Origin of the sequence: Enterobacter roggenkampii (genome assembly GCF_001729805.1) — a bacterium.
Taxonomy (GTDB): domain Bacteria; phylum Pseudomonadota; class Gammaproteobacteria; order Enterobacterales; family Enterobacteriaceae; genus Enterobacter; species Enterobacter roggenkampii.
In genome coordinates this window covers 2,576,470-2,629,769 of record NZ_CP017184.1, presented here as the reverse complement: position 1 = coordinate 2,629,769, position 53,300 = coordinate 2,576,470, and the positions used below count along the sequence as shown (strand labels likewise).

Sequence of the window (53,300 nt, the reverse complement as noted above, 5' to 3'; positions counted from 1 at the left end):
AGCTGCCCGAGACCGAGAGCGCGGCCAGAACCGAAACGGTGAATCTATGGGACTGAGTATGGAAAAAATCACCACGTTTATTGCCTACTGGCTGGCCGTGGGGCTGGCGTATGTCGGGGCAATGTCGCCCGAAAAGATGGCGCTTTACGTGGGCGGCGGATGCGCCATTTTTACCGCGCTGACGAACTACTGGTTTAAGCGCAAGACGTACCTCTATCTGACATCGCTCGGACTCGATAAAGGGGCTATTCGTGAAATCAATCGTTAAACGTTGCAGTGTGGCCGCCGTGCTGGCGCTGGCAGCGCTGATGCCTGACTTTCGTCTGCTTAACACCTCGCCTGAGGGGCTTGCGCTGATTGCCGACCTCGAAGGTTGTCGCCTGACGCCTTACCAGTGCAGCGCGGGAGTGTGGACGTCGGGCATCGGCCACACTGCAGGCGTCGTGCCGAAAGGGGAAATCACCGAACGTCAGGCGGCGGAGAACCTCGTCGCGGATGTACTGAACGTTGAGAAACGTCTGGCGGTCTGCGCGCCGGTGAAAATGCCGCCGCAGGTTTACGACGCGCTGGTCAGTTTCTCATTCAACGTGGGAACCGGCGCGGCCTGCCGGTCGACGCTGGTCTCGTTTATCAAACGCCAGCAATGGCCGCAGGCGTGCGACCAGCTCACCCGCTGGGTGTATGTGAATGGCGAAATTAACAAAGGGCTGGAAAATCGCCGCGCGCGCGAGCGTGCCTACTGCCTCAGGGGGATTGAATGAAAGTGATGTTGTTTTTACTGGCCGCGCTGATGGCGGTTGTGCTCTGGCAGCGTCATGAAAACGGCAACCTGACGCGCTCTTTTGAACGGGCGAACAGGGTCGCGACCGAACAAAAAACCGCGATCGGAATGCTGAAAAATCAGCTTTCCGTTTCGCAGGGAATAGCCAGGCGAAATGAAACCGCGCAGGTCAGTTTACGCGGCGAAGTGCTGGCCGCCGGTGCGATGGCCGTGCGGCGTGAAGAAACCATTACGAGGCTGATAAATGAGAATGAAACCCTACGCCGCTGGTACAGCGCTGAGCTGCCTGATGTTGTGCGTCGGCTGCACACCCGCACCGCCTGCGCCTCCGCCGGTCATTGTTTACAGCGCCTGCCCGAAGGTGAGCTATTGCCCGATGCCGGGAAGCGACCCGGCCACTAATGGCGACCTGAGCGCCGATATTCGCAGGCTTGAGCACGCGCTCGCCGCGTGCGCGCTGCAGGTTGAAACCGTCAAAGACTGTCAGGATAAACTCGATGAAGAAAGCACGCAGCCTGCGCGAAGCGCTGATTAAAGCCGTCCCGCAGCTTGAAACAAACCCCGAAATGATGCGCATCTTTGCCGATGAGGGGAATATCGATGCGCGGCTCGCGGCCTCGCTCTCACATGAGAAAATTTACACCCTGAATGTGATCGTGTGTGACTTTGTGGGCGACCCTGATTTGATTTTCGTGCCGGTGGCCGCATGGCTCAGGGAAAACCAGCCGGATATCTGCACGCTCGATAATGGCCGTAAAAAGGGCTACCGTTTCCAGATGGATTTAAACGACGGGGACAGTGTCGACATCAGCATCAGCCTGCAGCTCACCGAGCGCACAATCATCAGAGAGGAAAACGGCGCGCTGCACGTAAGCTATGCCCCAGAGCCGCCGTTGCCGGAACCCGTAACACCACCAAAAGAGCTCTATCTTGACGGGGAGCTGGCGAGTAAATGGGATGAGTGAATTTAAGCCTTTTGACGACCGGCTCAATGGTCTGATTGCTGCCCTGTCACCGGCTGCACGCCGTAAGCTGGCCGGAGAGATAGCAAAGGAGCTGCGCAAATCGCAACAGCAACGCATCAAACAGCAAAAAGCCCCGGACGGCTCGCCCTATCAGGCGCGAAAGCGTCAGCCGCTCAGGGCTAAGACCGGGCGGATTAAACGGGCGATGTTCCAGAAGCTGCGCACAAGCCGGTACATGAAAGCCACTGGCCGCGAAAACAGCGCGGTGGTGGAGTTTACCGGCAAGGTGCAGCGCATCGCGCGTGTCCATCAGCTCGGGCTAAAAGACCGCCCTAACCCGCACAGCCGTGACGTGCAGTATGCAGAGCGCCAGTTACTCGGATTCAGCCGGGAAGATAAACAGCTCGTCGAGACGCTGATAATTAAACACCTAACTCTCTGAGCGTTGTCACAACAACCACAAAACACCGTTCCATTGCCGCTGGCCTCCCCCGGCGGCATCCTTTCCCCATGAATAATCTAAATTCTCTGCAGGAAATCGCACGCGCGATCCGCAACCTTATCCGCACCGGCATCGTAACCGACGTCGACCACGACGAGGGGCTTTGTAGTGTCCAGACCGGCGGCATGCAAACCACCTGGCTGAACTGGCTGACCTGTCGCGCCGGTCGCTCGCGCGTATGGTGGGCTCCGTCCGTTGGCGAGCAGGTGCTTTTACTGGCGATCGGCGGCGAGCTCGATACGGCGTTTGTGCTGCCCGGCATATTCTCTGATGACCATCCCGCGCCGTCTGCCTCACCTGATGCGCTTCACGTTTCCTTTCCTGACGGGGCGGTTATCGAGTACGAGCCCGAAAACGGCGCGCTCACCGTGTCAGGCATCAAAACCGCTGATATCACCGCGTCTGAGTCAATTACGGCAACCGTGCCGGTGGTGCTGGTGAAAGCCTCGACCAGTATCACGCTCGATACGCCGGAGGTGGTGTGCACCAACAAACTGACGACCGGCACGCTCGAAGTGAAGAACGGCGGGACTATGTCCGGAAACATCGAGCACACCGGCGGGACACTGAAATCAAACGGCGTGCAGGTGGATAACCACGACCACGGCGGCGTCGAACGGGGCGGAAGCTGGACGGAGGGCATCAAATGACGGTGCGTTATCTGGGAATGAACAGCCAGACCGGCCTCAGTATCTCTGAGGTTGAGCATATCCGGCAAAGCGTGCGCGACATTCTGGTCACGCCGGTTGGCTCGCGCGTTATGCGACGTGAATACGGCTCGCTCCTGTCGCAGATGATTGACCAGCCGCAGACACCGGCGCTGCGCCTGCAGATTATGGCCGCGTGCTGTTCCGCGATCCAAAAGTGGGAACCACGCGTAGACCTCTCGACCATTACCTTTGAACGGTCGGAGACCGACGGCGGGCTGTATGTCGACATCACCGGCACTCGCTCGACCGGCGGCCAGCCATTTTCCATCACCATTCCACTGAGCTAATCACTATGGCAACCGTTGACCTGAATCAGTTACCCGTTCCCGATGTGGTGGAAGAACTGGACTTTGAAACCATTCTTGCCGAACGCATTGCGACGCTAATTTCGCTTTATCCCGAAAATCAGCAGGAGGCTATCGCCCGGACGCTGACGCTTGAGTCAGAGCCGATTGTGAAGCTGCTGCAGGAAAACGCCTACCGTGAAGTTATCTGGCGTCAGCGTGTGAACGAAGCCGCGCAGGCGGTAACGCTGGCCTATTCCGCCGGTAACGACCTTGACGTCCTGGCCGGGAACAACAATACCGCGCGACTGACCATCACCCCGGCGGATGACACCACCATCCCGCCGACGCCTGCCGTTATGGAGTCCGACACCGACCTGCGTCTGCGTACGCAACAAGCTTTTGAAGGATTAAGCGTGGCGGGTCCGGTCGGTGCATACGAGTATCACGGCCGCAGCGCCGACGGGCGGGTCGCTGACGTCTCGGTCGAAAGCCCGTCCCCCGCCTGCGTGACGATATCCGTGTTATCCCGTGAGGGTGACGGCACCGCGAGCCATGAGTTACTGGCAATTGTTGAAAAAGCACTGAACGCCGAAGATGTGCGCCCGGTGGCAGACCGGGTGACCGTCCAGTCAGCCGAGATTGTGCCGTACCAGATTGACGCGACGCTCTACGTTTACCCCGGTCCCGAGTCTGAGCCCATCAGGCAGGCATCAGAGCAGAGGCTTAAGAGCTATATCAGCGCGCAGCACCGCCTCGGGCGTGATATCCGCCTGTCAGCCATTTATGCGGTGCTGCATGTTGAGGGGGTGCAGCGTGTCGAGCTGGCATCACCGCAGGCCGACATTGTGCTGAGTAAGTCGCAGGCGTCGAACTGTACCGAGTACCAGATAACTATCGGGGGCTCGGATGAGTGACCGGCTGTTACCCGTTGGCTCGTCACCGCTGGAGGTCGCCGCCGCTGCCGCGCTCGCTGACATTCAGCGCGTGCCGCTACCGCTGCGCACTCTGTGGAACTGGCGCACCTGCCCGGTAAACCTGCTGCCGTATCTGGCGTGGGCGTTGTCGGTCGACCGGTGGGATGAGAAGTGGCCAGAGAGCACAAAACGCAGCGTCTGCGCGTCCTCGTTTTTCGTCCATCAGCACAAAGGCACCATCAGCGCATTGCGTCGGGTGGTTGAGCCGCTCGGCTTTCTGATTGAGGTGCGCGAATGGTGGCAGCTCGACGAGGAGCCAGGCACTTTCCGGCTCGTTGTCGGCGTGCTCGACAGTGGCATCACTGACGAAATGTATCAGGAGCTCGAGCGCCTGATTGAAGACGCCAAACCGGCAAGCCGCCACCTCACCGGGCTGGCTATCAGCCTGAGTGCGACCGGTGAGCTTTACGTCGGCGCGGGATGCTACGACGGCGACGCGCTCACCGTTTACCCCTACACCCCCGAGGAAATTGTCGTCGGCGGTGAATATTACCCGGCTTCGGCCATCCATCTAATCGATTACCTGAGAGTGAACGCATGACCGCAAAATATTTTGCCATTCTGACCAATCAGGGCGCGGCGCGGCTGGCGAACGCGGCAGCACTTGGTACAAAACTCAACCTGACTCAAATTGCGGTCGGGGATGCGAACGGCACACTGCCGACCCCTGACCCGGCGCAGACAAAGCTCGTTAATCAGAAACGCATCGCGCCGCTGAATATGCTGACCGTTGATCCAAACAACACAAGCCAGATTATCGCGGAGCAGATTATTCCCGAGAATGAGGGCGGATTCTGGATCCGCGAGATTGGTCTCTACGACGATGAGGGGATTCTGATTGCCGTGGCGAACTGCCCGGAAACCTATAAACCGCAACTGCAGGAGGGGAGCGGCCGCACGCAGACCATTCGCATGATTCTGATTGTGTCGAGCACGTCGGCCATCACCCTGAAAATTGACCCGTCGGTGGTGCTGGCAACGCGGCAGTATGTCGACGACAAAGTTATCGAGGTGAAAGCCTATGCCGATAGTCTGCTGGCAGTACACCTCGCCGCCGCTGACCCGCACCCGCAGTACCTGCTAATTGCAGATATTGCGAAATATACGCCAGTAGGTGTGCCACTTCCTTTCCCGTCAGTAACGCCGCCGACAGGCTGGCTGAAATGCAACGGTGCGGCATTTGATAAGGCGAAATATCCGGGGCTGGCTGCAGTGTTTCCTTCGGGTTATTTGCCTGATTTACGTGGTGAGTTTATTCGTGGATGGGATGACGGACGCGGGGTTGATTCGGGGCGTGCGCTACTGAGTGCGCAGGCGGGAATGCTGGAAAAACACCGACACACCATTGTTTCGAATGAAAGTTATGACGATACGGTTGAATGGGATATTGGGGTGATTACTAAATCGACCTATGTGCAGGGGCGAGGGATTGACGCGGCAACGCCCGGAACTTTGATTGCTTCACCGACGTTGCATACAAAAGGCCGAGTTGGTAATACCGGCGGCGCTGAAACACGACCGCGCAGTATCGCATTTAACTACATCGTGAGGGCGGCATAATGGCGAAAGCAACACTGAACAAAAACGGCATTGCCACAAAAGCCGGTGACATGACCGTTTATAACTATGACGGTGAAACCCGCGAATATCTGACGTCCTCTGTCGAGATTCTGGCGCTGGGCGTGGGGATTCCTGCTAATTCCTGCATCGATGCACCGGTCGAAGAAAAAGAAGGTTTCGCGGTGTGCCGCGCGGCCAGTCTTGACGGGTGGGAGTATGTCGCAGACCATCGCGGTGAGACGGTTTATGACACGGAAACCGGTCAGCCGGTCAACATTACCGCGCCCGGTGACTATGCCGTCGGCGTAACTGCGATTGCACCGTCGACCCCCTATGACCGCTGGAACGGTAGCGAATGGGTCACGGATAAGGACGCCCAGAAAAACGGTCAGGTTAAGAGGGCAGAACAGAAAAAATCCGCGCTGCTGAATAAGGCACAAAGCACTATCAGCCTGTGGCAAACCGAGCTGCAGCTCGGCATTATCAGCGACGATGACAAGGCCAGCCTGATTGCGTGGATGAAATACATTCAGGCGCTGAACGCTGTCGACACCTCTGCGGCACCGGATATTGAGTGGCCGGAAAGACCAGAATAAACGAAGCCCTCCACCCGGAGGGCTTTTTTGTCTGTTGTGTTATCCCTCCACCAACGGCATTGCATCGCGCCTGCGCGACGCACAACAGAAAATAGTCGCACCCCTTAACCACGGAGTTAAACAGATGGGCGACTATCATCACGGCGTCGAGGTCATCGAGATTAATGATGGCACGCGCACCATTTCCACCGTCTCGACGGCCATCATCGGCATGGTCTGCACGGCCAGCGATGCTGACGCAAAGACATTCCCCTTAAACGAGCCGGTACTGATTACCAGCGTGCAAACGGCTATCGGTAAAGCCGGGAAAAAAGGCACGCTGTCAAAATCCCTGCAGGCCATCGCAGACCAGTGCAAGCCGGTCATTGTGGTGGTGCGCGTTCCCGAAGGTACCGACGACCCGTCAGACCCGGAAGCGGCGCAGAAAGAAACCATTTCCAACATCATCGGCACGACCGACGAAAACGGCAAATACACCGGTCTGAAAGCGCTGTTAACGGCGAAAACCGTCACTGGCGTTAAGCCGCGCATTCTCGGCGTGCCGGGGCTGGATTCTCAGGAAGTGGCGACCGCGCTCGCGTCGACCTGCCAGAGCCTGCGCGCGTTCGGGTATGTGAGCGCGTGGGGCTGCAAGACCATTTCCGACGCCATCAAATACCGTGAGAACTTCAGCCAGCGTGAGCTCATGGTGATTCACCCGGACTTTCTTGCGTGGGACACCACGGCGAACGAAACCGATATTGCATGGGCGACCGCCCGCGCGCTCGGCCTGCGCGCCAGAATCGACCAGGAGACCGGCTGGCACAAAACGCTGTCCAACGTCGGCGTGAATGGCGTCACCGGCGTCAGCGCCTCGGTATCATGGGATTTGCAGGAGCAGGCCACCGACGCCAACCTGCTTAATCAGGCCGGGGTGACAACGCTCATCCGCAACGACGGCTTTAAGTTCTGGGGCAACCGCACCTGCTCGGACGATCCGTTATTCGTGTTTGAAAACTACACCCGCACGGCGCAGGTGCTGGCCGACACGATGGCGGAGGCGCACGCGTGGGCGATGGACAAGCCCGTTTCCGCAACGCTCATCCGCGACATCGTCGCCGGTATCAACGCCAAATTCCGCGAGCTGAAAAACAACGGCTATATCGTTGACGGGTCATGCTGGTACGACCCGGAGTCAAACACCGTGGAAACCCTGAAAGCCGGGAAGCTGTATATCGATTACGACTACACCCCCGTCCCGCCGCTGGAAAACCTGACCCTGCGCCAGCGCATCACCGATACCTATCTGGCAGACCTGTCAGAGTCGGTCAACAGCTAAGGAGCTCAGAACATGGCGTTACCACGCAAACTTAAATACCTGAATATGTTTAACGACGGCCTCAGCTACATGGGCGTCGTTGAATCCGTCACCCTGCCAAAGCTGACCCGCAAGCTTGAGAAATACCGCGGCGGCGGGATGCCGGGCTCGGTGTCGATTGACCTCGGTCTCGATGACGACGCGCTGTCGCTTGAGTGGACACTGGGCGGCCTGCCTGACGTCCAGCTGTGGGCGCAGTACGCGTCACCGGGTGCCGACAGCGTGCCGCTGCGCTTCACCGGCTCTTTCCAGCGCGACGACACCGGCGCAATTTCCGCCGTTGAGGTGGTCATGCGTGGCCGTCACAAGGAGTACGACGGCGGCGAGAACAAGCAGGGCGAAAGCGGCACGACCAAAATCTCGACCGAGTGCTCTTACTATCAGCTCACGATTGACGGCAAGGAGGTCATCGAGATTGACGTCGTCAACATGGTGATGAAAGTCGACGGCGTCGACCGTCTCGCTGAGCACCGCCGGGCGATTGGCCTGTAACCCGTTTACCGGTCAGCCAGGCTGGCCGGTCACTTACTCACATTCAAAGAGAGCAACATCATGGAAAATATCAACGAAACCGCCACCACCGAAACCGAAAACCCGAACATTGTGATCCTCGATAACCCGGTCATGCGCGGTGAGCAGAAAATCGAACAGGTGACCGTGACCAAACCCAACGCGGGAACCCTGCGCGGTGTGAGTCTGGCCTCGCTGGCTAACTCTGACGTCGATGCGCTGATTAAGGTGCTTCCGCGTATGACGTACCCGGCGCTGACCGAGCATGAGGTCATGCGTCTGGAAGCGTCAGACCTGATTTTGTTCGCCGGTAAGGTGGTCGGTTTTTTGTCGCCATCTTCGGCTCGCTGACCTTCCCGGATAACCTTTCGGTCGATGACCTGATGGCGGATATCGCGGTGATATTTCACTGGCCGCCATCAGAGCTGAATTCCCTGAGCGTGACCGAGCTCATCACATGGCGCGAAAAGGCGCTGCAGCGAAGCGGAAACAACCATGAGCAATAACGTCAGTATTGAGGTACTGCTGAACGCAGTCGACCGGGCAAGCCGACCGCTTAAAGCTATCCAGACTGCCAGCAAGACCCTTGCCGGCGATATCCGTACTTCTCAGAACAGCATGCGCGCTCTGAATGCGCAGGCGTCCCGGATTGATGGATTCAGGAAAGCGAGCGCACAGCTTGCCGTGACCGGGCAGTCGCTTAATAAGGCGAAACAGGAAGCCGCTGCGCTGGCCGTCCAGTTTAAAAACACGCAAAACCCCACAACCGCGCAGGCGCGCGCGATGGAGGCGGCGAAGAAATCCGCCGCTGAACTGCAGCTCAAATACAACAGCCTCAGGCAGTCGGTGCAGCGACAGCGCACCGAGCTCGCGCAGGCCGGTATTAATACCCGCACCCTGTCAGCGGATGAGCGCCGTCTGAAATCCAGCATCAGCGAGACCACCGCGCAGCTTAACCGGCAGCGTGATGCGCTGGCGCGCGTCAGCCAGCAAAAGGCCAGACTCAGCGCGGTAAAAAGCCGCTATGAATCCGGGCAACAGCTCGCCGCCGGTGCGCGTAATGCCGGGATGGTGGGTGTCGGGGTGGCTACCGCCGGGCTTTATGGTGCGTCACGCTTTATTGCGCCGGGCATCGGTTTTGACAAACAAATGTCAGGCACGCAGGCAATCCTCGGGCTCGATAAGGGCGACGACAAGCTCGCGGCCATTCGTCAACAGGCGCGCGATATCGGTGCGACTACGGCCTTTTCACCGGGTGATGTTGCGCGCACGCAGACCACGCTAGCCCGCTCGGGATATAACGCCGATGACGTGCTGGCCGCGACCGGCTCGACCGTAAACCTGAGCCTCGCGGCCGACGTGGATATCGCAGAAGCCGCTGACATTATCACTAACATGCAGTCGGCATTTAACCTGCCGACCACCGAGATTGAGCGCGTCGCGGATGTGATGACGAAAGGTTTCACGTCATCAAATACCGGACTTGTCGAGCTGGGCGAGGCTATGAAGTATGTCGCGCCCATCGCGGAGGCCGCAGGGGCGAGCATTGAAGACACGACAGCCATGCTCGGCATTCTGGCGGATAACGGGATTAAAGGCTCGATGGCCGGTACGGGTGCGAGTGCCATCTTCAACCGCCTGCAAGCACCTATGGGAAAAGCCGTAGAGGCAATTTCTGAGCTGGGCGTGAAAACCCGCGACGGCAAAGGGAACATGCTGCCGGTCGAGAAAATCCTCAAAGATATTCATAAGTCCTTTGCGAAAAACAAGCTCGGCACGGCGGAGCAGGGCGAATATCTGAAAGTGATTTTCGGTGAAGAAGCCATGAAGGGCGCGATTAAACTCGTCGCCGCTGCCGGTGATGGCTCGCTCGATAACAAGCGCCAGCAAATCCGCGACTCAAAAGGCACGACCGAGCGCATTGCGAAAATACAAACGGATAACCTAGACGGCGATCTGAAAAACCTGCAGTCAGCATGGGAAGACCTGCAGATTGAGGTTTTCGAAAAAGAAGACTCAGCACTGCGTCGCCTGACGGTTTCCGCGACAGACTGGCTTGGCAAGGTGGCCGCGTGGGCGAAAGCTAACCCTGAACTGACGCAAACCCTGTTTAACCTTGTCGCCGGTGGGCTTGCGCTGGTCGGCGTGCTGGGTGGGATTGGGCTGATTGCATGGCCGGTCATTGCCGGGATAAACGGGATTATTGCTGCAGCCGGTCTGCTGAGTGTCATTTTCACCACTGCAGGAAGTGCCATTGTTGCTGCAGTCAGCGCAATCAGTCTGCCGGTGTTGGCCGTGGTCGCAGCTGTTGTGGCCGGTGCGCTCCTTATTCGTAAATACTGGGAGCCAATCAGCGCATTCTTTTCCGGCGTGGTGGAAGGGCTTAAAGCGGCGTTTGCGCCAGTGGCGGAAGTCTTTGCACCGCTCGCGCCGGTGTTTGATTTAATCATTGAGAAATTGCGCGGTGTCTGGCAGTGGTTTACAGACCTCATAGCGCCGGTTAAGGCGACGCAGGAGACGCTCGACAGTTGCAAAAATGCGGGTGTGATGTTCGGTAAGATGCTGGCCGACGCGCTGATGTTACCGCTCAAAAGCTTTAATACATTGCGTACCGGCGTTAACTGGTTACTGGAAAAGCTCGGGGTTATCAATAAAGAATCAAGCGACCTTGACCAGAAGGCCGCAAAAGCGAATGCCGCCACCGGCTCGCAAAATGGGTCTTATATTCCGGCAACTTCAACATATGGAGGCTATCAGTATCAGCCAGTAACAGCTCCCACCGGAAAGACTTACGTCGACCAGAGCAAGCCTGAATACAACATTAACCTGAATGGTGGCATCTCGCCGGGCAGCGACCTTGACCGCCAGCTCCGCGAGGCTGTCGATAAACTCGACCGGGAAAACCGTGCGCGTCGGCGCTCAAGTATGCGTCATGACTGAGGGGGATAAAGCATGTTAATGGTTTTAGGTTTATTTGTGTTTGAGCGCCGCACGCTGCCCTATCAGTCCATGCAGTATTCGAAGGATTACCGCTGGGCGTCAAATGACCGTATCGGCAAGCCACCGGCTTACCAGTATCTCGGGGAAGGGGAGACCACGCGCACGCTGTCGGGTGTGTTATACCCCGAAATTACCGGTGGACGCCTGTCACTGACCGCCATAGAGCTGATGGCAGACGAGGGGCGAGCGTGGCCGCTGATAGACGGAACGGGCATAATCCACGGCATGTATGTCATCGACAAAGTGACGCATACCCACACCGAGTTATTCAGCGACGGTGCGGCCAGAAAAATCGAGTTTAGCCTGTCCCTTAAGCGGGTCGATAAATCGCTGGCGTCCATTTATGGCGATCTGCAGACGCAGGCCGACAATCTGGTCACGTTTGCCGGTAACTGGCTGGGAGGGCTGGCGGGATGATTACGGGAATGGATATTCATGCCGGGGCGAAGATTGCCCCGGCGTTTATGCTCAAGCTGGATAACGACGATATCACCCAGGATTTTAGCGACCGCCTTATCAGCCTGACCATGACCGACAATCGCGGATTCGAGGCCGACCAGCTCGATATCGAGCTCGATGACACTGACGGCCAGATAGCTTTGCCACCGCGCGGAGCAACGTTGACGCTGTGGTTAGGCTGGCAGGGATCCGCGCTGATAAAAAAAGGGACGTTCACGGTCGACGAAATCGAACACAGGGGCGCGCCTGATACGCTCACCATCCGGGGGCGCAGCGCCGATTTTCGCGGTACGCTGAACTCGCGCCGGGAGCAGTCATGGCATGACACCACGCTCGTGCAAATTGTCGAGACGATTGCGGCACGCAATAAATTGACGGCCAGCGTGGCCGACACGCTGAAAGCCGTCGCCGTGCCTCACATTGACCAGTCGCAGGAATCCGACGCGGTATTCCTGTCCCGCCTGGCTGAACGGAACGGGGCGTCAGTTTCGGTAAAAACGGGAAAACTGTTATTCCTGAAAGCGGGGAGCGGTAAGACGGCCAGCGGAAAGCCCATTCCGCAGATGACGCTTGAGCGGGGCGACGGCGATCGTCATCAGTTTGCCATTGCTGACCGGGAAGCCTATACCGGCGTTACGGCGAAATGGCTGCACACCAAAGACCCGAAACCGCAAAAGCAAAAGGTTATGCTCAAGCGTAAGCCCAAAGAGAAGCATCTCCGAGCGCTGCAGCACCCGAAAGCGACCAAAGCCCCGGCAAAGACTAAAGCCAAAAAAGAGCAGGAAGCGCGCGAGGGTGAGTATATGGCCGGTGAGGCTGACAACGTGCTTGAGCTGACGACCATCTACGCGACTAAGGCGCAGGCCATGCGCGCCGCGCAGGCGAAGTGGGACCAACTGCAGCGCGGCGTTGCGGAGTTTTCAATCTCGCTGGCAATTGGCCGGGCAGATTTATTTCCTGAAACACCAATCGCGGTGAGAGGGTTTAAGCGCGTCATAGACGAGCAGGCGTGGATAATCAGCCGGGTGGTGCATAACCTCAACGGGAGCGGCTACACGACAGGCTTAGAGCTTGAGGTTAAGGTTTCGGATGTGGAGTACGAAAGCGAAGAGTTAACGCAGTGATTTGTTTTTAAGTGATTGTTATTTAAGGATTATTTGAGTAAAATTAACGCTTCGGAAATTAAATGAGGTGCTCGCCATGTTTCACTGTCCAAAATGCCATTTCGCCGCTCACGCCCGCACAAGTCGCTATTTTACTGACACGACCAAAGAGCGGTATCACCAGTGCACGAACATCAACTGTAGCGCGACGTTTGTGACCACCGAAACGGTAGAGCGCTTTATCGTATCGCCGGGGATAGTAGTACCAGCGGCACCGCACCCGACATCATCCGGCCAGCAGCAAATTCATTGGCAGTAGGCAAGATTGAACGTAGTAATTACGGGATTTTAGGCGTCTGATAATTCATGAGGTAGTCGACAGACTTCCTAAAATGTACGTTACTTGCAGGTGCGCATTCGGCCTGATGATTTTCTTTGGCGTTATCCGTAGGCTTATATAACAAATGCAAAAAATAATGGAGTTGAGTTATGGTGAAGGTACTAGAATCTATCAAAACTCATAGAATGTGATTCAATATGCATTGAATTATCCCCGATTATTTGTTGCTAAGGTGCTGTCATTGCATAAGTCGCGAAGTTTTATGACAGGCAACTCATCATTTCTAAACCTTTACGAAAAAAAACAGCATAATAATAGCTCATTATAGTTGTCCACCTCGAAGTTGTTGAGGCATAATCGTAAAGGTAGGATTATTGATAAATTCAAACAGGTAGATTGATAATGAATATTGAAAATCAGCATTTACAGGACTTATCCCTAGAGGCATTTCTGAAAAGAAATAATCTTTCCGAAGAGGAATTCACAACATCTAAAATGGATTGGAGTGATTTATTAAGCATTGGAGTCAGGCATGCTGAAAAAACTCCTTATTTGAAAGAAACGGCAGCATTACTATCTAATCTTCTGCAGCAGGGTGACAATGTTCATTCTGTACGATGGAGAATAAAAGATCCTGAGCATTTAATGGCTAAGATAATACGAAAGCGCAATGAGAACATTAATGTTGATGACAATAAATACATGGATGTTTCAGTAGAGAATTATCATGAAAAGATTACGGATTTAATCGGTATTCGCGTGCTTCATCTATTTAAAAAGGAATGGATTAGTATACATCAATATATAACCTCTATGTGGAGATTGCTTGAGAAACCTATCGTTTACATTAGGGATGGGGATGATTCAGAGTTAGATGTATATAGAGATGGAGAGTGCGAAGTTAAGATACATAAAGCTGGTTATAGGTCTGTTCATTATGTAATAACAACTCGCCCATTAAAAGAAGAAATAAGTTCAGAGATCCAAGTTAGAACAATATTTGAGGAAGGGTGGAGTGAAATTGATCATCAGGTGAAATATCCTAATTACTCTAACAATGAATTGATAAAGTATTTTTTGATGATCTTTAATAGGTTTGCTGGTAGTGCAGATGAAATGGGGTCCTTTGTGCTTGATTTAAGACAAGCGACAGAGATTATGGATCTATCTAGAGCAGAGTTATTGAAAATGGAGGGTGAAAAGCAAGAAAGTCTTGACAAGATTAATCAACTTGTTGCGCAACTTAGTTTAGAAGAAACTGAAGCTGGCAAAAGAACTGATGAGTTAAAGCAACTCAAATCAGAGTTGGAACGTCTTAAACAAACAGAGAAAACGATACAAGTGCATTCTGATACTACTGTAGGGGGACAGATTACGGGAAATGCTACTTTTGGAAGACTTATAGGAAACCTAAATACCGTTAATGCAATTACTGGATCTGTACAAAATTATGTAAACCCTAATGCTTTAACAACTATGCAAAATATTATTAATTCCTCATCTTTAGCCGCTATGCGGAATATTATTAATTCCTCATCTTTAAATGCTATACAAAACATTGCTAATGTTTCGAACTTGGCTTCCATTGGTCCTTATGAAAATTATCGCTCACTGTTATCTAAACAAAATAATGATTTCATAACAGCGAAAGAAATCAAAAGTAATGATGAGGATATTAAAGAGACGCCCAATGATAATGACGTAAATAAAATAGTCACTAACAATAAAAATCCTTCCTCCGATGAAGAGCCGCTTAATTGATAATCAGAACCTATACTTATACATTACTGCATCAAACTCTGACATATATACAACATTAAGCCCTACCTAGTAGGGCTTCTTACATCGATGTGGTCAACATGTGGACATGATCTGAAATAAATCCATTTATTTCATTCACTTGAAGCGTTTTTAAAAGCTCCTGCGGGAGCCTTTTTCATTCTGTTTGACAATCCCTCACCATTTAGTTGTATAGTACAACTAAATGGTGAGGACATAACATGCACAGCGAAACCCCGGTAGTCAGTGTTATTCGACGTTCCTCGCGCCTGATGGTGCGAGAGTTAGGTTTTATGGGTTCTACCCTGGCCTCAACGAATTATTCGCCTTCGGCCGTCCATACTCTGGTCGAAATTGCCCTACGAAAAGAGATGACGGCGAGTCAGCTGGTACAGCTGCTGGGCCTGGAAAAGTCCAGCGTCAGCCGGATGCTGGCTCGCCTGATTGCCGCAGGCGAACTCGAGGAGGTCATTTCTACCGAGGATGCGAGAGCAAAGAGCCTCAGGCTGACCGCGAAGGGTCACGAGACGGTCAGTAAAATTAATACCTTCAGCAATGAGCGCGTGGTCACAGCAATAAAACGTCTTGCTCCTGCCCAGCAGCAGACCATTTCTGAGGGGCTCTCCCTTTATGCCAACGCGCTGCTGGCGTGTCGGGAGGCGGGCAACGATATGCAGCCCGATGAGCTGAAGATAGTGCAGGGGTATATCCCGGGCATGATTGGCCGTATCGCGGAGATGCATGGCAGTTATTATTCGCGGGAGCATAATTTTGGTCGCTTCTTCGAGGCCAAAGTGGCTTCGGGGCTGGCTGAGTTTAGTGAAAGACTGGAGAAGCCCTGTAACCAGATTTGGCTGGCAGTGCTCAACGACAAAATTGTCGGCTCGGTGGCGATAGATGGCGAGGATCTGGCGCCGGGTGAAGCCCATCTTCGCTGGTTTATTCTTGATGATGGCTGCCGGGGGCACGGCGTGGGGAAAAAACTGCTGAATGAAGCGATGCGGTTCTGCGACAGCGCCGGTTTTTCAGCTGTGCACCTCTGGACGTTCAATAAGCTGACCGCCGCCAGGCGTCTGTACGAGTCGTATGGGTTTACGCTGGTAAAAGAGTGGGAAGGCGATCAGTGGGGAAGCCTTATTACAGAGCAGCAGTTTACCCGGCACAGCGGCGCGTAATCGCCATCCTAAAAAAGGCTCCTTTCGGAGCCGCTTTGGTATCAGAACACTTTTTTATACGGTCTCACCGTCACTTTTGCATACACGCCCGCTGCAACGTACGGGTCTGCGTCAGCCCAGGCCTGAGCGGCTTCCTGGGATTCAAACTCAGCAATGACCGTGGAGCCGGAGAAACCGGCAGCACCCGGATCGTTGCTGTCTACTGCAGGCATGGGGCCAGCGGTCAGTAATCGGCCTTCATCCTGAAGCAACTGCAAACGTGCCAGATGCGCAGGGCGCACAGACTGGCGTTTTTCGAGCGAATCAGCAACATCTTCAGAGTAAATCACGTAAAACACGGCGAAGCTCCTTAACCGGTAAAAGTGTCAGTTACGTTATGTGAAAGGGCAAACGACTGCAATGTAAAATAAAAACAATGTTAATACCCTGATCTGTATGCGCCTTTTTTGGCCTCTCGGGCGCTAAAATTGCGCCAGAGCAAAGTGTCTTATTGAATATGATTGCTATTTGCATTTAAAATCAGGGTTCGGTTTTTTAACGTTGATGACTATGACTTCGATGACCCTTGATTTACCTCGCCGCTTTCCCTGGCCGACGCTGCTTTCTGTCGTGATTCACGGTGCCGTTGTGGCGGGTCTGCTGTATACCTCGGTTCATCAGGTTATTGAAATGCCCGCGCCCGCGCAGCCGATCTCGGTGACGATGGTCTCGCCAGCGGATCTTGAACCGCCGCAGGTTGCCCCTCCGCCGCCACAGCCGGTGGCTGAACCGGAGCCAGAACCCGAGCCCGTTCCGGAGCCACCGAAGGAAGCCCCGGTGGTGATCCACAAACCTGAACCGAAGCCAAAACCTAAGCCGAAGCCAAAGCCGGTGAAGAAGGTCGAGGAGCGTCCGAAACGCGAGGAACGTCCGGTTGAACCGCGCGCGACCCAGCCGGTCGAAAATGCAGCGCCTTCACGTCCGGTGATGAACAATACGGCAACGACGTCAAAGCCAACCGTAACCGCGCCAGCGGGCCCGCGCGCCGTAAGCCGCAATCAGCCTCAGTATCCGGCGCGAGCTCAGGCCTTGCGTATTGAAGGGCGCGTACGGGTGAAATTTGACGTCACTGCGGATGGCCGCGTGGATAACGTGGAAATCTTGTCTGCGCAACCTTCTAATATGTTTGAGCGCGAAGTGAAATCTGCCATGCGCAGATGGCGCTATGAGCCAGGCAAGCCGGGCAGCGGATTGATCGTCAATATTGTTTTCCGCCTGAACGGCGGGGCGCAGATGGAATAAAAAAAGCCTCCGAAAGGAGGCTTTTTTTTGCCTGTCGATCAGGCCTGCGGAAGTTGACGAGGTTTACCCTCGCTGTCCACGGCAACATAAATAAACAGCGCTTCAGTGGCCTTATAGCGTTGCCCAATCGGCTCAGAAGAGACTTTCTTCACCCAGACTTCGATGTTGATGGAAATGGAGGTATTGCCGCGCTTCACGCAACGCGCGTAGCAGCAAACCACATCACCCACCGCAACCGGGCGCAGGAAGGTCATGCCGTCCACTCTCACGGTGACCACGCGCCCGTGGGCAATCTCTTTTGCCAGAATTGCGCCGCCCATATCCATCTGCGACATCAGCCAGCCGCCAAAAATATCGCCATTGGCATTGGTGTCAGCGGGCATTGCCAGTGTGCGTAAAACCAGTTCGCCCTGAGGGGCGTTAGTTGTTGTCATTGTTTTAACTCGTAACGGAAGACTTCAGGCGGGATGCTACTATGATTCGCGTGCGGAGAGAATAGACCAGAACGCCCGTCGTTGACGTTCTGGTCAGTCAGTAATCAGTGGTTGTCGTCCTGGGGCATATGACGATAGATGTATACGCCGCTTAACAGCGTGAAGATAAGCGTCAGCGCGGTCAGGCCAAAGACCTTAAAGTTGACCCAGATATCCTGCGGCAGCCAGAAGGCAATATAGATGTTAGCGAGACCGCATAGAATAAAGAAGATTGCCCAGGCAGTATTCAGACGCGACCAGACCACCTGCGGCAGCGTTAGTTCTTTACCTAACATGCTCTGGATAAGGGGCTTTTTCATGAACCATTGACTGAACAATAGCGCTGCTGCAAACAACGCATAAATAACAGTCACCTTCCACTTAATAAATTCAACATCATGCAAAGCAATGGTCAATCCACCGAACACCGCTACTAAAACGAACGTGATAAGCGCCATTTTTTCGACTTTGCGATAGCGAATCCAGCTGTAGATCAGCACAACGGCGGTCACGACGATTAACGCTTTTGTTGCAGCAAAAATGTCGTACAACTTATAGACAGCGAAAAACACCGCGAGCGGTAAAAAATCAAGAAACTGCTTCATTCTGTGATTCCATCTTCTGAGCGGGGCGGGAGACAGCGATGCCCCCGCCTCGGGATTACTGACGAATTAACATGTACAGGCGGAACAGATAGACGAGCAGTACCGCTGAAATGAGATTGCTCAGCGTATTCGCCACCACGGCGCCGACGTTAGGCGTTAATACCGCAAAATTCGGTGCAAACAATAACAGCAGCGTTTTGGCCAGCAGCCAGCCGATCACGGCGGGCGCCACCAGACGCATATTAGCCCATGCCAGTCTGATGCTGCTGCGCATCGCGGTAAAAATTCCCATCTTATCCTGCACAACCATCACCGGCGCAAATGCGAGCACGATAGCCAGTAAAACGCCCGGCACCACGACCAGCATAATCCCCATTTGCACCAGCATCGTGGTTAAAAAGATCAGGATAAACAGCTTAGGTAAGACCGGTGCACTCGCCCCAATCGCGCGTAAGGCGCTGACGCGGTGACCCGCCGATACCAGCTGAATCATCAGCAAAACGCCGCCCGCCAGAATTGCATTACCAATCAGGCCTGAGAACGTGGACGCGGCAGAGGCGCGCAGCAGGATTTGCTGCTGCTCCGGCGTCATATTTTGCACCAGCTCAAACAACCCCACGCTACCCGCAAGATGGTCGCCCTGGCTCAGGCTGGCAATCTGTTCTTCACTCGGTGAGAAGGCATGGCCCAGCACCACCGTGATAAAGGCGCAAAGCAACGCGATCAGTAAAAAGGTAATGAACTGATTGCGGAAAAAGTTTCCCGTGTCACGGTAGACAGACTTCGCCGTGATAGACATGCACTCTCCTTGAGTATTGCAGGTGTTAATTAGCCGGCAATTGTACACCGGATGCACCTGCTGTGGCAGCATCAAGGCTTGTATGGAAAAGCATATCTTTGTAAAGCGGCGGTAATCCAACCCGCGCGCGGGCGCGGTTACAGGCTTCGTTGACCTGGCCATCTTCCCCCGACATGGCAAATTCCCGGCACGGGCTGGGGCGATCCTCATAGATGGAACATCGGGTCGAGACCCCAGGCTCACCCTGTAGCGCCACACAGCGGGCCTGCTTTTGGTTCGTGCCGCTCATGCAGCGCAAAAAGGGGGTTAACGGCTCGGTAAGATGAACCGGAACGGTACCACCGCCATCGCTGGCTTCGGCCCAGTAGAAAGAGACTCGAAAATACGCACAACAGGCTCCGCACGTCATGCACGGGTTGATATCACTCATGGCACACCTGCAAAAGAAGAACGCATCAAATCAATTTGTGAGAGCGATAAATTATCCAGCCGCCAGAGGAAGAGCAAGAGGGGGAAAAGGGAAAATTTTGTAACCGTGAAATGCCAAAAATTGACATGGAAACAACTTATTGGTTTTGAGTGCGTAACAAAAAATTAATCCAGATCAATGAATGTTAAGTTACTGGTTTTAATGTGATCTGTGGCAGATCACTTATTACTCTTTTGTGAGTATATTCTCATCCGCGATTAAAACCACAACGATGGAGCGGATATGAAAAAATTAGCGGTGGCAGCCCTTGTATTAAGCAGTCTCTCTGGCGGCGCGTATGCGCATGAAGCAGGCGAATTCTTTATTCGTGCCGGTTCGGCTACGGCTCGCCCAACTGAAGGTTCGGATAACGTGCTGGGAATGGGCGGTTTTAACGTCAGTAATAACACCCAGTTAGGTTTAACTTTCACCTATATGGCGACGGATAACGTGGGCGTTGAGCTTCTGGCTGCAACGCCGTTCCGTCATCGCGTGGGCCTCGGGCCTACCGGTGATATCGCCACGGTTCACCATTTACCGCCAACGCTGATGGCGCAGTGGTACTTCGGTGACTCAAGCAGCAAGGTGCGTCCTTATATTGGCGCCGGTGTGAACTACACCACCTTCTTTGATGAGAAATTCAACGATACCGGTAAAGAGGCGGGTCTGACGGATCTCAGCCTGAAAGATTCGTGGGGCATGGCGGGGCAGGTTGGCCTGGATTATCTGATTAACCGCGACTGGCTGATCAACGCCTCGGTCTGGTATATGGATATTGATACGGACGTACGCTTCAAGGCGGGCGGTCAGCAGCAAAGTATCAGCACTCGCCTGGATCCGTGGGTGTTTATGTTCTCTGCGGGTTATCGTTTCTGATCCCCCGTCAAACTGGCCACAGGGTGGCCAGTTTGCTTTGATCACGTCAAAACGACGGATAAACCGGCCGCTCATCGAGCTTTACGCAGTGCCTCAGGATCGTTTCCCCATCATATAAATAGCTGAAAGCGTCGCTGGATACGGAATGGAAGAGAATATCGCCGTTGGCAAACGGGATCATTTCGGTATCACCCGCACGTTTATGCCCCGCACCGGTTTCAAAATGGCCGCGCCACCGTTCCTGAGTATGGTCATAAACGTGCAGAATAACCTCGACAAGTCCTCTTTGCGGACAATTAAGACGCAGGAAAGTAGAAGAGAAATTCAGGGACAGCGCGTGGAAGGGAATCAATAAGGCGAAGACCAGTAAAGCTCGTAAATACATCAAACCGCGAAAACCTCCTTCAAAAGGGAAATGAGATTTTACTTAAGTCAAAAATCGCGTTTTTGCCGTGGATCAAGATGTCTTATAATTCAATACGATAAAGGCCCCTGACGAGGCCCTTAGCGATCATTTTTGAATCAGATAGCGAATGGTTGGGCCATCCTGCTGGATATCCAGCACCGTATAACCGTGGTTTTTCGCATCCAGCGGTATGTTGTTGATGGACTGCGGGCAGTCGCTGACCACCTCCAGAATTTCACCTTTCTTAAGCTGCGGCAGCGCTTCAAGCGTAGCCACCGCCGGATATGGACAGGGCTCGCCAACCATATCCAGACGATAATTAGGCACGATCTCTTTCATGCTGCATTCTCCTGCGTTTCTGTTTTAACGCCCGCACGGCGGAAGAAACGTCTCTCCTGTGCGACGACCAGTAAAAAAGCGACCAACAGCAGGGCGTAGGTGACGAGCAGGCCGCCGAGAGGCCCGAAGGTATTCAGCAGGTTGACCTTGTCCCAGCGGGTGGCCAGGACGGGAGACACGTCATCCCAGCAGTACGCCAGGATCGTCGAGCCAATCACATTTCCCAGACCCACCCACCAATAGTGCACCTGGCCTTCGACGGCGCGATACATCCAGCCGGTTTCACACCCGCCAGCCAGCACGATCCCGAAGCCGAACAGCAGGCCGCCAATGACCGCGTTAGGACCGGCCCAAATGATTTTCGGTTCGACGCCCAGTTGGACATAGCTGAAGATGCCGATGGCGCTGACCGCCATCCCGGCGATAATCGCCTTCGCCATCATCGTGCGCCCGGTGATCCACATATCGCGGAACGCGGAGGTAAAGCAGATCTGCGCGCGTTCAATGAGCAGACCAAAACCCACACCGAACAGCATCGCCAGACCGAGCTTAGGCTGGTTCAGGGCGGTGCAGAGCGCCCATGCCACCATGGCGAAAAAGACCAGCATTCCGAGGCGGAAACGTCGGCGGGCCTGAGAGGGCTTCTGGGTTAACGGAGATGCTGCGCTGACTTTTGTCATTTTCACTGGAATACGAAACAGCGGCAGCAGGGTGAATTTTGCGCCAAAGTAAGAGCCGATGGCCGTGGCGACGGCAAAGAACCAGGCGTGAAGCGAAAACTGCGGGATCCCGGTAAAGAAGGCGGCAAGGTTACACCCCATCGCCAGACGCGCGCCGAAACCGGCAATCATGCCGCCGACAACCGCCTGCAAAATGCGGATCCGGCTTTTGGGCATACGCAACTTAACGTTATTTGCCCACAGCGCGGCCGCGAAACAGCCGCCGAACATGCCGATTATCATCATCCCGTCGATGCGGGTAAGCGGGGTGCCGTCCAGATGAATGAGTTTAAAGTAACCCCACTCTTCGGCATGCACGCCAGCGAGTTGCAGCAATTGACCACCCCAGCGGGTGAACTCGCCGGTCACGGCCCAGAAGGTGCCGGTAATGCCAAAATAATAAGTAGAGAGAATGCCTGCCGCGATAACGGCCGGAACGGGTGACCAGAACTTAACCAGGTAAGCCTGTTTGAAGGATTGCCATGACATGAATAAGCCTCTGAACTCAGAAGGTGTAGGTTGTTTTAACGGACTGGAATATATAACTTTTTTCCTTTCTCCAAAACCTCTCCAAAACTTTTCTCCAAAATACCTACCTTTTTTATGACCTCCATCAGTAATTAACCCTCTCTCCAAGAGCTCCGCAGCGAAAAATTAAATTGCAAGTTTGGTCCATTCCTTCCCGCGATCGTCGTTGTATCTGTCAGTGGTTGACTGTGTTTTATGGCCCAGCAAAATTTTCGTATCGATCCCCTGGGCGCGGTAAAGTCTTTCGGACAATGAACGCTGTTCGTGAAACGTTGTTGGTGTTTTTCCTGCAGGCGGTACGATACCGGCTGCATCACGTGCCGCGGCAAACTCTTTAGAAACCAAAATCAGATTCACAGGTTTTGCCTTAGTTTTCATCTTCCCGTGCAATAGGTAGGGGCTGACAAACCTATCCCTACATTTCCGTATTACATCCTCCAGCGATAAGCCAATGGCTTCACAACGGAGGTTCAGCGGCAACGCAATACGGGCCCCCGTTTTGCTTTGCTCGATGTGCAGATAGCCGTCCTTAATGTCTGAAAATTTCATGTTCGCAATATCTTCCCGGCGCTGACCAGTGACTAAGGCAAGCAGCATTGCTTTATGCGAGTACCGATCCTCGGGTATTTGCGCCAGTATTTTTTTCCATTCGTCCAGAGAGAGGCGCGCACGTGTAACCTTCACCGAAGGTTTTTTTGTTGCTGCTGGTGGATTCCATCCAGGAGGGACCTCTCCGGCATGTTGTGCTTCTGTGAAAATATCCACCCACACCACCCTGTTGCAGAGGGCGCTGCTGGCATGTCCTGCATCCAGATATTCATCCAATAACACGGCAAAATCCTTTACCTCCAAACTCTTCATTGGCCGGGAACCAAGCCGCCTGGAAAGCAACTCTGCCATGCGTTTTTTTTCTTTAAAGCGTTTCAGCGATAGCGATCCGGCATCCAGGCTTTGTTTCTGAATCTTCAAATATCGTTCTATCCATGCTTTGAGGCTGATCCCGCGCTGTGCTGCTGCTTTTGGACTATCATCAATTTGGCGCAAATAGTGCTCGGCTTCTGCTGCTGCAATTCTCTGATTTGCCGTTGTGGCTATTTTTTCCGCTTTCTCTCTGTCTGTTCCCAGGCCGTGGAACTTACCCGTTAAAGGGTTTTTATACTGGTAGTAGGTTTTTGCTGTGCGACGATCAAACCGGGCATACAGCCCGGAAATTGATACATTATTTTTTCGTGGCCTTGGTGACATCGCTCAGGATCTCCCGCAAAATTTCGTCATCGTCACTGTGAATTTCTGGTTCGACTCCCGTCGCGCCTGGTCCGATATAAATTGCCTGTTCGTCTATACACCAACGATTTCCAATTTTAATCGGCCTCGGTTGTATGTATCCCAGTTTCCCGTGTTTCACCAGGCATGTGATTGTTATGGGGAAGTGCAATCTGCGAGCTTTCCAGTCCCGCAGCGATATCAGACTTTGTTCACTCATAGCTATCACTCTCGATAGCCAGCTGCGATCATACGTGCTGCAGCTGGCGGATATTGAATCTCACGAATCAGCCAACCCTGGCAGGCGGCGAAGATGACGGGCTCTGATCATGGCCGTCGCCACATAACTACGGCTCCGGTTGACGACTTCGACTGTCACTTTCTGTTCGCCGACACGCACTGTGTAAATCGTCTGGGTGTAGCGACGCCCATGTTCGCCATATTTTTCCAAATGGCATTTGAGCGCGGCGGCGCATGCTGGCCCGCCGATACTGTCTCCCTTGCTACGGTTAATCAGGCGCACAGGAGGCTTCCTGGTGATTTATAACGCTGCGGGCAAGTCCGGCGGCCATAGCCGGTAATTCGTCATACTGGTTGCTAAATGCCGGGTTGGAACATAAGCCCTGCAGCGCTGCAATGGTCAGCTGTTGCAGGTAGGTAACCGACGATTGCTGAACGTTTGTTTCTGGTGCTGCCATGGGCTCGGCTTTAGGTTTTGCCATGACTGATGGATTATCGAGTACAACCTGTTTTGGTGGTTCCGGGCGGCGGTATTCAACAATCGCATCGAGGGCAATTTTTTGGCGCACACTGATATCGTCGGACCAGCTATCCAGCATCGTGGTTGCCACGTCGTGGATTTCCTCGTCGGAGAACTCTGGAGACAGGCAGAATTCCGTGGTTGTGATATCTGCCAGTAGAAGCGGGATAACATCAGAAACCCGCAGGCCGGTGCATGCCACCACGCCCTCTGCCTCTTCTTTCCCCATGATGTCGGCGCGTCCCGAAATAAGGTCATTAAGAGCATGCAAAATCGCAAAGTCGCGATCATTTGGTACTGGTGGCACTTCCTGTTTTTCGACTTCATTTGAGGAGGGGGTATTTATCAGAGCATCAACAGAGAAGACGCCGCCGCCCAGGTTCTCCACTCGTGGCTGTTCACTTGCTTGCTTTTCAGAGACTGAACTCTGAGCGAATGCATCGTTGAGTTCTTTGTCGAGCTGCGCAGCTTTTGCCGGGCAAACTGCTGGTAGATCAGTTTTGACCGGTACAGTCGATTCGGTTTCATCATTTTCTTTTTTCTCAGCATTAGTACGAGGTTTAGGGCGGCAGGCTATATCAACCGTTTTCTGGTCAGGGTTCGCATGGTCACGTTCAACCAGCTCGCGATTGATGTATTCACGCAAGGCAACAGGATCCATCCAAATGTCCTCCGGAGCGGATTTAATCAGGGCGATAATGGCCGCACGGGAATAGTCCAGAATGCCTGGGGTGCTGCGCAGTTTTTTCCACCACGCTGTGAAACGGGTGTCCTGTTCTGCTTCGGCCATGGCTTTCGCTGGAATCATGTATTTATTCGGGATCCAGTAAATGTCGATCTCGTCGTACATGCTCAGAATGGCAACAGCCACTTCGATACGCAGCGTAGAGAGGTTATGAACCAGATCCGGGCTGCGGTCTGTCTTGTTACCACCGCCCAGCGTGGAGCCGGTGTCTGTAAGGTTTTCTTCTGTGGTGGTAGACAGAGGACGCTTATCAACTGGTGTGTCGATCCATTTAGCGATCTGCTTTTTAATGTCCGGCCACTGTGCAGATTCTTTGATGTTCTCACGTAACCAGGAGAGTAATTGCGCCTGGCGTTCCGGCGCCAGTTCAAGCGCGCGTCGCTCTTTTGCCAGTGCTTCTGCAAGCTCGCGGGCAAAGCTGGGTTCATCGTCATTCTTCAAATCGACGATCTGGCCATACTGCGCTGTAGTGATTCCCGGGACCGGGCCGAACAGTGCCAGACAAGCCGCACGGGATGCCTGGTCGAGCTGCGCAACGATTTTAATTTCTTCCAGAGTCTGGTTGTCCTCCCATTCTTCCTTTACATCAGCTTCTGGCTGTGGCGCCGCAGCTGGTTCACCAGCATTCACATTCCATACGGCCACACTGTCGAAAAACTCAGATGAGAAGACGTCAAAATCAGGGCAGGGAAGACCTTCGCGGTGCTCCCAGATTTTCACCTTGAAGTAATCATCAATATGTTCAGGATGTTCTGCCGCCAGCTTGCCGAAAATAACGGCTTCAGCGATGGCTTTTGTGGCCGCATTAACTGCGGTGGCAAGTGGTTTTAAATCGGGATGTTTTTTTAATGCTTTATCTTTTGGGAAGTAAGCACCACCAAATAATTTTAACTCAACAGACATAATAACCTCGTTTAATATTTGAAAAATGATGTTGAATGAAATGTCCTGCGGATGCCGCGTTTTACCTTTCTTAAAGCGTCACGCTTTTCTCTTTTTTCATTGCATTGCTTACATAAATAAATCGTCCGCTTAAATGGATATATGTCTGTTTTCCTTTCGTGCATTTCCGGTTTTTTATATTCGTGGCAGCAAACAGCGCAATGACAAATGATGTCGTCCATATCAATTGAGTTGTTGGCGCTTATGGTCGTAATAGGACATGCCACAAGAGTTCCGCGCTTCTGCGAACTTCACAGACAGCAAGCTAATATGTTTAACAGCGCAGGCTGGGCAATCGAACTCCCCGAGTACGTAGCCACCATCAATCACAACGGTAACAGGGCCAGAGGATGACAAATGAACCACGCCTGAAATAGCACCGTTAACATTAAAGGTTGCAAGATCTTTATTTACGATTGCTAGGCTCAATTCTACGGTGGTAATAGTTGCTTTCATTTTATGATCCTTAATTTAAGGTGTGAAAATCCCTGCCGTGTAAGGCACGTTTTTTATCGTGTATAATTAAATGACAGTCAGGTTGTTGCGTTTATATCGACGCTATTAACCTTCAGGGTTCAGGGTTGCCTTTTTGAGCCAGCAAATAACAAAGTTGTCGAAGTTTTATTTCAAACCAGTTAAGGCGGACTGCCTGTTGCCGTGATGGTTGACGATTAAAGTCTGTCATAATGAATCCTCTATGAAGGTTATTAACAGCCATCTACAATATTCGATTGCTCACAACTGGAAGCACACTCCTCCAGCTAACAAACCAATCCCCATTAGTGAAAGGGTGGAATGCGCTTCCATATTGTGCGCCTGTCTTTTAACCACATCAGGCTCGGTGGTATGCTGGAGTTCTCACACAGCCAGCAAGGAAACTTACATGCGCGGAGTCGTAGTACATCATGAGCACCGCATTGGTTACATCGTTATCCGTGACCAAATCGGAGAATTCACAGTCGCTGAGTTGCTCGGTGGGTATGATGTTGAAAGGGGTCACGTCATTACCGGCAATCTTCACAGCCTTGGCAGTGAAACTTTTTACAATGAGACGGAGAGTGAAGAGCTCGATGTCATTGTTCAGAATCACGGCATGTCTGAGCAGCAGTCGATTCAGATGCTCCGAAATACTCGCTAATCCATTTGCGAAATAGAGCGCAGCTTTTCAGCGTTGCGTTGCAGTATTCAACGGAGATCACATTACCTTGTGTTAAGTGAGGTTTAATCTCTTCGTTTATCTGCAACCCTCGCTTGGCTGCCAGCTCCAGGCGCGCAATCTTTTCTAAAAGCGCTTCTAACTTCTCATCCATCGGTGTTCTCCACTTCACACTGGGGAATCATCCCGGTCTCCATTTTCCCCGGGCGGCTACTTCGTGGGCATCCTGCCTGTTCGCTTTGTTCACCCTTATCGCCGGGTAGGCGGAACGTTTACTGATTACTGCGTGTTTAGTTGGCTTAAGTTTATAAACAAATAAACCGTTATGTAAAGTTTATAGTAAACAAAAAGGCGAGAAAAATTGGAAGTGGTTGTATTGGAAGAAAAAAAGACCGCTACAGGCGGTCTTTGGGGGAGTTAGTCGATCTCTAGGTCTTTCAGCATCTGAAGGATTTCTTGTTTGGACTTACCTTTCAGCCTTGCCTTGAGCTCGTTGTCTATAGAGTTTACTTGGGCCCTGAGGTTTACCATGTGCTGCTCTTTTTCCCATTCAGCAAGGCTGTCGAAAAGGTCAAGCAATTCTTCATGGCGCGCGTCAAACGGGCGAGGGGATTTAATCTCTTCACCCATGGGTTCTTCATCAAGATAACCAGGAGCCATGCCGTAATCACGTTCAATACGGCGCGCAGCTCTCTCGCCGAACGACGCTTTGCCGTTGATCAGCTGTGAAAGGTAGCTCTTCTCTTTCTCCGGCAAGGTTCTGCTGGAAAACCATGCCGCTAGGCGCTTGCGCCTGATTTCTTTTGTGTCCATGCAGTCATTTTGATTAGTAATTTCTAAACAAGCAAAAACTTGACATAAATGTTTAGTGGTTTATAAACTTACAACTCAACACACAGGAGCGATTATGCAACTCAATGACTTTTTAAAAGCTGGTGGGCCAAAGATCCGCAAGGAGCTGGAGCAACACCTCGGGATATCGAAATCTTACCTCTCCCAACTTGCAACGGGGCGGGCTGCTATTTCGCCAAGCCGCTGCATCGTTATCGAGGCTTTCACCAATGGAGAGGTTTCTCGTTCTGATTTGCGTCCAGGCGATTGGGCCGAAATTTGGCCTGACTACGAGCCAAAAAATAGCACGACAAAGCAGAAGGATACTGACTGATGGAAATCAAAAAAATTGCATGTGAGCTTGAGTCCTGGGCGCAGGAAAAGGGATGGAAGACGGTGACGCAGCTGATAACCCTGCATCACTTTGGCGATCTGCTTCAGTCACTGGATGACGTTTCGGATCCGGACGAGTACGCGCGCCGGCTGCACAACAACAAGCAGATTATTCAGCGTGCGTTCCGCAACGATACACCTAACTACCTGAAACAGGCGGAAGCGCTGAGCTATGCCATTCGTACCGCTATTGATAACGAACTGGCGCAGAAGGAATGCATGCACTACCGGGCGGCCAGGGTTAACAAAGAGTGTATCGAAGCCACCAATGCGGTCTTCACAGGCAAGCCGCAACCGGTAATCCGCCGCGAGACTCTGGAAGCTATCGACGCGCTGGCGCAGATGGTCGGCGTCAAAGTGAAGCTGGTTTCAGCTTGTTCAAACGTAGCCTAGTTCAGTTGTATCGAGGTGTTCTATGAGCATGGAACTGATGGTTCAGGCGATGAAGGTCAAGGTAGGAAACCCGCTTCGTAAGCTGGTCCTGCTTAAGCTGGCCGATAACGCAAGTGACCAGGGCGAATGCTGGCCGAGCTATCAGCATATCGCTGATCAGTGTGAGATTAGCCGTCGTTCTGTCATGAATCATGTTGCCGCGCTTTGCGAGTCTGGACTGATGCGAAAAGAGACCAGATCGGGGCCGAAAGGCAATGGCAGCAATTTCTACCGACTAACCCTGAGCGGTGCAAATACCAGTGCGAGGGTAGTGCAGGATATTCACCAGGATGGTGAAGCAAATTCACCATGGGCTGGTGCAGGAAATTCACCAGATGGTGCAGCTCGTTCACCAGGGGATAGTGAAGGAGATTCACCCAGAATCAGTCACTCTTCTGAACCAGTCAAAGAACCAGAAAATAATTCTCGTCCGGATGCTTCGCAGTCCGACGGGAAGATATCAAAAGCAGAATTTATAAATCGTCACCCGGAAGCAGTGGTTTGTTGCCCTGCGAAACGCCAGTGGGGTAGCCAGGAAGATTTGACCTGTGCGCAATGGATTTGGAAGCGCGTGCTGAAACTCTACGAGGAGGCCGCAACCTTTGACGGAGAGATCGTTCGTCCGAAAGAGCCGAATTGGACGGTCTGGGCGAATGACGTTCGTCTGATGCGCACCATTGATGGCCGTAGCCACAAGCAAATTTGTGAAATGTTCAAGCGCGTTCAGAGCGATACGTTTTGGGTTCGCCAGGTTAAATGCCCGGCCAAACTCCGCGAAAAATGGGATGACCTGATTATCCGCCTGTCGGCACCGGGCACAGGGCATCACCAGGCTGGTGGACGGGATATCAATCAGATCTCCCGTCCAGATAACACTGTTCCGCCAGGATTCAGGGGGTAAGCATGCAAAACGCAGGTTCGATTCTCGATCGCCTTCGCCGTGTGATTCCGGCAGGCATTGAACCCAAATTCAAAAACGCAGCTGAGCTGATGGCCTGGCAGCGCGAAGAAGGGCAAAAGCGCGCAGCGGAGATCGACAAGATCAACCAGCAGGCGCGGGCAGAGAAAATTTTCGGGCGATCCGGAATCCAGAACCTGCACCGTAGCTGCAGCTTCGCGAATTACACGGTCGAGGGCGACGGCCAGCGGCATGCTCTGAGTATGGCAAAGAGCTATGCGCAAAATTTTGGTACCGGGTTCGCCAGTTTCGTTTTCACCGGAAAGCCTGGTACCGGGAAAAACCACCTTTCAGCGGCGATCGGAAATTATCTGCTGAAACAGGGCCGAACGGTTTTGATTGTGACGGTGCCGGATCTGACCCTGCGCGCCCGGGCCTGCTACGACGAAGGGCAGTCTGAAGCCGCGCTGCTGGACGACCTCTGCAAAGTGGATCTGCTGGTGCTCGACGAAGTCGGCATTCAGCGCGACAGCCGCGGTGAGAAAGTTTTATTGAACCAGATTATAGATCGCCGCCTGGCCGCAATGCGCCCGGTTGGCGTTCTGACCAACCTGAATTACGACGCGCTGGTAGAAACCCTGGGTGAAAGGGTTGTTGATCGCCTGCGTATGGATAACGGCATTTGGGTGAACTTTGACTGGGAGAGCTATCGCGGAAACGTTAGCCACCTGAGATCTGTTAAGTGATTTTTGAGGAGAAAATTATGGAATCAGTAATCGACGCACTGAAAGCAATGGGTAAAGCAACCTACCTCGATGTAGCAGCCCGCCTGGATATCGAGCCCGTAGAGGCACTGAAAATGCTTCGCGAGCAGAAGGAAGAGGGGTTGTGCGATTTCTGCGATGGATCATGGTCGGTGGGTACCGCGAAAGAGCATACGCCGAAGCGTATCAGACCCAAGCAGCCATCGCCGCTTGTGGAAAGGGTGCTGTCAGCAATGCAGGGCCAGGGAGCCATGACCGCTAATCAGGTCGCAGAAAAGCTGGGTAAAGGTTCGCGAGCCCTGAATGCATCGCTGGGTGCAATGTGCAAGGACGGTCTGGTTCTGCGCCATGTGGACGGTAAAAACATCACCTGGAGCCTGGCGGGTGAAGCGGCAATACAGCCAGAGCAGCATGAGCCCGCAGCAGCGGAAGCCAAGGCCGCACCGGCTCAGGAAAGCAAAAAGCTGGAGGAAATTATTGGAGATATCCCTGCTTTCGCCAGCCGTCCGGATGATCTGATTATTCCATCATCGCGCTATATCTCGACTGAAATCCGACGCACGAAAGCGAAGCTGGCTAACCTGCAGCGTCTGCAAGGAGCCGTTCGCGAGCTGCGCCGCCACAAACATCTGCTGCAGGGGCTGAGAAATGACTGATTTACCGAAATGCCCTCAATGCGGCATGGCTCCTTCACTGAGAGTTCGCAGCAGGGGAATGAACTGGGGTTCGGCAGAGGTCCGCTGTTCTAACGGTTGCCCTGGCGTCCGGGCGGGATTTTCGTTCCCGCCTGATGGAGAGACAGCGGCTCGGCAGAGGCTTCAAGGAAAATGGCGAAAGCTGGTAGGAGGGTTTAACGATGCCAAGACCAAAAACGCATGAAGAGCTCACAGTGATAATTAATAGGATTGTCGAGCTGGTGAAAGAGCAAGTGCGCATTACAACGAATGACGTCGTTAAGATGTTTGATCTGAAGCGTTTTTCGCACTAAATCAACGCTTAAACCTCAATTTTGCTGGCGCATGCATTATTAATACTTTAACCATTAACCTTAGTTTGAAGGTAGAATTACCACGACTTTTAACTCCTTGCGAAGGATCGAACATGCTAGAACGTAAAAAACAAAACGAACAATTGACTCTCGCCTTAGCGAAGTTGAGCACACATATTTCTTTTAATTCTAAACAATCTATGTTTGACAATAACAGGGTGATGGAGACGATTCTTCCAACCTTACTAAACCAGTTATATGGCTATGCACTGATGGATCTAAATACGATTAAGCATAACCATCCTGCAATAGATTTGGGGGATGCTTTCAAACGTCTAGCAGTACAAATTACATCTGATGGTAGCAAGGATAAGATGGTTACCACATTGGATAAATTCAAAGCGCATGGCCTAGATAAAAATTACGACACGATTTGGTTTTTAATCATTTCAAATGCGCAAAAATGTGAGTTTACACGCAAGGGATTTAATATCAGTGTTAAGAATCTCGCTGATATTGCCCAAGACATTTGCCAGTTGCCGAAGGAGCGATTTGAACCGATTTTTGCTTTCTGCAAAAACCAATTCAAAGACTATTTCCAAGAAAATAGTGTAAGTGTACTAGCTCCAGCTGTAGTTTCTTCCAGTAATCCAGCAGAGACCATAACTAACTTTTTAACTGCAAACGATCTGGTTGACTTGTCACCATGGCAAACAAATGCAACTCACGAAGATATACGCAATGACTTAATAGACTTGAAACAGCGACTATCAGAGTTGAACGACGATCAGCGTTGGTTTATCTACCAAGTTATGAAATGGTCTATTGAGCATCAGAACATGCCTGAATACTGTATGGTTCCTCTTTCTGTTATTAAATCAGGAAAAAATAGGGCCGACCAGGAAGTTGTGCGAACTACAGTCGAATCTCTTGAAAGTATCAAGATGGCGTACTACGTTGAAGAAAGCTATGAATTAAAAACGAATGCCTTTTCAGTGCATTTTGTAAATAATGAACATATAGAAGAATTCGATTACTTTTCGGCAATTGCGACGTTCTTGAAAAAAACAGAGCAGAAAGATCTTCTTGACCGTATAGTTGTCCATTGCGACTTCTCAGTTATCGACTAAACCTGCAGGCCTAGAAACCCAGTCGTGGCCGCTTCCCGTCCACTGAACATCACATATCTAGTGTCTTTCAGATTGACTAAATCCTCACATGATTATACTGTTTATATGTACAGTGTTTCATGTGGGGTTCCATTATGGGCTTTTCATCTCCAGCAACAGACTACGCAAAGCTGACATTCACTTTCACCAGTCTTCGCGGCTATGACGGCAACTTCCGAACCATCGAAACATCAGCCGGGTACGCAATTATAAACGTTGCCAGAAAGCCGGAACGGGTGACTTAGTCATGGTTTTGTTCCGTGGCCGTCTGGACTTAGTAAAAGTTCAAGGGAAAGCGCTGATAACTCAGGATGGAGAGGCTATTGAGGGCGATGCGCTGGATGATGCAACCGTTATGGGAGTGGTGACGCACCTCCTGAATCGTGTGACTGATACTGACAGGCGGCCTGTGATTTAAAAAATCTGATCTGATTCCTGTGTATTAAAGCCGATCGGTTAGAGAGAACAATTTCGTCGAATTGCTCTCTCTAACCTATAAGACGTCTGGTTAGCGGAACCTTTAATTGAAATAGTGCGCAGGGAGATCAAGGACAACCACCGAAAGGGGAAACCATTTTTAGGGAAGTGCCCATGAAATTAAATGAATTTGCCGCGAGTTTAACCAAAGACGGATTACTTGTTTTGAATCTGTCCGATGGTGAAATAACAGACTACCTCGTTACCAATAACGCTTTACGCACGTTGATTCGCCGGGAAGGTAATCGAATTTCAGCGCGGGTCCTCAGTGATGATGAGCGGATAATCAACCTTAAGTCCCTGCCAGAAGCACTTAAGGTTCTCAAGCCGTAATTGTTGATTTATAATAATCAAACGGGCTGAACACCCACTGATTACTGCGCCAACCTGAGGAATCAAAATGGCGCAGAGAATTACCCTAAACAATTCTTACCGCTCGTCTGTGTGCGGTGTTTCTGCTTATGCTGGTGGTCCGGCATGAAGAAAGCAGATAGCCTCCATCTTTCGCGTGTGGCCGCACTGGGCTGCATCGTGTGCAGAAACCAGAACCTGGGCGAGACGCCCGCGGAAATTCACCATATCCGAACCGGGCAGGGCACAAGCCAGCGCGCTGACCATCGAAAATCAATTCCCCTGTGTCATATGCATCATCGCAACGGCGGTTATGGTGTGGCGATTCATGCTGGCCGCCGCACCTGGGAAATGAAGCACGGCACAGAAGCTGAGCTGCTGGTGCAGGTGCTCTATCTGCTGGGCGAGGGCGCCCATGCCTAAATACATCATCACCCCTGTAGGAAAACCCCGCATGACCCGCGCTGATAAGTGGAAGCAGCGCCCGCCGGTGATGCGCTATCGCATGTTTTGCGATGAAGTCCGCCTTCATGGAATCCAGGTGCCGGAGAACGGCGCCCATATCACCTTCGTTTTACCGATGCCGCAGAGCTGGAGCAAGAAAAAGCGAGCGTCTATGGACGGCCAGCCCCACCAGCAAAAGCCCGATCTGGACAACTTAACAAAATCTCTGTTGGACGCCTTGTTTGAGGATGACTCCCACATTTGGGACGCCCGGACATCAAAAGTATGGGGCGAAACCGGAATGATAATTATCGAAAATATTGGAGAGAAAAATGCGTGATATGTATGAGGTAATGGACCGCTGGGGGGCCTGGGCTGCAGCTGATAGCAGTGGAGTAGACTGGCAACCAATAGCTGCCGGGTTTAAGGGGCTGCTACCTCATGGTAAAAAAACTCGAATTCAGTGTGATGATGATGAGGGGATTAGAATCGACGGGTGTGTTGCGCGGCTTCGCAAATTTATGGCTTCTGAACACGAACTGGTGATCGCTCACTTTGTGATTGGTATCTCTCTGAGAGCGATTGCGAAGAAACGGAAATGCTCGGATGGCACGATCCGGAAAGAACTACAAACAGCCCTTGGGTTCATAGAAGGCACATATTCTATGCTTAAAGAGCTAGGGGCGTAAGCCCCTATAAAGCTACTGCTGCGAACTTAACTTCTACAACTGGGCTTGGGGTCAGACAATTGTTTATAGCTACTATCCCAAACTTGTTGTTGCGGTTGGAAAAAGACACTGAGCTATTCATTTTTTTTAGGATTTTCAATGCCTCTGAGGTTTTTGATGAAGTTTTATCTTGGTCATCATTACTTTTAGGCAACGAAGTGCAATACAATGCAGACGATTTAGACTTATATAGATCGATCATATCTTGTCGTGGGAGAGCAGATTTATCGTATGTAGTCATAACAGATATAGGTCTTTCTCTGATTAGTTTCTCCCACGTATCTTCATGGTAACCAGTTCTAGACCCATGGTGAGGTAATTTGAATAGACCAGCTAAGTTTGGCTCAGGTCTGCTAATTGCATTACAAACTGAATCCCATCCAGAGTTTTTGCTCACTTCAAGGTCTGCACCCAATAGAATCTCATTATTAGTTGAGGTCGGGGAGAATACTCTTGTTACAACACAATAATGATTTGGGTTTACCAACTTCGCCGAAGTGGCAATTTCGCTGAAGTTAGATGATATTTTGGTTGAATTCGCAAAATCAAGATTCGAATTTGTTATATCTACATCACTCGGTGAGAGTGAATAGACTTGGACACTGGCATGACTACGATAAAGAGTGCAATCTTTTTTCGCGTGAACTAATCGATCATCCTTATGCAAAGCTGGGAAAAGAGACATTACCTTATTAATCTCTTTTGTTTTAGCCATTTCCTCGCCATTTTTACTTAAAGCTGCTATATAGCTTCGAAACTCTTGGGTATTTAAAGCAGCACTAATAACTACTTTAGATTCAGAACAGTTTTGGATAATGTCATAGATGCCTTTGATGTGATCGTCGTGAAAATGACTAATAATTATTAGTTTCACTTCTTTAGGATCTATGCCGCGAGAAAGTAAATAATCGAGAGCAGCCGGTTTTTTATCGTCATTCAAACATGAGTCAATTATCATCCATTCTTCTAAACCTAGGCGAACTGCGATTGATTCACCTATCCCTTTACCAAAAATAACTGTTTCACATGCAAACTGTTGAACCGTGGACACCTACATTCACCATATTATTTATATGTTTTTCAGAGAGTTATGCCCAAAAACGCGCCTGAGTCTAAATTCAGAGACTCTTTTCTCCTGACCGAGCAAGGTTCTTTCAACTCCAACATACCAATAGAAAATAGCGCTCTCGACTAATCTTTTTTGATCACTTTTACTAAATTCATCCGAGGAAAAAGTAATTTCATCGATTATTTCATGAGAGCTAATATCATAAATGCGAGCATGTATTTCCTTATGATTTTTACAATATGTTACTTCGTCTATAACACCATATGCATCTAAAGCTTTATCAAGAAATGTTATTTTTTCTTTAGCTCTGGCTTTTAGTTTCTTATAGAAATCACTGCTTGCTGTTGTTTTTTTTCTTTCAGATGCTTGAGGTTGAGAAATTGTTATTTCAGCAATACTTGTAGAATATGTCAGTCCTGTCGGTGAGAAATGATTTTTGACTTTATTTTTCTCTAATGTCTGCGAGAACTCTTCTAATATCGTTCTATGTAATGGTTCATTATTAATGTTGAGACTTTTGACAATCCTCTCAATGTTTCCTTCTTTTTTAGTAACATTAAATGTATCGCTAGGGCTTTGTATTTCCTTTAAACAGGTAATTGTGGTCATGATAGAATCCGATTGAACATCTGTTCGTGGCTCACCATATCGTTTTTAACTGCTTCAGCGATATGCCGTTGAATTGCTTCTGGCAAAGTTTGAGTAAAATCTACAGCATTTTTTCGGTCTTCAACAACCAAATCATGGTTGTATTGAACATTCAGACCTAATGTTTTAGGGTTAGACTTTCGGTAAGGGGCATAGGTGACATTTATAGTTTCATTGAAAATTGCATCATCGCTTTTATTAGTATTCTGTATAGCTACGATTAGTGTTCGCATGCCATAATGATATGCTGCGTCTTCTTGCAATATTTTTGAATTATTACTTTCAATCCAGTGGTTTTTAGGAACTAGAGTATCTCCTAATTTATTCCATTCATCTTCGTCAGTGAAATGATAATCAAATAGAGTGTTAATTCCAACAGCTTGTGTTTCTGCATGTTGAAACATAGCAAAAATAGAAGAGGTTAAATCTGCTAGAGAACTTTCTAAACCCGTTTTGGTTAGTTGAAAAACAGCTTTAGTTGGTGTGCAATTTATTTCTACCCAGCCATAGTCAGTAGTAATAGAATCTCCATCAAATGATGTTGCACAATTGGAGAGATCTTCTTCTCTTAATAAATCATATCTCTTAAACCACTCAGGGGAAAACATCAAAGGCGTGATGATATTTGAGATCCATACAACATTAAGTGTATGTTTTATAAGCTTAAATGTCATAAATGCATGTGTCCGTTAGATGGACGCCTAATTTCCTTAAGGCATAGCTACCGCACGATTGTTTTTATAAAACAACCCCATTGATAAGTTTTGCCTATTGATTTTTATCCCTATAGGCTGCATGAAACATAGCAAAAAGCTAACGCGTACGCAAAAACTATCGTAACCTGCTAAGAGTGGTTACTACGTTACACAGCTTAATCATCGAAATCCTGCCAAAAATGGTAGGGTTTATCTTTTTCAGGCTCCAGCCGTGAGGCATGTTTTTACCAACGCTGGTATCTATGAATTGCAAACCGATAACTTTCTTGGAAGCCAGTAAAGACGTTCATTGTTGCTCGTATGCTATAGTTAATACGGCATTCGATACTGAAAAAACTGGGTGGGGATACACCCGTTACGCAGAGACAACTGCATGACCCCTGACCAGTAAACCCTGCTGGTCTTTTTTTGTACACCTTTTAGCTCAGCGTTAGTGCCGGAAGCTTCTGCTTCTTTGGTTCGGTGTTCGGGGCCTCGATGGTGGACAAGTGTATTACTTAATTCACGATTCAGTATTTCTAACGCCACCGTGCAGAATAAAAAGCTACACTCTCTTTGATGAACGGAGGGCCTGGCATGAAAGAAGGGTATTACTGGATCCAGCATAACGGAAAAGTTCAGATAGCTTATTATTCTGATGGCGTGACCGAAGACCTGGAAACAGGTCAAACGATTAACGGTGTATGGCACCTAACGATTGGTGATGACATTTGTCACGATGGTGAGGCCGAAGTTCTACAAGGTCCGCTTTCTCCACCTACAAGCTAATAACATTTATTGCACTGTATTCATTGAACTTCATCGGTTTCGAACTATTCTTTCAAATATCCGGTGGAATGGATATGGAAGTGCTTTGTACATAGTGCTTTTACTGACAGCGTGCATGCTGTTAGCGTCTGGTTGCCTGCTCGCTGAGTGGGCTTTTTTTTGTCCAGAAATTACGCATTGACCTTAAGAATGATTAGCGCGTAAATTATTTCAGTGGTGAATCCTTTCTAAGCGAAAGGGCGTTCCAGCCAACTGCTATCTGCAGGTATGCGCGCGACTTTGCTGGCTGGAGTAAAGTCACCGGGAGGCACCCGGCACCATGACAACAACAATACAAATTTCAAATTCCTTGAGAGCCTGCCATAAAAAGCAGGCCTTTTTTTATGGTTTTGTAATCTGCTGCTACGCTTTGAGTTGTGGGATGTGCCTACCTCTCAGGTGGTTCTCCTGAGCCTATAGTGAATCAGCCGATACAGCTTCACTTCTGAGCATAGGTCTCACTCACACCTACCTTACAAATAGTCAACTCATTAGCCCGCCTTCAAAAGCGGGCTTTTTTTATTCTCAAAACAGCACCCGCACACAGCGAGGTGAGAGACGATGAAAATGAATGATTCAGGGAACATCTTCACGCAGTTCTTTGCGTGGGTAGCAGCTCTGGCGTCTGCCATTGGATTTACCACTCAGGATCTGGTGTTCATGTTCTTTGGCGCTGCAGGTCTGCTTATCTCGCTTGCCTCCTACATCAACGGAAGGGTGGATGCACACCGCAGGCGTAGAGAAGACGAGAAGCGAACAAAAATGGTCAATGACTACCTGAAAGGGGTCGGTGATAAACCTCTGCATGAACGCCCAGCTGCGGCAAGCGTAGTTGTCGAGGCATTACAAAAGGAAGGTGAGTAATGGGGAACCGGGCAAAGTTGAGCGCGGCTGTTCTGGGGTTGGTGCTTGCTGGCGCATCTGCACCGACAATCCTCGATCAGTTCCTGAATGAGAAAGAGGGGAACAGGCTCATTGCATACAAAGACAGCGGAGGCATCTGGACTATTTGCCGCGGCTCCACAATGGTTGACGGCAAGAAAGTGGTGCAGGGTATGAAACTGACGCAGGCGAAATGCGATCAGGTAAACGCCATCGAACGAGATAATGCGCTGAATTGGGTAGAGCGCAATATTAAGGTGCCACTGACCGAACCTCAGAAAGCGGGTATTGCTTCGTTCTGCCCGTACAATATTGGCCCTGGTAAATGTTTCCCCTCGACGTTCTACAGGCGTATCAATGCTGGTGACCGGAAAGGGGCCTGTGAAGCTATCCGCTGGTGGATTAAAGATGGTGGCCGCGATTGCCGCCTGACCAAAGGCCAGAAGAATGGTTGCTATGGGCAGGTCGAGCGGCGCGATCAGGAAAGTGCGTTGGTGTGCTGGGGGCTGGACCAATGAAAATTAATCCTGGTCTTATCGGCGTTCTCGTTATAGCTGGCCTGTCAGTCGCTCTCGTTAAGAGCTGCTCAGACGCCAGTAGACTTCAGAGCGCTAACGACGTTCTGCGAAGTGACAACTCTTTGCAGGGGCAGGTGATCGCCACCCAGGCATTCAACTTCAATCGATTCAATCAGGTTGCGGAACATGCCAACAGGCTTAACTCCCTGATCGACACTAGCACCGAAGAAACCGTAATCGAATACCGGGAGATTCTCCGCCGTGAAAAAACCTGTGATTTGCCTGTTCCTGCTGACATTGCTGGTGGGCTGCACGAATACGCGCACCGTCTACGTGCCAGGGCAATGCACACCGATACCAACAAGCCTGACTCAGCCGATGATCGTGCCGCTGCCGCCAGCTCAATAACATACTGCCAGGCTGTTTTGTGGATTAAGCCGCTGCTGGCTGTGATTGAGAAGGGCAACAATAACTTTGCTGGCATAAGGCAGATAGAGCTGGAAAGGAAATACTAGGGATGGCTCGTCCTTGAGCACACGGGTATTCCTGAACGACGACTTTACCTGACATAGCAAAGCCTGCGTTAAAGTTTAGAAAACACAGGATATTTAGCAAGTAAAGTGCTGCAATTCAAAAAAAGCCCCCCATAAGGAGGGCTACCGGAGTCTCAGTTTCACTTGCTCTTTTTATCGATGTTTCCCTGGAGTTGGCAAACTCCACATCAGAGTCCTGTACAGCCTGGCAGCCAGTCAGTAATCAACAAGCGTAAGCGGAAATGATTAAGATTTTACTTAGGTAGAAAGTGGTTTTTTAAAGCCAAAATACCTATCTGAACATGGCTTCAATGTTCTGGGCCGCAAGATGCAGAAAGACATCCTCGTTAAGTCAAATGCTGCGAACAAAAAATTAAAAGCTAAAGCGCATAGTTTAATCACACTCTTGCCGCTGCCGATCTAGTGTGTTAAGTGCCTTCATGTAAGCGCTATACGCTCCCTTAAATGTTTGTCCAGCCTGCGCAATTGCCGACTCTTGTAATTCTTCATTATCACCGGCGCTGTCTGCGAGATAAAAGGCCTTAAGAACGTTAGCCGCAACCATACCCAGCTCAGGAGGAGCGTAGGTCATTACTTCTGTTGCGCTTTGAACTACGGGTAACATATCTTTTCTCAGGTCGCTTCTGGTCATTGGGTTGGTTAATGCAGGAGAAAAGCCAAACGAAGTAACTGAAACCATAAATTGATTATATTTTTCTCTCAATAGTGACTCTTGCTTATCTAACCGAATAATGCAGGCTGTTTTGGAGGCATTGTGAGTTTGTAAATAGTTTCCATACAACCCCAAAAGCGCAGTAATGCTTACACCAAGTAAGGTACAGATTACGGGGAAAATGACATTAAACTGGTTTATCCGTGGGCGACTGCTCATGACCAAAGCTCCTTAGTTAACAACTCAATTTTCACTAATTAGTAAGTCCATATTTGCTTGCCATGATTTTAACACCAAGCTTCAGAACGTGGTTGGTAATCATTTTTTAGAGTCTCTTTACTTCCAGATTTGACCGCTTTTGTTAATTAATTTCCAGCTTGAGATATGAGGCTAACCGCCTCGATCAACAAGGGACTGGCAATTCTGGCGTCAAAACACACATGAGAATGAATCTCATAAGTAAAAGGTACTCCTGGCGATTATGAACACCGAGGGGGCGAGGACACGCGGAAAAAGCCAAATTTTTGCATTTTTATCGGCCATCACCACCACTTCAATTCATTGAAACATCGGGATAAAAATTTTCCCGGTGTTGATTCTGTTTGTTTTTTGTTCATCACTGGAGCCATTCATGGATCATGAATTAAAGCGACTGCAGCTTAACGTAAGCCAGCTGGCGGCCTTGTCCGGTGTGCATCGCCAGACTGTGTCATCCAGGCTGAAAAATGTCCGTCCGGCAGGTGGCAACGACAGCAACCTGAAACTGTATGGCCTGACAGATGTCCTTGCTGAGCTGATGAAAATGCCTGCCCCGGTAGCTGAAGGAGAAATGGAGCCTCAGGACCGTAAAGCCTGGTATCAGTCAGAGCGTGAAAGGCTGAAGTTTGAACAGGAAGTAGGAGAGCTTATTCCCGCTTCAGATGTTGCACGCGAGTTTGCCGAAATGGCGAAGGCCATGATTCAGGTTCTTGAGACGTTGCCGGATATTCTTGAGCGCGATTGTGCGCTTAATCCTGCAACGGTTTCCCGCGTCCAGTCGATTATTGACGATCTCCGCGATGAAATTGCCCGGCGGGTCATGAGTGACGAAGAAAAAGCAGAGGAGGACATCCTGGAGGAGGAATAATGTCGGCACTGGCGACCGCCCTCACATTGAAACGTGACACCGGACACCTGATTAAAGCGCCACGCAGAATGCCTGTATCAGTGGCGGTAGCAAAATATATGCGTGTCCCCACCTCCGGAGGTAATTCCGTCCCCTGGGATCCGATGGTGGCACCTTATGTTCTGGAGCCTATGGACTGCCTGGCATCCCGTGAATACGACGCCGTGATATTCGTCGGACCTGCCCGAACGGGTAAAACAAATGGTCTGATTGACGGATGGGTGGTTTACAACATCGTCTGTGATCCGTCCGATATGCTGCTGGTGCAAATGACACAGGATAAGGCACAGGAGCACTCAAAAAAGCGTCTTGCCCGAACATTTCGCTGCAGTCCGGAAGTCAGAAAAAACCTGAGCCCCCGGCGTAATGACAACAACGTTCACGATAAGTATTTCCTTTCAGGTAGCTTCCTGAAGATTGGCTGGCCATCCATCAATGTCATGTCGTCATCAGATTTTAAGTGTGTGGCGCTGACGGATTATGACCGATTCCCTGAGGATATTGATGGCGAGGGCGACGGCTTCTCACTGGCCTCCAAACGTACAACCACCTTCATGTCCGCCGGGATGACGCTTGTAGAGAGTTCTCCGGGGCGTGATATTCGTGACAGCAAATGGCGCCGCAAGTCTCCTCATGAAGCTCCACCGACGACCGGTATTCTTTCCCTGTACAACCGTGGCGATCGCCGCCGCTGGTACTGGCCGTGTCCGCACTGCGGTGAATATTTTCAGCCTGCTATGGAGTCCATGACCGGCTACCGTGATGAACCGGATCCGGTTAAAGCCAGTGAGGCGGCACACCTGCTTTGCCCGCACTGCAGCGGCATTATCACTGCGGATAAAAAGCGCGAGCTTAACGGCGCAGGAGTCTGGTTGCGGGAAGGGCAGAGTATTGACCGTGACGGCAATGTATCCGGCGAACCGCGGCGATCGCGCATAGCCAGTTTCTGGATGGAAGGACCCGCAGCCGCTTATCAGACCTGGGCGCAGCTGGTGTACAAGCTGCTGACAGCTGAGCAGGAGTATGAGGCCACTGGCAGCGAAGAAACCCTCAAGGCGGTAATCAATACCGATTGGGGGCTACCATACCTGCCGCGCGCAGCCAGCGAACAGCGGCGCGCCGATGTGCTGATGCAGCGGGCGGAGGATTACGGTAAGCGCCTGGTCCCGCCTAAGGTGCGTTTCCTGCTGGCGGCCGTTGACGTCCAGGGCGGCAAAAAGCGCCGTTTCGTCGTGCAGATTATCGGTTATGGCGAAAACGGTGAACGATGGCTGGTGGATCGCTACAACATCCGCCAGTCGCTGCGCTGCAATGAGCATGGCGAGGCGGAGCCGATCCACCCGGGCGCGTATCCGGAGGACTGGCAACTGCTGGTCTCCGATGTGCTGGAAAAAACGTATGCGCTGCAGTCTGACCCGGCGCGGCGTATGCCGGTGCTGGCGATGGCCGTCGACAGCGGCGGTGAAGAAGGCGTGACGGACAACGCGTATAAATTCTGGCGACAGTGTCGGCGTGACGGCCTGGGTAAACGTGTTTACCTGGTTAAGGGCGACAGCACAAAGCGTCAGAAAATCATTACCAAAACCCACCCGAATAATACTGAACGCAGCGACCGTCGCGCCGACGCGCGCGGCGAGGTGCCGGTGTATCTGCTTCAGACTGACCTGCTTAAGGACCAACTCAGCAACAACCTGGACCGCGAAACCCCCGGTGGCGGATACATCCATTTTCCTGACTGGCTGGGGGAGTGGTTCTACGAGGAACTGACCTATGAAGAACGCGGTGTTGATGGCAAATGGCGAAAACCCGGCAAGGGTGCCAACGAAGCCTTTGACCTGTTCTGCTATGCCCACGCCGTGGCGGTCCTGCGCGGTTACGAAAAAATTCGCGACTGGGAAAAACCGCCAGCATGGGCTGAGCCACAGGATCTCAATCCAAATATTCATGAAGGGGAATGCCCCCGGGAGATAACCGTGAAAAAAACAAAACCTGTGCAGTCGCCTGTCCAGGCTGAACCTGAAAAGGACACAGCCCTCTCCGGCAGTTGGCTCGGGTCTTCCGGTAAGGGAGGCTGGTTGTAGTGACGAAAGATGATATCTGGAAAACGCTGCTGATGGTGCGTCAGGCCTACCAGGACTCGCTGGACGGCAAGAGCATTTCTTTCACTGGCGTGAATGGTCGCGCCATTACCAACCACGATCCGAAAGCGTTGCGCGACGAGCTTGATTACTGGGAGCGGCGCTGGCGGGCGGTCAACCGCCGCGGCGGTTCGTACAAACTCGCTAACTTTCTGTAAGGCGTTCTATGGGCATTCTTGAAAGAACACTGGGGGCTATTTCCCCCGGGTGGGCTGCGGCACGCGCGCGGGACCGTCTCCGGCTTAATGCTTATGAAGCGGCAAACCCGTCGCGCCTGCACAAGGCGAAAAAACAAAGCCAGTCAGCGGACACCTCAGTGTTTGCTGCAGGTCAGTCCCTGCGGGAGCAGGCCCGCTGGCTCGACGAAAACCACGATCTGGTGATCGGCCTGTTCGACAAAATGGAAGACCGGGTTATCGGTGCCCACGGTATCCATGTTGAGCCCCAGCCCCTCGATCTGGAGGGAAACCTCCATTCCGATTTCGCCGGGCAGCTTTCGGCGCTCTGGGCGGAGTGGTCCGTGCGTCCTGAAGTGACCGGCATGTTTACCCGTCCGGAAGCCGAGCGCCTGCTGTTGCGTTCTGCGCTGCGTGACGGGGAAGTGTTCACGCAACTGGTCAGGGGAAACGTACCCGGCCTGCAGCATGCCACCTCGGTACCGTTCTCGCTGGAAATGCTGGAGGCGGATTTTGTGCCGTTCAACCTCAACAGCACAGCCGGCCAGCAGGTTCGCCAGGGCATCATCGTGAACGACTGGGGGCGTCCCGTCGGCTACCGCGTTTACAAATATCATCCGGCGAACATGACGCGGTTCAGCGCGGAACTTAAAACCGTCTCTGCTGACAACATGCTTCACCTGGCGCAGCGCAAGCGACTGCACCAGCTGCGGGGTATCAGCCTGATCCACGGAGTCATTACCCGTCTTTCGGACATCAAGGATTATGAAGAGAGCGAGCGCGTGGCCGCCCGTATTGCCGCTGCACTGGGCTTTTACATCAAGCGCGGGGATACACAGTCACTTGGTGATGACGGTGAGTTTTCAACCCCCGGCGGGCAGCGTCACTTCGATATCGCGCCGGGCATGATTTATGACGAACTCCGGCCCGGCGAAGACCTTGGCATGGTGGAGTCAAACCGCCCGAACGTTCATCTCTACGAATTCCGAAACGGGCAGATGCGGGCCGTGGCCGCCGGTACGCGCGGCAGTTATTCCAGCATTGCCCGGGACTATAACGGCACCTACAGCTCCCAGCGTCAGGAACTGGTGGAGAGCTTCGAAGGGTACAACGTCCTCCAGCAGTGGTTTGTCGGCCAGCACAGCCGGCCCGTTTACCGCGCATGGCTGGCGATGGCGTTGCTGAGCGGCATTGAAGTCCCGCCGGATGTGGATCCGAATTCTCTCTATAACGCACTTTATCTCGGGCCGGTGATGCCGTGGATTGATCCGGGCAAAGAGGCGAACGCCTGGAAAGCCATTGTGCGTGGCGGCGCGGGGACCGAAGCGGAATGGGCGCGGGCCAGGGGGAAAAATCCTCAGGAGGTTAAGCGCCAGCGACTGCGTGAAACTGAATTTAACCGTAAACACGGGCTGGTGTTTGATTCCGACGCCGCCAACGACAAAGGAGCGATGCCAGATGCAACGGCAAAACCAGACGATAAACGGCGTGAGCCGGACGATGATGATTAACCCCCGCGCCAGCCTGGCCGGTGTCGATGCGGCCAACGGTCAGTGCTGGTACGAAATCCGCGCGCTGGCTGCCGGACGGGTCGAAATTTTCCTTTATGACGTGATCGGCGGCTGGGGCATTACTGCCCAGCAGTTCGTCACTGACTGTAAAGAGGCGGGGGTGTTTGAGGCCAGCGCGGTGGATCTGCATATCCACAGTCCCGGCGGCGATGTCATGCAGGGCTTTGCCATCTACAACACCCTGTCCCGGATGAAAGCGAAGATCGATATCTGGGTGGACGGCGTGGCGGCCAGCATGGCCTCAATGATTGTCTGCCTGCCGGGCGCCACGGTGCACATGCCGGAAAACGCCTGGATTATGGTTCACAAACCGTGGGGCGGTATAGCCGGGGATTCTGACGACATGCGCGATTACGCCGCATGGCTTGATCGTAACGAAGCCCTGATGCTCAGCGCCTACATGAACAAAACCGGACTGGGGCAGGAAGAGCTGGAAGCGATGCTGAAAGCGGAGACCTGGCTTAACGGTGCCGAAGCGGTGGAAAAAGGTTTCGCCGACACGCTTGAACCTGAACTGCAGGCCGCGGCCTGTGTTAATGAAAATAAACTGAAGGATTACCAGAATATGCCAGAACAGATTAAATCTCTTTTCACGCCGCGCGCCGAAGCTCCGGTGAATCAGCCACCGCAACCTGCTCCGGTACAGGCAAACCTTACCTCGCCATCGACACAACAGCCTGCACCGCAGATGACAAATATCGATATCACCGCGCTGGCCCAGCAGCTGCAGCAGCAGATGCAGACGGCGAACGCAGAGCGTGTGAATTCCGTCTCAGCCGTATTTGAGGCGTTCCCGGCCTTCGCGACGCTGAAGGCTGAATGCCTGGCCGACTTCACCTGCAACGCTGAAAAAGCCCGCGATAAACTGCTGCAGGCGCTGGCGGCGGGCACCACTCCGAGTGCTGGTCCGGGCGCGATTCATCTTTATGCCGGTAACGGCAATCTGGTCGGTGATTCCATTCGCGCTGCAGTAATGACCCGAGCGGGCTATGCGCAAGCCGAAAATGATAATGCTTACAACGGTTACACCCTGCGCGAACTGGCACGCGCCTCCCTTGTTGATCGCGGTATCGGTATCTCCGGCGCTGGCACGGCACAGGCGATGGTCGGGCTGGCGTTCACCCACAGCAGCAGCGATTTCGGCAATATCCTGATGGATGTGGCACACAAAGCGGCTCTGATGGGCTGGGAGGAAGCCACCGAAACCTTTGAACAGTGGACCCGTAAGGGCACGCTGACCGATTTCAAAACCGCGCACCGCGTAGGTCTGGAATCACTGGCATCACTTCGCAAGGTCCGAGCCGGGGCAGAATATAAATATGTCACCATCAAGGATCGCGGCGAGCCAATTGCCCTGGCGACCTACGGAGAACTTTTCAGCATTGACCGGCAGACCATCATCAACGATGACCTGGACATGCTGACCCGTATCCCACAGGCAATGGGGCTTGCTGCGCGTGCCACCGTGGGCGATCTCGTTTGGGCGGTGCTGACCAGCAACCCGAAAATGTCCGATGGTAAGCCGTTATTCCACGCCGATCACGGCAACCTTGTATCCGCCGATCTGAGTATCGAAGGCCTGGATACGGCGCGTAAGGCGATGCTGCTGCAAAAATCGGGCGATCGCCGTCTGAATATTCGCCCGGCCTTTATGCTCACGCCAGTGGCAATTGAGTCACGGGCAAACCAGTTGATCAAATCAGCAAGCGTGCCGGGCGCGGATGCCAACAGCGGTATCGTGAACCCGATCCAGAACTTTGTGACGGTGGCCTCTGAGGCTCGCCTGGATGACAGCAGCCCGACGGATTACTACCTGACCGCTGCACAGGGACGCGACACCATTGAGGTGGCATATCTCGATGGCATCGACACCCCGTATCTGGAGCAGCAGCAGGGCTTCACCGTTGACGGCGCTGCGTTTAAGGTGCGTATCGATGCCGGGGTTGCACCGCTTGACTGGCGCGGCATGGTTAAAGTCACCAAAAAATAACGACCGTCTTCTGACGGTTTTTTTATATCCGGGGCGGCGCGTGCTGCTCCTTTTTTGTCTGGAGAGAAAAATGGCGAGAAATTATCAGCAGGACGGCAACACCCTTGATTTTCAGAATACCGGTGTGACCGATATTCATTCGGGGGACGCTGTGCTTTCGGGGGCGCTGGTGGGCGTCGCTCATGATGACATTCCGGCAGGGCTGTGGGGCGTGCTGCACACTACCGGCGTGTTCACTCTGCCAAAGGCTGCGGAAGCGGTCACTGTTGGTCAGAAGCTTTATCTGGCAGACGGTAAACTGACGGTGGAAGCGGGTGAGGAGGCTGCACCGAATCCCCTGGCAGGTACGGCATGGGCAGCCGCCGCGGCCGATGTCGATGCCGTTCCGGTACGGCTGGGTTATTGATGAACCGCTTTCGCCAGCGCCTGTTAAACGCGGATGCCCGGATCTCCCGGGCATTTGCCGAAGAGATTCCGGCAGTCCTCTCCATCGGCAGTGAGTTGCGTCCTGTCACCGTGATTTTTGAGACGCCAGACGCACCCGTGGACGTACCGGGCGGAGGTCAGATTCAGGATCGGGCCCCAGCGTTCAGCGCGATGACTGCCGATATCGCGGGGCTTGAGAAGCACCACGAGGTGGAAATTAACGGTACCACTTACCGCGTAACGCACGTTGGTGCAGATGAAGAAGGCCGCACTCGCGTCACCCTGGCTTATGGTGCACCAGGCAAACCGCAGCCGGAAATCAACAAGTGGAGCTGATATGGCACGTGAGTCCAGACTGCGACGGGACCTGCCCGTCGATATCGATGTGGATGCCATCTGGCGGATAGCGGAACAGATCGGAGCCACCCAGAAACAGTTTCGGGCAGCATATTCCCGCGCGCTGAGGCGTACGGCGACCACCCTGCGCAAGAAAGCCGTTGCTGACATGAAGGACGGCCTGGCGCCGCGCAGTCTGGACCTGGTGCGCCGGCGCCTGCTTTCCTTTCGTCTTGATCGTGCTTCACAGTCAAAACTGGATAACTTTCGTCTCTGGTTCGGCCTGAATGCCATCAAGGTGAAAGACCTTAAAGGCCGGATAAACGGCCGGGTGAGGCCTCACCATACCCGGCGGGATAAATCCACAGGGCGGTTTATTAAAGCGCGGCGCCAGGCGGAAAACGCCGGATTTACGCCTAAGGGCAGTCTGCTTTCTGCACGCACGTTTGAAAACGGTGAGGTGACTCGCTCCCGCAGGGAGAACAGGCGGACGGTGGTTATTCGCGATCCAGATACCCGGCGGACCCGCGAAGCGGAAGTCGATATTTATGAGCCGATGCTGAACTACATCGAAGATAACGCCTTTGCCGAGGCGATGGAGATTTTTATGCATCATTTTGAAACCGATCTGCGCGGGCGCGTGAAAGCCCGAATATCTGTCTGAGGTGGACCATGGCAGAGCCATTACTGCTGGGGCAGTATCACGATGCGGTCACTGGCGCACTGAAAAACATTGCGTGGGTACGCGACGCCGATGCCTACCCGGAAAAAAACGTGCCCCGCTTTACCGGGCTGACCACTCCGGCGGTGTATTTCTCCATTAATGGCTGGGAGCAGGACGGAGGTAACGAAGGGCAGCTCAACGTCACCCTGTCCTGCGATTTGTATGTGGTGGTGGATGCGGCTGGCGCGGGCGTCAGCAGGCCGGAAATTTTCCTGCGTACGGCGGCCGCCGATATCACCCAGTGGATTGACGGCCAGCTGTTCGGCCTGACCAGTCTGGCGCCCGCCGTGTTTATCGATGCATCACGTGATGAGTTTGATCCGCGCATGGACGATTACCTGGTGTGGCGCATTTCCTTCACACAGTCAGCGGCCTTTGGTGCGGATCCGTTTGCGCAGATCAATGCCCCGCTGAATGCCGTCTGGCTCGGTAAGGCACCAGATATCGGCCGGGCACATGTGGACGATTATCAGCTGATTTACGAGGCGAAACCCGATGAGTGATATCGAGGGCGATTTACAGCGCCGCCTGGCAAACATTGTCCGGCGCGGGGTTATTCATTCCGTTAAGCATGACGGTATACCGAAATGCCGGGTGGACCTGGGCGACATCACCACCACCTGGCTGCCGCTCTGCCAGGGCTTTTCGGGGACTAACCGGGCTGACTCCAATCCGTATGCGGTCGGGGATGCGGTCACGGTACTGTCGGAGGCGGGGGAACTCAATAATGGCCGGGTGTTTCCCGGCTGGAATACCGGCGGTCTGCCGGTACCGGAGGGCAGCGGCAGCGAGCATATCACCCGCTACGGAGACGGTACCGAGATCCGCTATGACCGTGCCGCGCATGCCCTGACCATCACCCTGGCGGAAGGCGGGACCTACAAAATTATCGGGAAAGGCACGCTCGACGGTCCGGTGGAAATCACCGATACCCTGACTGTACAGGGGAAAACGCAGATAAACGCCGACACGAACGTGGCCGGAAATATCGGTGCGACCCAGGAGATTTCGGACGGTACCGGGAAAATGAGCGGGATCCGTCAGACGTTCAATGGCCATGATCACCGGGGAGACAGTGGCGGTACGACCGGAAAACCCAATCAGAAAATGTGACCTGCTTCAGCAGGTTTTTTTATGCCTGGAGAAAATGAATGTCGAATTTACATGGTGTTGAAACGATCGAACTGACATCCGGCACGGTCGCGGTCATGACGATCCAGACGGCCATTATCGGCCTGGTGGGCACTGCGCCTGATGCCTCTGCCGGTACGCCAGCCAGTGCCAGTACGGGGACGCCAATCCTGGATAACGTTGTGGATTTTGCCGCGAAAATTGCCGGCAGGGCAGGAAACGTGGTGGTGGTTGAAGCTGTAGCCGGTATTCCCGATGCGGGGGATCCAGCGGAGGTGGGAACTTCCGCCGTCTGGGATGCTACGGGGCTTAAGCTGACCATCACGCTTGGCTGTGATGAAGCTGGCAAGCTGACGGCTACTCCCGCAACTGTTGTTGCTGCCGTGAGGGCAGTCGCAGACGTGAAAGTAACCGCAACGGGGGACGGTAGCGGTATTGTCTTACCGTTCAGTCTGCAGCTCGCTGGTGGCGAGGATGAGCCATTCCCCCTGAATACCCCGGTTGCAATTGTCGGTACCTCGATGCTCTCGCGTCTTGGGGACAAAGGCACGCTTAAGCAGGCGTTGACGGAAATCAACGACCAGCGAAATGCCCTGACCGTGGTAGTGCGTGTGGCGGAGGGGGCAGATGAAGCTGAGAAACGTGCAGCGGTGCTGGCCGGGATTGGCGCGCTGTCGTCGGCAAAATCCGTGACAACGTACCAGCCACGTATCGTCATCGCACCGGGATTCAGTGAGGATGATGCGGTAGGCAAGGCGCTGGAAACCGTTGCCGGCAAGCTGCGGGCTGTGGCGTATGTTGACTGTGAGTCCGGTGCCACGCTGCAGGAGGTTGTGCAGCGTCGGCAGTCTTATGGTACCCGCACCGAGCTGCTGCGTCCGCGTGTGCAGGTCAGCAACGCTGACGGTCAACTTGTCTATCGTCCGTATTCTGCGTTTGCGGCGGGGCTGCGTGCCCGTATCGACTTTGAGAAGGGCTGGTGGTGGAGTAAATCCAACCAGGACATTAACAACATCCTCGGCGTGGAGCAGATTGACGAGTTCATTCTGGGCGATGAAAACTGTGATGCGAATCTGCTCAACATGCAGAACGTGTCCACCATTATTCGCCGTGCAGGGTTTAAGCACTGGGGGAACCGCCTGTGCGGTACCAACCCGCAGTGGCGCTTTGAATCTGTTCGCCGTACCGCCGACGTCATCGAGGACAGTATCCAGGAAACGATGCTGGAGTACGTTGACCGCCCGCTGGACCGGGAAAACGCCGATGACATTATCGGCACCATCAATGCCTATATGCGCCAGCTGGTCGGGCTCGGTGCCATCTTCGGCGGACGTGCCTGGCTGGATGAGGAGCTTAACACCGCTGAGAGCATGGCGGCGGGCGTGCTGTACATCAACTATGACTTTGGGCCGAAATCGCCGACTGAGCTTATCAGCCTGCGCGTCCGGGTGAATAACAACTATGCGCTTGAGGAGATGCTGGCAGCATGAGCGAAAAAAACACATTACGCGTCTGGACCTTCTTCCGGCAGGGGGTCCGCATACAGGGGGCGCATGAATTCACCCCACCGACACTGTCCATTGTCAAAACTGATTTGCGTACCGGCGCGCAGGATGCGCCGTCCCCCGTGGATGACGGCATGGAGGCCCTGACCTGTCAGCTGAAATTCTACGGTATGGATACGGACATGCTGACCGCCTTCGGTTTTGTTAGCGGCAGCCGCCCGCGCTTTACGGCCTATCAGGGCTATCTGGCGAACGGTACCGCGCTTGGCACCGTCGAGGAGATCGAAGGCTTTGTGCAGACCGTTACGCCGGATGCGCGGGGCAAGGACAATTTGTCCGAGAACGCCATCACGGTGGAAATCGCTGTGAGCTATTACCGCCAGACCAAAGACGGCAGGGAGCTTTTTGCTATTGATACCGAGCGCTTCGCGCGCCGGGTGAATGGTGTTGATGTACTGTCTGGACTGGCGGCGAAGGTCCGCCTCTGATTTTTCAACTGAACATACCAACGGCCTGCGGGCCGTTTTTACTTTTTAAGGATTATTTATGAGTTTTCCCGGTGAAACCCGCGTGATCAAACTGTATTCCCCTGTTTCGATTGAGAACGGTGGCTTACTCGAACAGGTGACGATACGCGAACCGCTGGTGCGTGACCGCATCGCTTTTTCCAAAGACCACGGCAGCGAAGAAGAAAAAGAAGCGCGCATGATTGCGTTATTGTGCAACCTCAGCGAGCAGGATATCTGGCAGCTCACAGCGGCGGATTATGCGCAGCTGCTGGACGCATTTAATGTTTTTATGCTCCCGCCCGCGGATCGACCGAAAGAGGTCTGATGCGGGCGATACGCTTTCTCGGGCGGCGCCTGCATTTTCCCATGGCGGAATACCTGGACATGCCATTCAGTGTGTTTTCTGATTTTCTCACCGACGAAGTGGAGGCGGTAAATCGTGGCCGGATTAAGCCAGAACCTTAAGGCCGTCATAACCTTTGGCGGCAATATCGACAGCTCCTGGAGCCGTTCAGCGAACGGTCTGCAAAAAAGCCTGAAGGATGTCGGGAAGCAATCAGAAAAACTGACCAAAGACCAGGCGAAGCTGGCGGCGGAAATTAAGAAAGCAAAGCTTGCCGGGCGGAGCCTGGGCGATCTGAAACGCCGTTACAACGATGTGTCCCGTGAAATCCGTAAAACGGAGTCGGAACAGCAGAAGCTAAACCAGCAGATGCAGAAGGCGCAGAGGCTGGCGTCATTTAAGGGGGCAGGTAAAGGATTGTTTCGCCGCGGTCTGGGTATCGCCGGACAACTGGGCGGAATGGTGGCACCGGGACTGGCGATCGGCGGCGGCGGGGTTGTGGCCTC

General features: G+C 52.4%; 71 protein-coding genes and 1 pseudogene (2 of these 72 only partly in view). 54 read left to right on the top strand and 18 right to left on the bottom strand.

The genetic code is table 11. The features are described from left to right. The 23 genes from BFV67_RS12395 to BFV67_RS12290 all read left to right on the top strand — a co-directional run. Positions 1 to 56, top strand: partial view of a tail protein X gene (locus BFV67_RS12395; protein ID WP_023333101.1) — the 3' end only. Its footprint begins 148 nt before the window's first position; 56 of the gene's 204 nt are visible here — the last part of the coding sequence; the start codon falls outside the window, past its left edge; the stop codon is at positions 54 to 56. Next, positions 47 to 268 (top strand): hypothetical protein, encoded by a 222-nt coding sequence (locus BFV67_RS12390; protein WP_001354073.1) that lies wholly within the window; start codon positions 47 to 49, stop codon positions 266 to 268. Before BFV67_RS12395 ends, BFV67_RS12390 begins: the two co-directional genes overlap by 10 nt. Further along, complete coding sequence (locus BFV67_RS12385) at positions 252 to 761, top strand: lysozyme (RefSeq protein ID WP_069598445.1); 510 nt, start codon at positions 252 to 254, stop codon at positions 759 to 761. The genes BFV67_RS12390 and BFV67_RS12385 overlap by 17 nt, the downstream gene beginning before the upstream one ends. Beyond that, positions 758 to 1,183, top strand: coding sequence for an Rz-like lysis system protein LysB (lysB, locus tag BFV67_RS12380; protein WP_069598444.1), 426 nt, complete (start codon positions 758 to 760; stop codon positions 1,181 to 1,183). The genes BFV67_RS12385 and lysB overlap by 4 nt, the downstream gene beginning before the upstream one ends. After that, positions 1,071 to 1,316 (top strand): Rz1-like lysis system protein LysC, encoded by a 246-nt coding sequence (gene lysC, locus BFV67_RS24640; RefSeq protein WP_072163335.1) that lies wholly within the window; start codon positions 1,071 to 1,073, stop codon positions 1,314 to 1,316. The genes lysB and lysC overlap by 113 nt, the downstream gene beginning before the upstream one ends. Then, positions 1,279 to 1,746: a phage tail protein gene (locus tag BFV67_RS12370; RefSeq protein WP_069598443.1), complete on the top strand. Its 468-nt coding sequence runs from the start codon at positions 1,279 to 1,281 to the stop codon at positions 1,744 to 1,746. The genes lysC and BFV67_RS12370 overlap by 38 nt, the downstream gene beginning before the upstream one ends. After that, the gene (locus tag BFV67_RS12365; protein WP_069598442.1) at positions 1,739 to 2,188 is read left to right on the top strand and encodes a phage virion morphogenesis protein; all 450 of its coding nucleotides are present in this window, start codon (positions 1,739 to 1,741) and stop codon (positions 2,186 to 2,188) included. Before BFV67_RS12370 ends, BFV67_RS12365 begins: the two co-directional genes overlap by 8 nt. 68 nt (positions 2,189 to 2,256) lie before the next feature. Beyond that, complete coding sequence (locus BFV67_RS12360) at positions 2,257 to 2,898, top strand: phage baseplate assembly protein V (protein WP_069598441.1); 642 nt, start codon at positions 2,257 to 2,259, stop codon at positions 2,896 to 2,898. Then, positions 2,895 to 3,245, top strand: coding sequence for a GPW/gp25 family protein (locus tag BFV67_RS12355; protein WP_069598440.1), 351 nt, complete (start codon positions 2,895 to 2,897; stop codon positions 3,243 to 3,245). Before BFV67_RS12360 ends, BFV67_RS12355 begins: the two co-directional genes overlap by 4 nt. Positions 3,246 to 3,250: 5 nt before the next feature. Next, positions 3,251 to 4,159, top strand: coding sequence for a baseplate assembly protein (locus tag BFV67_RS12350; protein WP_069598439.1), 909 nt, complete (start codon positions 3,251 to 3,253; stop codon positions 4,157 to 4,159). Then, positions 4,152 to 4,760: a phage tail protein I gene (locus tag BFV67_RS12345; protein ID WP_069598438.1), complete on the top strand. Its 609-nt coding sequence runs from the start codon at positions 4,152 to 4,154 to the stop codon at positions 4,758 to 4,760. The genes BFV67_RS12350 and BFV67_RS12345 overlap by 8 nt, the downstream gene beginning before the upstream one ends. After that, positions 4,757 to 5,779 (top strand): phage tail-collar fiber domain-containing protein, encoded by a 1,023-nt coding sequence (locus BFV67_RS12340; RefSeq protein ID WP_069598437.1) that lies wholly within the window; start codon positions 4,757 to 4,759, stop codon positions 5,777 to 5,779. Before BFV67_RS12345 ends, BFV67_RS12340 begins: the two co-directional genes overlap by 4 nt. Further along, on the top strand, positions 5,779 to 6,375 hold the full coding sequence (locus BFV67_RS12335) for a tail fiber assembly protein (RefSeq protein ID WP_069598436.1): 597 nt from the start codon (positions 5,779 to 5,781) through the stop codon (positions 6,373 to 6,375). The genes BFV67_RS12340 and BFV67_RS12335 overlap by 1 nt, the downstream gene beginning before the upstream one ends. A 124-nt stretch (positions 6,376 to 6,499) precedes the next feature. Next, a complete protein-coding gene (locus BFV67_RS12330) occupies positions 6,500 to 7,693 on the top strand; it encodes a phage tail sheath protein (RefSeq protein ID WP_069598435.1) in 1,194 nt (397 codons plus the stop codon). A 12-nt stretch (positions 7,694 to 7,705) separates the two neighbouring features. After that, a complete protein-coding gene (locus tag BFV67_RS12325; RefSeq protein WP_045329379.1) occupies positions 7,706 to 8,224 on the top strand; it encodes a phage major tail tube protein in 519 nt (172 codons plus the stop codon). A gap of 60 nt (positions 8,225 to 8,284) precedes the next feature. Beyond that, positions 8,285 to 8,593: a phage tail assembly protein gene (locus tag BFV67_RS12320; RefSeq protein ID WP_038421047.1), complete on the top strand. Its 309-nt coding sequence runs from the start codon at positions 8,285 to 8,287 to the stop codon at positions 8,591 to 8,593. Positions 8,594 to 8,625: 32 nt separating this feature from the next. Continuing rightward, on the top strand, positions 8,626 to 8,748 hold the full coding sequence (locus tag BFV67_RS12315) for a GpE family phage tail protein (protein ID WP_069598434.1): 123 nt from the start codon (positions 8,626 to 8,628) through the stop codon (positions 8,746 to 8,748). Beyond that, positions 8,738 to 11,182, top strand: a complete 2,445-nt coding sequence (locus BFV67_RS12310; RefSeq protein ID WP_069598433.1) for a phage tail tape measure protein — start codon at positions 8,738 to 8,740, stop codon at positions 11,180 to 11,182. The genes BFV67_RS12315 and BFV67_RS12310 overlap by 11 nt, the downstream gene beginning before the upstream one ends. Positions 11,183 to 11,194: 12 nt before the next feature. Further along, entirely contained in the window at positions 11,195 to 11,659 is a 465-nt protein-coding gene (locus BFV67_RS12305) for a phage tail protein (RefSeq protein WP_069598432.1), read from the top strand. Next, positions 11,656 to 12,825, top strand: coding sequence for a phage late control D family protein (locus BFV67_RS12300; RefSeq protein WP_069598431.1), 1,170 nt, complete (start codon positions 11,656 to 11,658; stop codon positions 12,823 to 12,825). Before BFV67_RS12305 ends, BFV67_RS12300 begins: the two co-directional genes overlap by 4 nt. A gap of 76 nt (positions 12,826 to 12,901) precedes the next feature. Beyond that, positions 12,902 to 13,123, top strand: coding sequence for a DNA-binding transcriptional regulator (locus BFV67_RS23350; protein WP_071965096.1), 222 nt, complete (start codon positions 12,902 to 12,904; stop codon positions 13,121 to 13,123). Positions 13,124 to 13,546: 423 nt separating this feature from the next. Beyond that, positions 13,547 to 14,905, top strand: a complete 1,359-nt coding sequence (locus BFV67_RS12295; RefSeq protein WP_069598430.1) for a hypothetical protein — start codon at positions 13,547 to 13,549, stop codon at positions 14,903 to 14,905. A 239-nt stretch (positions 14,906 to 15,144) separates the two neighbouring features. Further along, the gene (locus BFV67_RS12290) at positions 15,145 to 16,098 is read left to right on the top strand and encodes a bifunctional helix-turn-helix transcriptional regulator/GNAT family N-acetyltransferase (protein WP_069598429.1); all 954 of its coding nucleotides are present in this window, start codon (positions 15,145 to 15,147) and stop codon (positions 16,096 to 16,098) included. 41 nt (positions 16,099 to 16,139) lie between these two features. Here BFV67_RS12290 and BFV67_RS12285 read toward each other — a convergent pair whose 3' ends face one another. Further along, positions 16,140 to 16,436, bottom strand: coding sequence for a YciI family protein (locus BFV67_RS12285; protein ID WP_008502794.1), 297 nt, complete (start codon positions 16,434 to 16,436; stop codon positions 16,140 to 16,142). 220 nt (positions 16,437 to 16,656) lie between these two features. Here BFV67_RS12285 and tonB point away from each other — a divergent pair, with 220 nt between their 5' ends. Then, on the top strand, positions 16,657 to 17,379 hold the full coding sequence (gene tonB / locus BFV67_RS12280) for a TonB system transport protein TonB (RefSeq protein ID WP_023617069.1): 723 nt from the start codon (positions 16,657 to 16,659) through the stop codon (positions 17,377 to 17,379). Between the two features lie 38 nt (positions 17,380 to 17,417). Here the strand turns inward: tonB and yciA are convergent, their stop codons facing one another. The 4 genes from yciA to BFV67_RS12260 form a co-directional block, all read right to left on the bottom strand. Then, complete coding sequence (yciA, locus tag BFV67_RS12275) at positions 17,418 to 17,813, bottom strand: acyl-CoA thioester hydrolase YciA (RefSeq protein ID WP_008502796.1); 396 nt, start codon at positions 17,811 to 17,813, stop codon at positions 17,418 to 17,420. 104 nt (positions 17,814 to 17,917) lie between these two features. Beyond that, the gene (locus BFV67_RS12270) at positions 17,918 to 18,457 is read right to left on the bottom strand and encodes a septation protein A (RefSeq protein ID WP_008502797.1); all 540 of its coding nucleotides are present in this window, start codon (positions 18,455 to 18,457) and stop codon (positions 17,918 to 17,920) included. 55 nt (positions 18,458 to 18,512) lie between these two features. Beyond that, positions 18,513 to 19,256, bottom strand: a complete 744-nt coding sequence (locus BFV67_RS12265; RefSeq protein ID WP_023292236.1) for a YciC family protein — start codon at positions 19,254 to 19,256, stop codon at positions 18,513 to 18,515. 25 nt (positions 19,257 to 19,281) lie between these two features. Continuing rightward, positions 19,282 to 19,686, bottom strand: a complete 405-nt coding sequence (locus tag BFV67_RS12260) for a YkgJ family cysteine cluster protein (RefSeq protein ID WP_021240310.1) — start codon at positions 19,684 to 19,686, stop codon at positions 19,282 to 19,284. Between the two features lie 282 nt (positions 19,687 to 19,968). On the opposite strand from BFV67_RS12260, the gene ompW reads away from it, so the two are divergent. Further along, positions 19,969 to 20,601: an outer membrane protein OmpW gene (gene ompW / locus BFV67_RS12255; protein ID WP_008502800.1), complete on the top strand. Its 633-nt coding sequence runs from the start codon at positions 19,969 to 19,971 to the stop codon at positions 20,599 to 20,601. Between the two features lie 46 nt (positions 20,602 to 20,647). Here ompW and BFV67_RS23345 read toward each other — a convergent pair whose 3' ends face one another. From BFV67_RS23345 to BFV67_RS24625, 9 genes are all read right to left on the bottom strand, one after another. Further along, the gene (locus tag BFV67_RS23345) at positions 20,648 to 20,986 is read right to left on the bottom strand and encodes a hypothetical protein (protein WP_071530987.1); all 339 of its coding nucleotides are present in this window, start codon (positions 20,984 to 20,986) and stop codon (positions 20,648 to 20,650) included. Positions 20,987 to 21,112: 126 nt separating this feature from the next. Further along, entirely contained in the window at positions 21,113 to 21,346 is a 234-nt protein-coding gene (gene yedF, locus BFV67_RS12245; RefSeq protein ID WP_069598428.1) for a sulfurtransferase-like selenium metabolism protein YedF, read from the bottom strand. Beyond that, complete coding sequence (gene yedE, locus BFV67_RS12240; RefSeq protein WP_069598427.1) at positions 21,343 to 22,554, bottom strand: selenium metabolism membrane protein YedE/FdhT; 1,212 nt, start codon at positions 22,552 to 22,554, stop codon at positions 21,343 to 21,345. The genes yedF and yedE overlap by 4 nt, the downstream gene beginning before the upstream one ends. Positions 22,555 to 22,719: 165 nt before the next feature. Next, positions 22,720 to 23,838: a phage integrase Arm DNA-binding domain-containing protein gene (locus tag BFV67_RS12235; protein WP_069598426.1), complete on the bottom strand. Its 1,119-nt coding sequence runs from the start codon at positions 23,836 to 23,838 to the stop codon at positions 22,720 to 22,722. Between the two features lie 298 nt (positions 23,839 to 24,136). Continuing rightward, entirely contained in the window at positions 24,137 to 24,379 is a 243-nt protein-coding gene (locus BFV67_RS12225) for a DUF4060 family protein (protein WP_069598424.1), read from the bottom strand. After that, the gene (locus tag BFV67_RS12220) at positions 24,366 to 26,264 is read right to left on the bottom strand and encodes an exonuclease family protein (RefSeq protein ID WP_069598423.1); all 1,899 of its coding nucleotides are present in this window, start codon (positions 26,262 to 26,264) and stop codon (positions 24,366 to 24,368) included. Before BFV67_RS12220 ends, BFV67_RS12225 begins: the two co-directional genes overlap by 14 nt. Before the next feature lie 222 nt (positions 26,265 to 26,486). Further along, positions 26,487 to 26,759: a hypothetical protein gene (locus BFV67_RS12215; protein WP_069598422.1), complete on the bottom strand. Its 273-nt coding sequence runs from the start codon at positions 26,757 to 26,759 to the stop codon at positions 26,487 to 26,489. 617 nt (positions 26,760 to 27,376) lie between these two features. Beyond that, entirely contained in the window at positions 27,377 to 27,613 is a 237-nt protein-coding gene (locus BFV67_RS24205; protein WP_157888818.1) for a hypothetical protein, read from the bottom strand. Between the two features lie 263 nt (positions 27,614 to 27,876). Beyond that, positions 27,877 to 28,272: a hypothetical protein gene (locus BFV67_RS24625; protein WP_044158267.1), complete on the bottom strand. Its 396-nt coding sequence runs from the start codon at positions 28,270 to 28,272 to the stop codon at positions 27,877 to 27,879. A gap of 94 nt (positions 28,273 to 28,366) precedes the next feature. On the opposite strand from BFV67_RS24625, the gene BFV67_RS12200 reads away from it, so the two are divergent. From BFV67_RS12200 to BFV67_RS12150, 11 genes and pseudogenes are all read left to right on the top strand, one after another. Further along, positions 28,367 to 28,624 carry a transcriptional regulator gene (locus tag BFV67_RS12200; protein ID WP_044158265.1) on the top strand — a complete coding sequence of 86 codons (258 nt, stop codon included), beginning with the start codon at positions 28,367 to 28,369 and terminating at the stop codon, positions 28,622 to 28,624. Beyond that, complete coding sequence (locus BFV67_RS12195) at positions 28,624 to 29,076, top strand: toxin YdaT family protein (protein WP_069598421.1); 453 nt, start codon at positions 28,624 to 28,626, stop codon at positions 29,074 to 29,076. The genes BFV67_RS12200 and BFV67_RS12195 overlap by 1 nt, the downstream gene beginning before the upstream one ends. A gap of 22 nt (positions 29,077 to 29,098) precedes the next feature. Further along, positions 29,099 to 30,016: a helix-turn-helix domain-containing protein gene (locus tag BFV67_RS12190; protein ID WP_084833292.1), complete on the top strand. Its 918-nt coding sequence runs from the start codon at positions 29,099 to 29,101 to the stop codon at positions 30,014 to 30,016. Between the two features lie 2 nt (positions 30,017 to 30,018). Then, a complete protein-coding gene (locus BFV67_RS12185) occupies positions 30,019 to 30,759 on the top strand; it encodes an ATP-binding protein (RefSeq protein WP_069598420.1) in 741 nt (246 codons plus the stop codon). Between the two features lie 17 nt (positions 30,760 to 30,776). Further along, complete coding sequence (locus tag BFV67_RS12180) at positions 30,777 to 31,433, top strand: DUF1627 domain-containing protein (protein WP_069598419.1); 657 nt, start codon at positions 30,777 to 30,779, stop codon at positions 31,431 to 31,433. Positions 31,434 to 31,633: 200 nt separating this feature from the next. Beyond that, positions 31,634 to 31,753: pseudogene (locus BFV67_RS23340) on the top strand (DUF977 family protein); the annotation flags it as partial. A 125-nt stretch (positions 31,754 to 31,878) separates the two neighbouring features. Then, a complete protein-coding gene (locus BFV67_RS12175) occupies positions 31,879 to 32,895 on the top strand; it encodes an SMEK domain-containing protein (protein WP_069598418.1) in 1,017 nt (338 codons plus the stop codon). 630 nt (positions 32,896 to 33,525) lie between these two features. Continuing rightward, complete coding sequence (locus tag BFV67_RS12165; protein ID WP_069598417.1) at positions 33,526 to 33,744, top strand: hypothetical protein; 219 nt, start codon at positions 33,526 to 33,528, stop codon at positions 33,742 to 33,744. A gap of 144 nt (positions 33,745 to 33,888) precedes the next feature. After that, a complete protein-coding gene (locus BFV67_RS12160) occupies positions 33,889 to 34,185 on the top strand; it encodes a Ref family recombination enhancement nuclease (protein WP_069598416.1) in 297 nt (98 codons plus the stop codon). Next, on the top strand, positions 34,178 to 34,546 hold the full coding sequence (locus tag BFV67_RS12155; RefSeq protein ID WP_069598415.1) for a RusA family crossover junction endodeoxyribonuclease: 369 nt from the start codon (positions 34,178 to 34,180) through the stop codon (positions 34,544 to 34,546). The genes BFV67_RS12160 and BFV67_RS12155 overlap by 8 nt, the downstream gene beginning before the upstream one ends. Then, positions 34,539 to 34,895, top strand: a complete 357-nt coding sequence (locus BFV67_RS12150) for an antiterminator Q family protein (RefSeq protein WP_069598414.1) — start codon at positions 34,539 to 34,541, stop codon at positions 34,893 to 34,895. The genes BFV67_RS12155 and BFV67_RS12150 overlap by 8 nt, the downstream gene beginning before the upstream one ends. A gap of 4 nt (positions 34,896 to 34,899) precedes the next feature. Here BFV67_RS12150 and BFV67_RS23335 read toward each other — a convergent pair whose 3' ends face one another. From BFV67_RS23335 to BFV67_RS12140, 3 genes are read right to left on the bottom strand one after another with little or no spacing between them, the layout of a single operon-like run. Then, the gene (locus tag BFV67_RS23335; RefSeq protein WP_235610597.1) at positions 34,900 to 35,985 is read right to left on the bottom strand and encodes an MBL fold metallo-hydrolase; all 1,086 of its coding nucleotides are present in this window, start codon (positions 35,983 to 35,985) and stop codon (positions 34,900 to 34,902) included. A gap of 18 nt (positions 35,986 to 36,003) precedes the next feature. Then, positions 36,004 to 36,612 (bottom strand): hypothetical protein, encoded by a 609-nt coding sequence (locus tag BFV67_RS12145; protein WP_069598413.1) that lies wholly within the window; start codon positions 36,610 to 36,612, stop codon positions 36,004 to 36,006. Continuing rightward, the gene (locus BFV67_RS12140) at positions 36,609 to 37,325 is read right to left on the bottom strand and encodes a hypothetical protein (RefSeq protein ID WP_069598412.1); all 717 of its coding nucleotides are present in this window, start codon (positions 37,323 to 37,325) and stop codon (positions 36,609 to 36,611) included. Before BFV67_RS12140 ends, BFV67_RS12145 begins: the two co-directional genes overlap by 4 nt. A 618-nt stretch (positions 37,326 to 37,943) precedes the next feature. Between BFV67_RS12140 and BFV67_RS23330 the strand changes: the two genes are divergently transcribed. The 4 genes from BFV67_RS23330 (at position 37,944) to BFV67_RS12125 (ending at position 40,089) form a co-directional block, all read left to right on the top strand. Then, on the top strand, positions 37,944 to 38,135 hold the full coding sequence (locus tag BFV67_RS23330) for a hypothetical protein (protein WP_071965094.1): 192 nt from the start codon (positions 37,944 to 37,946) through the stop codon (positions 38,133 to 38,135). A 600-nt stretch (positions 38,136 to 38,735) separates the two neighbouring features. Beyond that, positions 38,736 to 39,038 (top strand): hypothetical protein, encoded by a 303-nt coding sequence (locus BFV67_RS12135; protein ID WP_069598411.1) that lies wholly within the window; start codon positions 38,736 to 38,738, stop codon positions 39,036 to 39,038. Beyond that, positions 39,038 to 39,574: a lysozyme gene (locus BFV67_RS12130; protein WP_069598410.1), complete on the top strand. Its 537-nt coding sequence runs from the start codon at positions 39,038 to 39,040 to the stop codon at positions 39,572 to 39,574. Before BFV67_RS12135 ends, BFV67_RS12130 begins: the two co-directional genes overlap by 1 nt. Further along, positions 39,571 to 40,089 (top strand): hypothetical protein, encoded by a 519-nt coding sequence (locus BFV67_RS12125; RefSeq protein WP_069598409.1) that lies wholly within the window; start codon positions 39,571 to 39,573, stop codon positions 40,087 to 40,089. The genes BFV67_RS12130 and BFV67_RS12125 overlap by 4 nt, the downstream gene beginning before the upstream one ends. 412 nt (positions 40,090 to 40,501) lie before the next feature. Here BFV67_RS12125 and BFV67_RS12120 read toward each other — a convergent pair whose 3' ends face one another. After that, entirely contained in the window at positions 40,502 to 40,999 is a 498-nt protein-coding gene (locus BFV67_RS12120) for a hypothetical protein (RefSeq protein ID WP_047074764.1), read from the bottom strand. Positions 41,000 to 41,411: 412 nt separating this feature from the next. Between BFV67_RS12120 and BFV67_RS12115 the strand changes: the two genes are divergently transcribed. From BFV67_RS12115 to BFV67_RS12050, 14 genes are all read left to right on the top strand, one after another. Then, a complete protein-coding gene (locus tag BFV67_RS12115) occupies positions 41,412 to 41,906 on the top strand; it encodes a DUF1441 family protein (protein WP_069598408.1) in 495 nt (164 codons plus the stop codon). Next, a complete protein-coding gene (locus BFV67_RS12110) occupies positions 41,906 to 44,026 on the top strand; it encodes a phage terminase large subunit family protein (RefSeq protein WP_069598407.1) in 2,121 nt (706 codons plus the stop codon). The genes BFV67_RS12115 and BFV67_RS12110 overlap by 1 nt, the downstream gene beginning before the upstream one ends. Beyond that, positions 44,026 to 44,241, top strand: coding sequence for a hypothetical protein (locus BFV67_RS12105; protein WP_032663383.1), 216 nt, complete (start codon positions 44,026 to 44,028; stop codon positions 44,239 to 44,241). The genes BFV67_RS12110 and BFV67_RS12105 overlap by 1 nt, the downstream gene beginning before the upstream one ends. Positions 44,242 to 44,249: 8 nt before the next feature. Beyond that, complete coding sequence (locus BFV67_RS12100) at positions 44,250 to 45,770, top strand: phage portal protein (RefSeq protein WP_069598406.1); 1,521 nt, start codon at positions 44,250 to 44,252, stop codon at positions 45,768 to 45,770. Continuing rightward, positions 45,718 to 47,820: a ClpP-like prohead protease/major capsid protein fusion protein gene (locus BFV67_RS12095; protein ID WP_418251747.1), complete on the top strand. Its 2,103-nt coding sequence runs from the start codon at positions 45,718 to 45,720 to the stop codon at positions 47,818 to 47,820. Before BFV67_RS12100 ends, BFV67_RS12095 begins: the two co-directional genes overlap by 53 nt. Positions 47,821 to 47,890: 70 nt before the next feature. After that, positions 47,891 to 48,226 (top strand): DUF2190 family protein, encoded by a 336-nt coding sequence (locus BFV67_RS12090; RefSeq protein WP_069598404.1) that lies wholly within the window; start codon positions 47,891 to 47,893, stop codon positions 48,224 to 48,226. Then, the gene (locus tag BFV67_RS12085; RefSeq protein ID WP_032663389.1) at positions 48,226 to 48,582 is read left to right on the top strand and encodes a head-tail joining protein; all 357 of its coding nucleotides are present in this window, start codon (positions 48,226 to 48,228) and stop codon (positions 48,580 to 48,582) included. Before BFV67_RS12090 ends, BFV67_RS12085 begins: the two co-directional genes overlap by 1 nt. 1 nt (position 48,583) lies before the next feature. Then, positions 48,584 to 49,246, top strand: a complete 663-nt coding sequence (locus tag BFV67_RS12080) for a hypothetical protein (RefSeq protein WP_032663392.1) — start codon at positions 48,584 to 48,586, stop codon at positions 49,244 to 49,246. An 8-nt stretch (positions 49,247 to 49,254) separates the two neighbouring features. After that, positions 49,255 to 49,809, top strand: coding sequence for a hypothetical protein (locus BFV67_RS12075; protein ID WP_047074781.1), 555 nt, complete (start codon positions 49,255 to 49,257; stop codon positions 49,807 to 49,809). After that, positions 49,802 to 50,419, top strand: a complete 618-nt coding sequence (locus tag BFV67_RS12070; protein ID WP_069598403.1) for a phage baseplate assembly protein V — start codon at positions 49,802 to 49,804, stop codon at positions 50,417 to 50,419. The genes BFV67_RS12075 and BFV67_RS12070 overlap by 8 nt, the downstream gene beginning before the upstream one ends. A gap of 38 nt (positions 50,420 to 50,457) precedes the next feature. Beyond that, positions 50,458 to 51,927, top strand: a complete 1,470-nt coding sequence (locus tag BFV67_RS12065) for a phage tail sheath C-terminal domain-containing protein (protein ID WP_069598402.1) — start codon at positions 50,458 to 50,460, stop codon at positions 51,925 to 51,927. Continuing rightward, positions 51,924 to 52,430: a phage major tail tube protein gene (locus BFV67_RS12060; RefSeq protein WP_032663397.1), complete on the top strand. Its 507-nt coding sequence runs from the start codon at positions 51,924 to 51,926 to the stop codon at positions 52,428 to 52,430. The genes BFV67_RS12065 and BFV67_RS12060 overlap by 4 nt, the downstream gene beginning before the upstream one ends. 58 nt (positions 52,431 to 52,488) lie before the next feature. Next, positions 52,489 to 52,776 (top strand): phage tail assembly protein, encoded by a 288-nt coding sequence (locus BFV67_RS12055; protein WP_032663398.1) that lies wholly within the window; start codon positions 52,489 to 52,491, stop codon positions 52,774 to 52,776. 114 nt (positions 52,777 to 52,890) lie between these two features. Then, positions 52,891 to 53,300, top strand: partial view of an AAA family ATPase gene (locus tag BFV67_RS12050; protein WP_069598401.1) — the 5' end (the start) only. Its footprint extends 1,264 nt past the window's final position; the window shows 410 of its 1,674 coding nt (coding positions 1–410); its start codon is at positions 52,891 to 52,893; its stop codon lies beyond the right edge, outside the window.

What these genes read in the sequence shown, in the direction of transcription:
- BFV67_RS12390 (WP_001354073.1), top strand. Translation starts at nt 47, where the DNA reads ATGGGACTGAGTATGGAAAAAATCACCACGTTTATTGCCTACTGGCTG.
- lysB (WP_069598444.1), top strand. Translation starts at nt 758, where the DNA reads ATGAAAGTGATGTTGTTTTTACTGGCCGCGCTGATGGCGGTTGTGCTC.
- lysC (WP_072163335.1), top strand. Translation starts at nt 1,071, where the DNA reads ATGTTGTGCGTCGGCTGCACACCCGCACCGCCTGCGCCTCCGCCGGTC.
- BFV67_RS12370 (WP_069598443.1), top strand. Translation starts at nt 1,279, where the DNA reads ATGAAGAAAGCACGCAGCCTGCGCGAAGCGCTGATTAAAGCCGTCCCG.
- BFV67_RS12365 (WP_069598442.1), top strand. Translation starts at nt 1,739, where the DNA reads ATGAGTGAATTTAAGCCTTTTGACGACCGGCTCAATGGTCTGATTGCT.
- BFV67_RS12360 (WP_069598441.1), top strand. Translation starts at nt 2,257, where the DNA reads ATGAATAATCTAAATTCTCTGCAGGAAATCGCACGCGCGATCCGCAAC.
- BFV67_RS12355 (WP_069598440.1), top strand. Translation starts at nt 2,895, where the DNA reads ATGACGGTGCGTTATCTGGGAATGAACAGCCAGACCGGCCTCAGTATC.
- BFV67_RS12350 (WP_069598439.1), top strand. Translation starts at nt 3,251, where the DNA reads ATGGCAACCGTTGACCTGAATCAGTTACCCGTTCCCGATGTGGTGGAA.
- BFV67_RS12345 (WP_069598438.1), top strand. Translation starts at nt 4,152, where the DNA reads ATGAGTGACCGGCTGTTACCCGTTGGCTCGTCACCGCTGGAGGTCGCC.
- BFV67_RS12340 (WP_069598437.1), top strand. Translation starts at nt 4,757, where the DNA reads ATGACCGCAAAATATTTTGCCATTCTGACCAATCAGGGCGCGGCGCGG.
- BFV67_RS12335 (WP_069598436.1), top strand. Translation starts at nt 5,779, where the DNA reads ATGGCGAAAGCAACACTGAACAAAAACGGCATTGCCACAAAAGCCGGT.
- BFV67_RS12330 (WP_069598435.1), top strand. Translation starts at nt 6,500, where the DNA reads ATGGGCGACTATCATCACGGCGTCGAGGTCATCGAGATTAATGATGGC.
- BFV67_RS12325 (WP_045329379.1), top strand. Translation starts at nt 7,706, where the DNA reads ATGGCGTTACCACGCAAACTTAAATACCTGAATATGTTTAACGACGGC.
- BFV67_RS12320 (WP_038421047.1), top strand. Translation starts at nt 8,285, where the DNA reads ATGGAAAATATCAACGAAACCGCCACCACCGAAACCGAAAACCCGAAC.
- BFV67_RS12315 (WP_069598434.1), top strand. Translation starts at nt 8,626, where the DNA reads ATGGCGGATATCGCGGTGATATTTCACTGGCCGCCATCAGAGCTGAAT.
- BFV67_RS12310 (WP_069598433.1), top strand. Translation starts at nt 8,738, where the DNA reads ATGAGCAATAACGTCAGTATTGAGGTACTGCTGAACGCAGTCGACCGG.
- BFV67_RS12305 (WP_069598432.1), top strand. Translation starts at nt 11,195, where the DNA reads ATGTTAATGGTTTTAGGTTTATTTGTGTTTGAGCGCCGCACGCTGCCC.
- BFV67_RS12300 (WP_069598431.1), top strand. Translation starts at nt 11,656, where the DNA reads ATGATTACGGGAATGGATATTCATGCCGGGGCGAAGATTGCCCCGGCG.
- BFV67_RS23350 (WP_071965096.1), top strand. Translation starts at nt 12,902, where the DNA reads ATGTTTCACTGTCCAAAATGCCATTTCGCCGCTCACGCCCGCACAAGT.
- BFV67_RS12295 (WP_069598430.1), top strand. Translation starts at nt 13,547, where the DNA reads ATGAATATTGAAAATCAGCATTTACAGGACTTATCCCTAGAGGCATTT.
- BFV67_RS12290 (WP_069598429.1), top strand. Translation starts at nt 15,145, where the DNA reads ATGCACAGCGAAACCCCGGTAGTCAGTGTTATTCGACGTTCCTCGCGC.
- tonB (WP_023617069.1), top strand. Translation starts at nt 16,657, where the DNA reads ATGACCCTTGATTTACCTCGCCGCTTTCCCTGGCCGACGCTGCTTTCT.
- yciA (WP_008502796.1), bottom strand. Translation starts at nt 17,813, where the DNA reads ATGACAACAACTAACGCCCCTCAGGGCGAACTGGTTTTACGCACACTG.
- BFV67_RS12270 (WP_008502797.1), bottom strand. Translation starts at nt 18,457, where the DNA reads ATGAAGCAGTTTCTTGATTTTTTACCGCTCGCGGTGTTTTTCGCTGTC.
- BFV67_RS12265 (WP_023292236.1), bottom strand. Translation starts at nt 19,256, where the DNA reads ATGTCTATCACGGCGAAGTCTGTCTACCGTGACACGGGAAACTTTTTC.
- BFV67_RS12260 (WP_021240310.1), bottom strand. Translation starts at nt 19,686, where the DNA reads ATGAGTGATATCAACCCGTGCATGACGTGCGGAGCCTGTTGTGCGTAT.
- ompW (WP_008502800.1), top strand. Translation starts at nt 19,969, where the DNA reads ATGAAAAAATTAGCGGTGGCAGCCCTTGTATTAAGCAGTCTCTCTGGC.
- BFV67_RS23345 (WP_071530987.1), bottom strand. Translation starts at nt 20,986, where the DNA reads ATGTATTTACGAGCTTTACTGGTCTTCGCCTTATTGATTCCCTTCCAC.
- yedF (WP_069598428.1), bottom strand. Translation starts at nt 21,346, where the DNA reads ATGAAAGAGATCGTGCCTAATTATCGTCTGGATATGGTTGGCGAGCCC.
- yedE (WP_069598427.1), bottom strand. Translation starts at nt 22,554, where the DNA reads ATGTCATGGCAATCCTTCAAACAGGCTTACCTGGTTAAGTTCTGGTCA.
- BFV67_RS12235 (WP_069598426.1), bottom strand. Translation starts at nt 23,838, where the DNA reads ATGTCACCAAGGCCACGAAAAAATAATGTATCAATTTCCGGGCTGTAT.
- BFV67_RS12220 (WP_069598423.1), bottom strand. Translation starts at nt 26,264, where the DNA reads ATGTCTGTTGAGTTAAAATTATTTGGTGGTGCTTACTTCCCAAAAGAT.
- BFV67_RS12215 (WP_069598422.1), bottom strand. Translation starts at nt 26,759, where the DNA reads ATGAAAGCAACTATTACCACCGTAGAATTGAGCCTAGCAATCGTAAAT.
- BFV67_RS24205 (WP_157888818.1), bottom strand. Translation starts at nt 27,613, where the DNA reads ATGGATGAGAAGTTAGAAGCGCTTTTAGAAAAGATTGCGCGCCTGGAG.
- BFV67_RS24625 (WP_044158267.1), bottom strand. Translation starts at nt 28,272, where the DNA reads ATGGACACAAAAGAAATCAGGCGCAAGCGCCTAGCGGCATGGTTTTCC.
- BFV67_RS12200 (WP_044158265.1), top strand. Translation starts at nt 28,367, where the DNA reads ATGCAACTCAATGACTTTTTAAAAGCTGGTGGGCCAAAGATCCGCAAG.
- BFV67_RS12195 (WP_069598421.1), top strand. Translation starts at nt 28,624, where the DNA reads ATGGAAATCAAAAAAATTGCATGTGAGCTTGAGTCCTGGGCGCAGGAA.
- BFV67_RS12190 (WP_084833292.1), top strand. Translation starts at nt 29,099, where the DNA reads ATGAGCATGGAACTGATGGTTCAGGCGATGAAGGTCAAGGTAGGAAAC.
- BFV67_RS12185 (WP_069598420.1), top strand. Translation starts at nt 30,019, where the DNA reads ATGCAAAACGCAGGTTCGATTCTCGATCGCCTTCGCCGTGTGATTCCG.
- BFV67_RS12180 (WP_069598419.1), top strand. Translation starts at nt 30,777, where the DNA reads ATGGAATCAGTAATCGACGCACTGAAAGCAATGGGTAAAGCAACCTAC.
- BFV67_RS12175 (WP_069598418.1), top strand. Translation starts at nt 31,879, where the DNA reads ATGCTAGAACGTAAAAAACAAAACGAACAATTGACTCTCGCCTTAGCG.
- BFV67_RS12165 (WP_069598417.1), top strand. Translation starts at nt 33,526, where the DNA reads ATGAAATTAAATGAATTTGCCGCGAGTTTAACCAAAGACGGATTACTT.
- BFV67_RS12160 (WP_069598416.1), top strand. Translation starts at nt 33,889, where the DNA reads ATGAAGAAAGCAGATAGCCTCCATCTTTCGCGTGTGGCCGCACTGGGC.
- BFV67_RS12155 (WP_069598415.1), top strand. Translation starts at nt 34,178, where the DNA reads ATGCCTAAATACATCATCACCCCTGTAGGAAAACCCCGCATGACCCGC.
- BFV67_RS12150 (WP_069598414.1), top strand. Translation starts at nt 34,539, where the DNA reads ATGCGTGATATGTATGAGGTAATGGACCGCTGGGGGGCCTGGGCTGCA.
- BFV67_RS12145 (WP_069598413.1), bottom strand. Translation starts at nt 36,612, where the DNA reads ATGACCACAATTACCTGTTTAAAGGAAATACAAAGCCCTAGCGATACA.
- BFV67_RS12140 (WP_069598412.1), bottom strand. Translation starts at nt 37,325, where the DNA reads ATGACATTTAAGCTTATAAAACATACACTTAATGTTGTATGGATCTCA.
- BFV67_RS23330 (WP_071965094.1), top strand. Translation starts at nt 37,944, where the DNA reads ATGAAAGAAGGGTATTACTGGATCCAGCATAACGGAAAAGTTCAGATA.
- BFV67_RS12135 (WP_069598411.1), top strand. Translation starts at nt 38,736, where the DNA reads ATGAAAATGAATGATTCAGGGAACATCTTCACGCAGTTCTTTGCGTGG.
- BFV67_RS12130 (WP_069598410.1), top strand. Translation starts at nt 39,038, where the DNA reads ATGGGGAACCGGGCAAAGTTGAGCGCGGCTGTTCTGGGGTTGGTGCTT.
- BFV67_RS12125 (WP_069598409.1), top strand. Translation starts at nt 39,571, where the DNA reads ATGAAAATTAATCCTGGTCTTATCGGCGTTCTCGTTATAGCTGGCCTG.
- BFV67_RS12120 (WP_047074764.1), bottom strand. Translation starts at nt 40,999, where the DNA reads ATGAGCAGTCGCCCACGGATAAACCAGTTTAATGTCATTTTCCCCGTA.
- BFV67_RS12115 (WP_069598408.1), top strand. Translation starts at nt 41,412, where the DNA reads ATGGATCATGAATTAAAGCGACTGCAGCTTAACGTAAGCCAGCTGGCG.
- BFV67_RS12110 (WP_069598407.1), top strand. Translation starts at nt 41,906, where the DNA reads ATGTCGGCACTGGCGACCGCCCTCACATTGAAACGTGACACCGGACAC.
- BFV67_RS12100 (WP_069598406.1), top strand. Translation starts at nt 44,250, where the DNA reads ATGGGCATTCTTGAAAGAACACTGGGGGCTATTTCCCCCGGGTGGGCT.
- BFV67_RS12095 (WP_418251747.1), top strand. Translation starts at nt 45,718, where the DNA reads ATGCAACGGCAAAACCAGACGATAAACGGCGTGAGCCGGACGATGATG.
- BFV67_RS12090 (WP_069598404.1), top strand. Translation starts at nt 47,891, where the DNA reads ATGGCGAGAAATTATCAGCAGGACGGCAACACCCTTGATTTTCAGAAT.
- BFV67_RS12085 (WP_032663389.1), top strand. Translation starts at nt 48,226, where the DNA reads ATGAACCGCTTTCGCCAGCGCCTGTTAAACGCGGATGCCCGGATCTCC.
- BFV67_RS12080 (WP_032663392.1), top strand. Translation starts at nt 48,584, where the DNA reads ATGGCACGTGAGTCCAGACTGCGACGGGACCTGCCCGTCGATATCGAT.
- BFV67_RS12075 (WP_047074781.1), top strand. Translation starts at nt 49,255, where the DNA reads ATGGCAGAGCCATTACTGCTGGGGCAGTATCACGATGCGGTCACTGGC.
- BFV67_RS12070 (WP_069598403.1), top strand. Translation starts at nt 49,802, where the DNA reads ATGAGTGATATCGAGGGCGATTTACAGCGCCGCCTGGCAAACATTGTC.
- BFV67_RS12065 (WP_069598402.1), top strand. Translation starts at nt 50,458, where the DNA reads ATGTCGAATTTACATGGTGTTGAAACGATCGAACTGACATCCGGCACG.
- BFV67_RS12060 (WP_032663397.1), top strand. Translation starts at nt 51,924, where the DNA reads ATGAGCGAAAAAAACACATTACGCGTCTGGACCTTCTTCCGGCAGGGG.
- BFV67_RS12055 (WP_032663398.1), top strand. Translation starts at nt 52,489, where the DNA reads ATGAGTTTTCCCGGTGAAACCCGCGTGATCAAACTGTATTCCCCTGTT.